Raw genomic sequence first — 53,554 nt, 5'->3', positions numbered from 1 at the left:
CGGTGGCCGTCTTTCTATCCGGGGACTCACTCCAACGCCGAGACAAACACCCGCATCAGGTGGGAACCCGTACACCACTTCCAAGGACGCAACCCCACCGCGTGGTGAGCAGCCACATCGGCCATAAACCGGGCCGCCTGCGCCGGATCACCAGAGTCCCCAATGAAATAGACGTGCCAGTAGAGGGAGCTGAGTACGCCCGGGTGGTCTGGTCCGAATCCTTCAACAGCTCTGGCCGCGTCGGCGGCGGACCGGACGAGGCGCCGTCGTCGCGTGGATCCAGGACACCGGTGCACCAATGGATCGCCGGCACACCTTCCTCGAGCTGCAGCCTTCACTGGGCAGCGCACTGCTGGCCAAGCCCAGAGAAGAACTGCGCATCTTCCTGGCCCGCACCCAACTGAGGCTCCCCGAAGGGACGGAGAGCCCACGGATCGCGGCCCCGCACGACATCGAGCAGGAACTGCGAGACCTCGGCCAGCACCGGCGCGGCGTGGCCGGTGACTATCACCTGGGGCCTGTGCGCCCCCCACACCCCCCCCGGGCGGTTTCACCCGGCCCCCCCCCCGGGGGGGGGCGGGGGGGGGGGGGGGCGCCCCCCCCCCCCCCCCACGGCCGGATGGTCGACGACAGGTCACGCTCGGCGCTCTGGTCCTCACACGCGCCCGCCGCCGGACGCGGCCGTGACCTTCAGCCGGCGCGCTCCAGAACACTTCACCGGGCCTGTCGTCGACCCACCGTGAGCGGCACCTACGGCATCATCGCGGCCGTGAAGGAGCCGGAGTCGAACTGGTTGATCGCTGACTGGGTGACGTCGTGGGACGTGGAGAAGATGCCCGCGTCCTGCTTCGCCGCCGCCGAGGCCAACGTCACGGGCTGTCCGATCGGTACATAGTTGGCGCCGTCGTAGGAGTACGAGGCGCTGAACGAGGTGCCCGATCGGGTGAGCTTCACCCAGATGGGGCGGTAGATGTCGACGGTGGCGCGGGCGTCGGTGTCCAGGTATCCGTCACCGTTGGCGTCCCACTCGAACACGACACCGTTGCGGGCGGTGACCGCGACGACGGCGTATCCGGCCGAACTTCCCGCCTTGGTCATGTCGTTGCGGACCATGACCCCGGACTTGGCCCACGCGTTGGCGTCGTTGACCGACACGACCCGGGTGGACACGCTCGAGTCGGCGCCGAACGAGTCGTCCCGGTAGACCGAGCCGAACTGGTCGTCGTGCTGACCGCCGGCGCCCCACACGTCGGCGCCCGCCGCCGCGATCCCGAATGCACCCCCGCCCTGGCCGAAGTACGAGCTGACGGCCGAACCTCCGGAAGTGCGGAGGCCGGGTGCGACCGGTCCACCGGACGGGCAACCGGTGAAGCCGAACTGGTTCGCGTTGAGCGAGGTCCGGTACTGCGGTGCGACACCCGCCTGGCAGATCACGTCCCGCGCGCCCGCGGGCCAGTTGGCGCCGGTGACCTTCACGTTGTTGATCAGCTGGTTGTTGTGCGCCGCGGCGTTCGGCGTCGAGGCGCCGCCCGAGTTGTACCAGTTGTTCTGGATGACGTTGTCACTGGTGTTGTTGCGGAGGCTGTACGCGTTGGTGAAGACGAAGGAACCGCCCTGGACCACGTTGTTCTCATACGTCATCGAGCGGGAGCCCTCGTCGAGGTAGAGGCCGACTCCCGAGATGTTGAACAGGTAGTTCTTGGCGACGACGCTTCCCGGGCTCGCGGAGAGGTTGTAGACCGATCCGCCGTCGGCGAAGCGCGCCTTCGTGTTGTGCACGAGGTTGCCCTCGACGCGGTTGTCCTTCAGCGTCGTCGGCGTCGTGTACTGCGTGTTCCACTTGTAGTAGCCGCGGTCGACGTAGTCGTTCGAGCCCCCGGCGTCGTTGATGCCCCATCCGTAGCCGGTGTCGATACCGTCGTAGGGGACGTTGGAGACCTCGTTGTGCAGGATGCGGGCGCCCGTGACGTAGGTGCTGAGGATGCCGCTGTTGTCCTTGTAGTCGACCGCCACACGATTGATCGTGTTGTCGGATATCAGGATGTCGTGGTTGGTCATCCTCGGGTCGCTCGGGTGGTGCGCGTCGGGCAGCACGCCGCCGACCGCGACGCCGTGGCCGCTGTTCTCCGTGAACCGGTTGCCGACCACGTCGATGTCGCCGGCGCCCAGCCCGACCCCGGTCGCCGTGGCGTTGGCGTCGTTCCCGATGCCCAGCGCCGACTGGCCGAGGTTGGTGAACGTGTTGCCGATGAACGAGACGCGGCTGGCGGCGGACACCTGCACGGCGGCGGGCTCCTGGTACCAGCTGGTGCGCGCCCGTTCGAACATCTCACAGCCGCGCGAGCAGTTGGTGAAGGCGTCGGCGGGGCGGTAGTCGTAGGCGCCCTTGATGAAGAGGCCGTTCTGCTGGTCCGCGTACCCGTCGGTCGACGGGCCGAGCCAGGAGGTTCCGGAGAACTGGATGCCCTTGAAGGCAAGTCCGGTCACCGGCTTGTCGTACGTCCCGCCGATGCTGATCAGCGACTCCATGCGGGGCAGCTCGATGTCGAGCCGGTTGGGGTCGACCCCGTCCGCCGGCTTGTAGTAGAGCTTCCCGGCACTCGGAGATATGTACCACTGGCCGACCTGGGTCAGGAAGCTCAGCGAGTTGTCGAGGTACCAGCTCGGACCGGCCAGGAACGAGTTCTGGACGGTGTCCCAGCCCCACGTGTTGTTGTCCCACGCAGGCTGCGCCATCGTGATCGCGGTGGGGCTGATGCTCTGGACCGGCGAGTAGCGGTTCGTGAAGTCGCCGAGCGACTCGAACTCGATGCGCCCCTGGTCGGGAAGCGTGGCGAGGTAGCTCAGGGCTGGGTTCTTGATGGTGAGACCGGTCGCGGTGGGAGTGACGTCCGAGTTGGCCAGGCGGATGGCGGCGCGAGGGGCGATCACGCCGTTGACGTAGAGCTGGCGGGTGTCGAGGCCGCTGGGGGTGTCGGCCTCCCAGATACCCGAGCCCGCCGCGGACTTGGACCAGCCGTTGACCTTCGAGGCGCCGGTGACGACGGGGTGGGCGCCCGGGGCGGCGGTCCACTCGACGGTGTGGTCGCCGCCGTCGTCGCCGGGCCCGAACCGGAGGGGCTCGGAGAGGCGGTAGGTACCGTCGGCGAGCTGAACCGTCACGTCGCCGTGCTTGGCGGCCGGGCCGACAACATGCTGGGCCCGCTCCAGGGAGCACGGCTTCGACTCGCTGCAGTGTCCGGCGTCCTTGCCGTCCGGGGCCGCGAAGTACACCGTCCGGGGCGCGGCTTGCGCCTGCAGGGGAATGAGCGCTGACGCGATGACGGCGCAGGCGCCGAGCGCCGCGAGGGCGCCGGCTCTGAGCCTCCGTCGTCTGCTCATCGAGCGGGTCGAGTCTGACGTCGATGTCATGTTCGATCGCTTCCTGTGATAGGGGCGTTGATGCCCGACACAGAGTTAGCATACGTATGATGTTTGCGACAAGATTCGTGTGACGTATGACTTGTAATTCCTGAGGGCCAGCTCGTCCGGACCGGGTCCGGGACGAGTCCTGTGACGTGCAGTTCCTCCCACAGCGCCGCCGGGATCTCCGCCCGGTACCGCGCGGCATTGCTGCGCACGTGCTCCTCGCTGCGCATCCCCGTCACCACCGAGACGACGGCGGGATGGCGCAACGGGTACTGGAGGGCGGCCGCGGGGAGCTCCACGCCGTGCCGCTCGCAGACGGCGGCGATGCGGGCGGCACGTTCGACGACGGCCCGCGGCGCCGCCCCGTAGTCGTAGGGCGCCGAGCCGTCCACGGACCTGGTGCTCAGTAGACCGGAGTTGTAGACCGCCGCGGCGACGACGCCGACACCGCGGGCGGCGGCGACGGGCAGCAGGTCGTCCAGAGCCGACTGATCGAGAAGGGTGAACCGCCCCGCGACCATCACCACATCGACATCGGTCCGCCGCACGAACTCGGCGAGCATCGCCGCCTGGTTCATGCCGGCGCCGATGGCATCGACGACGCCCTGGTCCCGGAGTTCGGCCAGGGCGGCGATCCCGGTCGACGACGCCGTCTCCCAGTGGTCGTCCGGATCGTGCAGATAGGCGATGTCGAGCCGGTCCGTGCCGAGCCGCTCCAGCGACTCCGCCACGGAACGGAGGATCCCGTCGCGGCTGAAGTCCCAGACCCGCCGCTTCGCGGCCGGCACGACGAACCCGTCGTCGTCGAGCCGGTGACTCGTCTCCGGGCTGTCCACGAGCAGGCGCCCGGCCTTCGAGGAGAGGACCGCACCTCGCGGGGTGGCCGTGCGGAGGGCGTCCCCCAGGCGGCGTTCGGACAGCCCGAGGCCGTAGTGCGGGGCGGTGTCGAAGTAGCGGATCCCTTCCTCGGCCGCCGCTCTGACGGCGCGGCACGACTCGTCGTCGGTCGTCTCGGTGAACAGGTTGCCGAACTGGGCCGCGCCCAGGCCCAACTCCGTGAGCTGGTGCCCGGTGCGCAGTCCCCGGGTCGGCAGTGTCCGTTCCGTGGATGCGTGGTCGCGTGGCGGTGGATTGCTGGTCACGAGGAGGAGTGTAAATCACGAGAGCATACGTATGATGTTTCTTGCTAGGCTGCGCCGGCTGTGGGCCGGTGTGGCCCGCGACACAGCGAGGAGGAGCCGATCGGTATGTTGGCGGCAAGTTACACAGGCGCGCGCACAATGGCGGTCGAGGAGCGGGAACCGGCCGAGCCGGGTCCGGGCGAGGTCCGGATCGCCGTGGCCTACGTCGGCATCTGCGGCACGGATCTCCACGTGTTCCACGGGGACATGGACGGCCGGGTCAGCAAACCGGCGACGATCGGACACGAGATGTCGGGCACGGTCGTCGCCCTCGGCGCCGGCGTGGAGGGCTGGTCGGTGGGTGACGCGGTGACCGTCATGCCGCTCGCCTGGGACGGCACTTGTGCGGCCTGCCGTGCGGGGAACGAGCACATCTGCCAGAACCTGGACTTCATCGGCATCGACAGCCCCGGAGCGCTGCAGGAGTTCTGGAACGTACCGGCGTCGACACTCGTACGGCTGCCCTCGCAGATCCCCCTGCGGGACGCCGCGCTGGTCGAGCCCGTCGCGGTGGCGGTCCACGACGTACGCCGTTCCGAACTGGCCGCGGGCGACAAGGCGGTCGTCATCGGCGCGGGCCCGATCGGTGTTCTGATCGCCACCGTCGCCACCGCGTCCGGTGCCGAGGTCGTGGTCGCCGAGATCGACCCGACCCGGCGGGCCGCCGCCGAGGAGATGGGGCTGACGACGCTGGACCCCTCGTCGGTCGACCAGGTCGCCTGGGTGGAGAAGTGGACGGGCGGCGCCGGAGCGGACGTCGTGTTCGAGGTCTCCGGCTCGGCCGCCGCCGTGCTCGGCGCGACCAGCCTGGCCAGGGTCCGCGGCACTCTCGTGGTGGTGGCCATCCACCCGCAGCCGCGCCCCGTCGACCTGCACCGCGTGTTCTGGCGGGAGCTGAGGTTGCTCGGTGCCCGGGTCTACCAGCGCCACGACTTCGAGCGCGCCATCGAGCTCCTGGCCGAGGGCGCCATCCCGGCCGAGCAGCTCATCACGGGCATCGTGCCGCTGACCGAGATCCAGTCGGCCTTCGGCGTCCTCGAGGCCGGGCAGGCGATGAAGCTGCTCGTCGAGGTGAGCGCGTCATGAACCCGTTCGACCTGACCGGGCGCCTCGCTGTCGTGACGGGGGCCAAGCGCGGCATCGGGTTCGCCGTCGCCGAGGCCCTGGCCGCGGCCGGTGCCGACATCGTCGGAGTCTCCGCCACCCTCGATCCTGCGTCATCGGCGATCGGCGACCGCGTGCGCGGGCTCGGCCGCGCGTTCTCGGGACACCGCGTCGACTTCGCGGACCGGCAGCAGGTGACCCGGTTCGCCGAGCAACTCGCCGCGGGCGAGCGCCCGGTGGACATCCTGGTCAACAACGCCGGGACCATCCGCCGCGCTCCCGCCGCCGAGCACCCCGTGGAATGGTTCGACGAAGTACTCGAAGTCGACCTCACGAGCACGTTCGTGCTCAGCCAGGTTCTCGGGCGGCGGATGCTGGAGGCGCGGCACGGACGCATCGTCTTCACCGCCTCGCTGCTCTCGTTCCAGGGCGGGATCAACGTGCCCGGCTACGCGGCCGCCAAGTCCGGCGTGGCGGGGCTGATCCGGGCACTGTCGAACGAGTGGGCCGGACGCGGTGTGACGGTGAACGGCATCGCCCCGGGCTACATCGCGACGGACAACACCCAGGCCCTGCAGGACGACCCCGACCGGTCCCGCGCGATCCTCGAACGGATACCGGCGGGGCGGTGGGGAACGGCGGAGGACATCGCGGGAGCCGCTGTCTTCCTGGCGTCGGACGCCGCGCGCTACGTCTCCGGAACGGTGCTGCCGGTCGACGGGGGCTGGCTCGGCCGATGAGGGCAGCCTGACGGACGGGCACGTGCCGAGCCCCGGGGATCGACGGGACCGGTTCGCGCCGCGGGCGTCGGCCCACCTCCACGAGGTGGCCGGCGCCCGCGGCGCCACCCGTGCAAGGAGAGCACCGTTGACATGGGCCTCGGCCGCCTCGGTATCGAGGCGGCCCGGGGTAGGGCGAGTCGGAGTCGACGGCCCCCGGTCGGCGACTCGTTGCACGGCTCACACCACGAGAGCGTGGTTCCACCGCTCTGGAAGCACCACGTCACCGGGATCCGGTTCGCCGTGTCCGGCACGGACGTCGTGCCGGACCGGTTCACGCTCGCGCAGGGCCTCGCCGCGGAAGAAGACGCAGACCCGCTCCCACGGCCGAAAATCGCCGGGAGCGCCCGCACTTGACGCCGCTGTGCGGATCACGCCCGGCATCGCCAAGGGCAGTGCGCCTCCCGCTGCCCCACCCCGACCGTGCACCCGGACGGACACCGGCCGGTCGCCTGCCCGCGGTGGGCCGGCGCACGCGGTCGGAGACCGGGGCCGTGCCCCGGAACAGTTGGACGCCTGAACTACCCGTCTGAGCCTCCGTGTTGGGCTCCACCGCTGTGACCACGCACGACGCGGCGGCAGGGTCTCGGGGACCCCGGTGGTTCACGTCCCCCGGCTGCCGGAGGGCCGTGCCTTCACGCCCGCGGGCGACGGCAACCACCGGCGCGGGACCGCCGTTCGACGTAACCGTCAAAATCGGAACAACAACGGGCCACTCAAGGTGATGACAAACATCATACGTATGCCCTACAGTCCTGGCGCGGAGTCGTCAACGACGTCGACAAGACAAGGACATCTCATGGCCGGAATCCACACTGCGGTGCGCTCGCGCCGTAAAACGTCGACCGCCGCCGTCATATGCGCCGCAACGGCGCTCCTCACCCTCGCCGGTTGCGGTGGCGGGGGCACCGCGGCGAACGGCGCGTACGGCTTTCCCGAGGCCAAGCAGGAGGCCTCCTCGACGATCACCGTCTGGGTGGACGCGGACCGGCAGGCCGCCGCGAAGGCATTCCAGACCGCGAACCCGGACACCAAGATCAAGGTCGTCACCTACGACGGGTCGGCCAACGGGTCCAACTCCTTCCGGACGAAGATGCAGCTCTTCGACCGCGCCGGCGGTGGCTGGCCCGACGTCGTCTTCTCCAGCCAGAACAACGACGCGGCGTGGGCCAGCCAGAAGAGCGGCGGCAAGCAGGCCTTCGCGGCCGTGCTGGACAAGGGCCTGGTCCCGAAGGAAACGCTCGGCAACTTCACCGAAGGCTCGCTCAACCCCTGCACGGTGGAAGGTCGCGTGTACTGCCTGCGCAACGACCTCGCCCAAGCGGTGCTCTGGTACAACAAGACCCTGCTGGACACGTTCGGCTACACCGTCCCCACCACGTGGGAGGAGTACCAGGCGCTCGGCGAGAAGGTCGCCAAGGAGCACCCCGGCTACATCGTCGGGACGGCCGGCGACGCCTGGACGCCCGAGGTGTTCATGTGGGGGAGCAAGTGCCAGGCCAATGACGTGCCCGGCCCCAAGTCCCTCACCGTGAAGACCGACTCGACCGAGTGCAAGCGTGCCGCCTCGCTGCTCGACACCCTCCGCGACAACGGGACCGTGCCGGTGGTCAGCGTGTTCACCCCCGAGTTCCTGAAGAAGTACTCGGGCAAGGTGCTGATGATGCCGGGTCCGGCCTGGTACGCCGGCGCGATCTTCAACAACCCCCAGTCGCTCAACGTGCCGGCCGGGCAGCTCGGCGTCGCCGCGCCGCTGCCGTGGAAGGGTGAGAGCGGGGCGGTGACGGGCAACGTGGGTGGCGGAACCTGGTTCGTCTCCAGCCATTCGAAGAACCTCAAGGCCGCCGAGAAGTTCGCCCAGTTCGTCACCACCGCCGACGAATACCAGGTCGATGTCGCACCGGGTTACCCGGCCTACGCGCCCGCCGCACAGAAGTGGGTCGCCAAGCAGGAGGCGAGCAAGTACTACGCCACCCCGCTGCAGCCGGTGGTGACCGCGGCGTCGCAGGTCTGGGACGGCTGGGGCTACCCCATGTTCAGCCAGGAGGCGATCTGGGCGAAGACGATCACCCCGGGGGTCACGGGCGGAAAGTCGATCGTGGACCTGCTGCCGGACTGGCAGACGGCAATCGAGAACCAGGCCAAGGTCAACGGATACAAGGTGAACTGACATGACCCTGGCTCCTCCCAGTGGTCGGCCGGCCGTTGACGCCTCGGGGCGTCGGCGGCCGGGCCGGGGCGGCGGCCGGACGGCCGGCCGCGCCTTCGCCGGCAGTCCGATCGGCTATCTCTTCGTCTCGCCCTACGCGTTGCTCGCCGTCGTCTTCGGGATCGTGCCGTCGCTCTACGCGCTGTTCCTGGCCTTCACGAACGCCGACGGCGGATTCGCGGGCTTCGACAACTTCACCACGGTCGTCGGCGACTTCCGGTTCTGGCCGGCCGTGTTCCACGTGACCACCTACCTCATCATCTGGCTCCTCGGGCTGGTCGTGTTCGTCGTCGGCCTGGCGCTGGTGGTCCACGCCATCGGTGTGCGGTGGGTGAGGACGACCCTGCGCTTCGTCTATTACCTGCCCGGCGCGCTCGCGGGCGCGTCCAGCGTCCTGCTGTGGCTCTTCGTCCTCGATCCGACCGCCAGCCCGGTCAGCGGTCTGCTCAGGGCGATGGGGTTCGAGAGCTTCGTGCAGGTGATCCAGCCCGGCCACCTTCCGGCGATCTTCGCGATCATCGCGTTCTGGACCGGAGCCGGCGGATGGATCCTCATCATGTACGGCGCCCTCAACAACATCAGCACCGACGTGATCGAGGCCGCACGCATCGACGGTGCGAACGCCGTCCAGATCGCGCTGCGGATCCAGCTTCCGATGCTGCGCAAGTGGGTCGCGTACATGGGCGTCATGTCGCTCGCGGCCGGTACCCAGCTGTTCGTCGAGCCGCAGTTGCTCAGCCAGGCCAGCAACGCGGTGGTGCCCAACGACTACTCGCTCAACCAGCTGGCCTACCAGTACGCCTTCCAGCAGAACGACTTCAACGGCGCGGCCGCGATCTCGCTGATCCTGCTGGTCGTCGCACTCCTGCTGTCCTGGGTGTTCGTGACCCGCGGCGGCCTGTTCGAGAAGGAATGACCATGGCAGCACTCTCCGCCGCACGCCGCCGGCCGAGCCTCAGCGGGTGGAGCGGGCGGTCCATCGCAGGCGTCCTGCTCGTCGTCTTCGTCCTGTTCTTCGCCGTCCCGATCCTCTGGCTGCTGCTCGCGGTGACGAAGTCCTCCAAGACGCTCGTCGTCGCGGACCCGTTCTCGATCGGATCGTGGTCGGACCTCGTCGCCAACTGGCACCAGTTGTTCGACTTCCAGGACGGTGCGGTGACGACCTGGATCGGGAACTCCGCGCTGTACGCGATCGGCGCTCTGGTGATCACGCTCCTCGTGAGCATCCCCGCCGGCTACGCGCTCGCGCTCACGGAGTTCAGGCTCCGGCAGGCGCTGCTGGTGCTGACGCTCGTCGTCATGCTGATCCCCAACACCGCACTGGTGCTGCCCATCTTCCTCGAACTGAACAGCGTCGGCCTGATCGGGAGCCCGCTGTCGGTGATCCTGCCGATGTCGTTCTTCCCGTTCGGCGTCTATCTCACCTACATCTACTTCTCGACCAGCATCCCGCGGGACATCCTCGCCGCCGCGCGCATCGACGGCTGCAACGGGTTCCAGGTCTTCACGCGGGTCGCCCTTCCGCTGGCCGCCCCGATCGTCGCCCTGGTGGCGTTCTTCAGCTTCGTACAGAACTGGAACAACTTCTTCCTCCCGTTCGTGATGCTGCCTTCGAGCGACGGCTATCCGATCCAGGTCGGGCTCACCTCGCTCCTGGCGTCGACCCCGGCTTTCAATCCCAGCTCCGCGGGATCCGACTCCGTCCAACTGCCCACATTGGCGCTGGGGACGATCGTGTCGATCCTGCCCGTTCTGGTCGTCTTCCTGTTCTCCCAGCGATTCCTGGTCGCAGGCATGACAGCTGGAGGAACCAAGGAATGACCACTCGCACCTGCAAGGAGAACCACCGCCGATGAAGATCACCGGTTACCGCAGTCTGAGCACCGTTCACGACTGGGGCAGAATCACCGGGGACGTCAACGGTGTCCAGCCCGGCCACGCCACGCCGGTCCCCGTCCTCATCATCGAGACCGACAGCGGAATCGAGGGAGTGGGCCTCGGGGCCCACGCCGACATCGCCCGCGTCTTCCCCGCGATCGAGGGCGACGACCCGCGCTCGGTCACGGCGCTCTACGACCGCATGCTCGACTGGGTGTTCAAGGCCGGTCACTCGGGATCCACCTTCGGCACCATCGGCGCCGTCGACATGGCCCTCTGGGACATCAAGGCCAAGGCCGCCGACGAGCCGCTCTGGCGGACCCTCGGCGCCCGCGAGCGCTTCGTCCCCGGCTATGCGTCCGGTCTCGAGTACGGCCTGACCGACGAGGAACTCGTGGTCCTCTACGGCCGGTTCGCGGACCGCGGGTTCAAGGCCGGCAAGCTCAAGGGCGGCCGCGACCTCGACCGCGACCTGCCCCGGCTGGAGATCATGCGCGACGTCCTCAGCCGCAACTCCCGCCGGCCGGCGCTCATGTTCGACGCCAACGAGTCGTGGAACCACGCCCAGGCGGCCCGGTACGTCGCGGCCATCGAAGAGCGCATGGACCTCACCTGGGTGGAGGAACCGCTGCGCCGATGGGACGCGGCCGGCATGGCCTCGCTGCGCGGGAAGGTACGCGCGGCGATCGCCAGCGGCGAGAACCTGACCGGGCTGGAGCAGTACCGCCCTCTGCTCGACGCCAACGCGGTGGACATCGTGCAGGTCGGCAACGTGTGGGGGATCACCCACTTCCTCCGCGTCGCGACGCTCGCGCACGCCCACGACCTGCCGGTGAGTCCCGTCGCGTACAACGCGAACCCGGTGGCGCACGCCGCCGCCGCCGTACCGAACCTGCTGACCTTCGAAGTCCAGGACCTTCACTTCCCCGTCGGTCTCGACGTGGACCAGCAGTTCGGCGACGGAGGCATCGTCCTGGGCGATCGCCCGGGCATCGGGATCGTCGTCGACGAGTCCCGGATGTCACCGGCCGACGCCGCTCCGCCGCTGCCCGCGGCGACCGGCCCGCACATCCGGCCCGAACGCGCCGCCCTGCGGCTGGTGGCCGAACCCGACGTGATCGACGACCCGACGCACCGCGGAGACCGAACCCGATGACCCGTCGACCCGAGCGCAGGGCCTTCGTCGTGGGTGTGCTGCCCGACAAGCGCGAGGAGTACCTGGCGCTGCACCGTGCCGTCTGGCCGAGCGTCGAGCGCAAGCTCACCGAATGCAACGTGCGCAACTACAGCATCTTCATCTTCGGGGACATCCTGTTCGCCTACTACGAGTACGTCGGCGACGACCACGAGGCGGACATGCGGCGGATCGCCGGCGACCCGGATTCGCAGGAATGGTGGACGCACACCGACCCGTGCCAGGTGAGGATCGCGGAGGAGCGTGATCCCGGGGCGCTGTGGCAGCCCGTCGAGGAAGTGTGGCACCTCGCATGAGCGCGGGCATTGACGCCCATGTGCACCTGTGGAACCGGGCCGTGGACCCGCAGGACTGGATCGACCCGGAGACCATGGCGCCGATCGCCCGCGACTTCGGCGCCCCCGATCTGAGCGGGATGCTGGACTCGACCGGTCTCGACCGTGCCGTGGTGGTGCAGTCGAGCAACAGCCTCGACGAGAGCATCCGGCTGGCCGGGCTGGACTCGTCGGCCGTCGCCGGCCTCGTCGCGTGGGTCGACCTCGCGGCGGAGGTCGGACCTCAGCTCGACCGGATCCGCGAGAACGCCGCTGTCCCCGTGGTCGGAGTGCGGCATCTGGTCCACATCGACCCGGACCCGGAGTGGATGACGCGCGAGGATATCGGTGCGGGCCTCGCCGTCCTCGAGCGGGAGGGCCTCTGCTTCGACCTCGTCGTGCGTGAGTGGCAGCTCCCGCAGGCGACCCGTCTGGCCGCGCGCCACAGCGGCCTCCGCTTCGTGCTCGATCACCTGGGCGGTCCGCCCGGGCCCGGGCAGGACAGAAGCATGTGGGCGGCGCGGCTGCGGGAGTTCGCGCGGCAGCCGAACGTCGTCGCGAAGGTCTCGGGACTCACGTCGGGCCTCGCCCCCGGATCATGGCGCGCGGACGATCTCGCCGCACCGGTGATGATCGCTCTGGGATACTTCGGCGCCGACCGTCTGCTCTACGGCTCCGACTGGCCGCTGGCCGAACTCGGCGGCGGAGCGGCGCCCTGGAAGTCCGCTCTGGAGACGCTGCTGGAGGGACTTTCCGCCTCGGAACGCGCGCGGGTGTTCGGCGCCAACGCCGCCGACGTCTACTCGCTGTCCTGATCGAGCGCCCGGCCGCGCGCCTTCGGCGCGTGGTCGGGCAGCCGGCGGCGCTCCCACGAGACGTGGATGTGATCGTGCATCGCCTTCTGGGCCGCGGCGACGTCCTTCCTGGAGATGGCATCCAAGATCGCCGCGTGTTCCTGCAGCGTCAGCTCGACCGCGTCAGGGGGGTTGATGCCCTGGTAGCGGCTGGACTCCACGGCTCGCTTGTACAGATGCTTGGCGATGTTCTCCGCCAGCCGGTTGCCGGAGATCTCCATGAGCGCGTAGTGGAACACCACATCCGCCTGCCGGAAGGAGTCCGTCTCGGATTCGCTTTCACGCATCGTGGTCAACGCGTTCTCCAGCCTCCTCAACCCATCTGCGCTGCGAGAAGCGGCAACCGCGCCCGCCATCGCCGACTCGAGGCTCGCCCGCACGATCGTCAGCTCGTCGAGGACACCGAGCGTCGCGTCGTTGTCGATCAACGCGGACAGCACCACCGGATCGAGCATGTTCCAGTACCCCGGCGCCCGCACCTGGGTGCCACGACCCTGTGAAACGATCACCAGGCCCTTCTCCTCGAGCCGCTTGACCGATTCACGCAGCACCGTGCGACTCACGCCGAAGTGTTCGCTCAGCGGACCCTCCGGGGGCAGCAACGCGCCCTCCTTCAACTGGCCCGTCACGATGAGGTCGACGAGCTCGGCAACGACTGCGACACCCAAGCGGCCGGCGGGCAGGCGTGGCGGGAACAGACGGTTTGAGGGCTGCGACTCGGATGGCATACGTATGACCTTATCGCTCGATCAATCTGCGGTCGAAGAGGTTCCTGGTTCACGAGATGTCGTCGACGTTACGTCCTGATCGCGGAGGCGTTCCCGACGGACCAACTCGAAGTCGCACAGGCCGCGAGCCGGACATGGGTACGCGCGTGAACGCCTCCCCGGAAGGGGGGCACTGCTACACCGACGCACCCGGCGTGGGGTCTCGGTAGGCCTGGCATATGGTCCGTGGGTCTCCGCCGGCAGCACCGGAACAAGGCGGAACCGGTCTCTCGCAAGGGATCTCATCCCAGATCGGAGGCAAGGCATCCACCCAAGGCACGGACAGGCCACCTGACCAGCAAGCGCCCGTCACAGCCTGCCCGACGAGCCATCAGGTCGGGGCCAATGCGCCGGCCGCGTATCGGGAGTTGCCCAGGCGTCAGGGAAGAAGCCCGCGCAGGGCGGCACCGATGGTGGCGATGCCCTGCTCGATGTCGTGAGCGGGGCCCGCCGCGTAGCCGAGTACCAGGCCGGGCGGACCGGGGCCGATGCGGTGCCAGGAGAGCGGATGTACCTTCACACCCCGGTCGAGGGCGGCCGCGGCGAGGGCACCGTCGCACAGCCCGGGTTCACGGGCGCCGCCGGACGGGTCGCCGAAGGTGACCATGAGATGCAGGCCGGCGGCTGTCCCGTGCACGTGGGCACCGGGGAGGTGCTCCTCGATGGCCTTCAGCATCACGTCCCGGCGTCGGCGATGGCGCCTTCGGACATGGCGCAGATGCCGTTCCAGCTCGCCGGAGTCCATCAGCCGGGCGAGGACCAGCTGAGTGAGGACGCCGTTGCCCAGGTCGGCATACCGTTTGGCCGTCACGACGGCGTCCAGTCGGTCCGGCGGTACGAGGAGCCATCCGATGCGGAGTGCGGGCGCGAGCAGTTTGGAGACGCTGCCCGCGTAGCAGACCCCCTCGGGCATCAACGAGCGCAGCGCCGGTACCGGCGGCCGGTCGTAGCGGTGCTCGGCGTCGTAGTCGTCCTCGATCACCACCCCGCCCTCGGCGGCCCAGCCCAGCAGCTCTCGCCGGCGTTCCCCGTCGAGGACGACACCGGTCGGGAACTGGTGGGCCGGGGTGAGCAGCACCGCCCGGGCGCCACTGGCACGCAGCGCACCGACGTCGAGGCCACCGGCGTCCACACGGATGGGCACGACCTGGTGGCCTGCGTACTCCAACTGCTGGCGCGCCCCGAGGGATCCGGGGTCCTCGACGGCGATACGCCGGACGCCGTCCGCCAGCAGAAGCCGCGCGAGCAGGCTCAGAGCCTGTGCCACACCCGCGACCACCACGACCTCGTCGGGGTCGGCGCGGATGCCACGGTTCCGCGCCAGCCAGCCCACGACCGCCCGGCGCAGGGCGGGCGCGCCCCTGGGGTCGCCGTAGCCGAAGTCGCCCGGGGCGGCCTCCGCGAGGACGGCACGCTCGGCACGCAGCCACCCGGCGCGCGGGAAGGCGGCGAGGTCGGGGACACCCGGTGACAGGTCGATCCGGCAGGGCATGGCCCGCAGCACGTCGACGACGCCATCTCGGTCGCCCGGGTCGAAGATCGCGGCCCCGGATCCGGGTCCGGTCCCCGGCATGTCTTCTGCGCGTCCGGGCGGAGCCGCGGGAGCCGCCACGACGACCGTCCCGAGTCGGCCGCGACCGGCGATCTGTCCCGACTCGGCGAGCCGCCGGTAGGCCTCGGTGACCACGCCCCTGGTGACGTGCAGTTCCTCCGCCAGGACCCGGCTGGCGGGCAGCCTCGCTCCGACGTACAGCCGGCCGTCGGTGATGGCGGACCGCAGTTGGTCCGTGAGCCAGGCGGTGCGCCCGCCTGCGGGTACCTGGCCGATCTCCAGTTGCAGGAAGTCCGAGCCCGGTGAAGGACCGCGGTCCGGCCCCTCGTCCGCTGGGTCCTCCGTCTGTTTGGACCCCTCCACCGACGCCTTTGTGGACCTGTCCATGAGTCCATTGTGCGGGCAGCGTGAGCGGTATGCACACACCTTCCGCTCCCCTCGCCCAGCTCGTGCCCGGCATGCTCGGGATGGCGCTGGTCGGGAGCAGCGTTACCGTTTCGCACACCCTCGTGGACGCCCCGCTGTTCACCCCGCAGGCGGTTCGCTACGCGATCGCCACGGTGATCCTGCTGGTCGTCGCCCGGCGGGCCGGTAAACGGCTGGTGTGGCCGCGAGGACGGGAGTGGCTGTGGCTCGCCGGGATCGCCGTCACCGGTCTGCTGCTGTTCAACGTGGCCGTGGTCCGGGGCGTCGGCCATGCCGAGCCCGCGGTGGTTGCCGTCGCGGTCGCATGCGTACCGGTGGTCCTCGCGGTGGTGGGCCCGGCGCTGGAACGGCGCAGGCCCAGCCGGCAGCTGTTGTTGGCGGCCCCGGTGGTCGTGACGGGAGCGGTACTGGTGGAGGGAACGGGTCGCTCCGACGCCGTCGGGGTGGCGTGGGCGGCGCTGGCCCTGGCCTGCGAGGCCGCCTTCACCCTTCTCGCGGTACCGGTCCTGCGGCGGCACTCCCCGTGGGGGGTGTCCGTGCACGCGATGTGGATGGCCGCTGCGCTACTGGCCGTTCTCGCCGCGACCTCCGAAGGTCCGTCGGCGGTAAGGGAGTTGACCGGAACCGAGTGGGCCGCCATCGGCTATCTGGCGTTGATGGTGACGGCGGTCGCCTTCGTCCTGTGGTACTCGACGGTCCGCGCCGTCGGATCCGGGCGGGCCGGACTGCTGACCGGCATCGCGCCGCTCGCCGCGGCGGCCGTCGGCAGCATCTCGGGCAGCGGCACGCCCAGCCCGTCGGTATGGCTGGGTATCACCGTGCTGATCCTCGGCCTGGTGCTGGGTCTGCGCCCGCACCACGCCCCTGCCGCGCAGGTCGTACGAGCGGACCCGCCCACCTCCGCACGCTCCAGGTAGCAGCTGACAACAGCCTGCCGGGAGCACGTTGCAGGCATCGCCGGACGGCATGGACGGACGTGGGCCCCGCCCGGTTATCGGATGCCGATTGCTCGCGACGTCACGCGATCCGGCGAGACCGCCCGTTGCCCCGACCTATCAGCTCTCCCCTGGAACGGCCGAAGGGCCCTCGCCGAGCGGTGTCCGCGGTCTCCACGCGGATCACCGCCGTGTGGACCTTCCGCTCGGCGCGTGCAGCCGGCGCCACGCCGGCGACGCTGCCCCTGTCAGTGATCCGCTTCTCACCGGCACTGGCTTCCCACAGCACCGCCAGGGCGGGCCGCACCGTCTCCGTACCCTTCGCGATCCAAGGCGCAGGCACCGCCGCGACCGCCAAGCACCTGGACTGCCAGGTCCAGGTCTCCTGGGACCGCGGCAAGACCTGGCACCCGCAGGCCGTTCCCACCTCGGGGATGGCAGGGACGACGACCGAGGTGCAGCAATTCAGCGATGCAGAACGACCCGCGATGGGGCAAAGTGGGCGGGGGGAATGATCGAGACAGCGCCTCCTCAGGGCACACATACCGAAGGTGAGCGCGGCACTCGAGTGCTGTCGCTTGGGGTCAAAACAATCTGCCGCACCGGCTCAGGAAGAGACCTCGCGTCACCGACCGGAATGTCCTCCGGAAGGACATCCGCTGTACCGAATATTGGTCACACCAGCGGTGCGTTATCGCGTGAGGAGCGCCAGGTGGAAATCAAGAAGACCGACACGGCGGTTGTGTTCATTGACCCACAGAATGACGTGCTGAGCGAGGGCGGAGCGAACTGGGACGTGGTGGGAGCGAGCGTCACAGAGAATGGGACCGTCGAGAATATGGAGAGAATCTTCGAGGCGGCGAAGGCGGGCGGATATGAGGTCTTCATCTCGCCCCATTACTTCTACCCGACAGACAACGGATGGCGAATGAACGGGCCGCTCGAGACAAGCGAGCTCGAGACCCACACGTTCGCACGGACGGGACAGCTCGATCTCACTGGGTTCCGAAACTCTGGGGCAGACTGGCTGGACCGCTTCAAGCCCTATATCGAAGACGGCAGAACGGTGGTCGCCAGCCCGCACAAGGTATTCGGGCCGGAAACCAACGACCTGGTACTGCAACTGCGCAAACGGGGAATGCAAAAAATCATTCTCGGCGGGATGCTGGCGAACATGTGCGTTGAGTCCCACCTGCGCCACCTCATCGAAGAGGGATTTGAGGTCGCCGTGGTCAGGGATGCAACAGCTGGACCCCGACACCCGGTCTGGGGCGACGGCTATCAGGCAGCGATCATCAACTATCGCTTCTTTGCCCATGCGTTGTTGTCGACTGACGAAGTACTCGATGGAATGCACTGAGGAGTTCGCAGCCGGGAAACAGGGATCGCGTCCGTCCGATAATAACTCCAGCTCGTCGGTAACCGGTGCTCGGAACGAAGTGTCGGCAGCAACAGAGGTTGCGGACCACAAACGAGCGAATTCCGGTCGGCGCGAGAGGGGATACTGTGGAGTTCCATCCAATCGTGGAGCTCGTCGGTCGAACCGTTGACGCCGCGGGCGTAGCCATCATAGCCGTGGGAACGCTCTTGGCGACCGTTCTCGCGGCTATCCGACTCAGTCGCCGACAGGCGGGTGTGTACCGCGGCTATCGCCGTCGCGTCGGTCGGTCGATCCTGCTGGGGCTGGAGTTCCTCGTAGCCGGCGATATCATCCGTACAGTCGCCGTCGCACCGACGTACGCAAGCGTCGGAGTGCTGGCCGTGATCGTGGGCATCCGCACCTTTCTCAGCTTTTCTCTCGAGCTCGAGATCACCGGGCGGTGGCCATGGCAAAAGCCAGAGGATTGACGCTGCACAAATCCGCCTAAGGGCTGTGCCGTAACTGATCTTCGGCACGCAGCTACGCGCCAGGGTTGCGTCGTTCTCGTGGCTTATTCGATTTGATCACCTTGTGTCCGGTCCAGACCAGGTTTCGGCGGGGTTGACTCGACATCCCGACGGCGCGGGGATCTACCTGGGGAAGGGGCGGCGAGGCGCCCTTGGTACGGTGCACCGATGTCAACGATCAAGCAGTTCCAAGTGACCTTCGACTGCGCGGAACCTGCGCGCCTCGCCGCTTTCTGGTGTGAGGTGCTGGGGTACGTCGTACCGACGGTCCCGGAGGGCTTCGCCACGTGGGAGGAGTACCACCGCTCGCTGCCGCCCGAGGAGCAGGTGATCTACTTCGCGTGCACTGATCCCTCGGGTGTGGGTCCACGCCTGCTCTTCCAGCGAGTTCCCGAAGGCAAGGTCGTCAAGAATCGGCTGCATCTCGACGTGCGGGCCGGTATCGGGCTCGTGGGTGAGGAGCGCCTTGCCACTCTTGAGGCCGAGTGCGCACGACTGGTCGCGCTCGGCGCGGTACATGTGCGAACGATGCGTGCCGACGGCGAGAACGAGTCCTGCATTGTGATGCAGGACCTTGAGGGCAACGAGTTCTGCCTCGACTGAGTCTCCACCGCGACTGGTAGGCGGGGAACCGTTTCCGGTGGACCTCTCAGATCCCGCATGCGGCGGGGTCATCCCGTGAGTGCGAGGCTGCGCAGGCGGGCGACACCGTGCATTGCGTGGTGCACGCCCTCGCCTCTCAGGCGGCAGTCGCGCAGGATCTTCCAGGTCTTCATACACGCGAAGGCATGCTCGACTCGGGCGCGGACCTGCTGGTGGGACTTGTTGTGGTCGCATTTCCAGTCGGAGAGTTCCTCTCCCTTGCGGCGGCGGTGCGGCATCACAAGCCCGGTTCCTGGGTGCCGCCATCGGCGATGGTCATCGTGCTGCCGACAGCGGCTTTGGCGTCGGACTCCGCCCAGGCCCGGCCCGGCAATCGTTGCGATTGCCGGGCAGCGGCGATGTCGTCGATCACTCGGTCCGCAGCCGACTTCGACACCCCGAACAGCGGGGCCAGTCGCCGCATCGTCGAATTCGTCCGCCAGCACGCGGCGACCAGCAGCACCCGATCCTCCAGCGACAGCTTCCACGGCCGCCCCTGGGCCGGGGCGTCGGCACCCTCACGACGCAGATGTGTCACCAACTTGCTGAAGGCGCGTGGGCCTGGGCCCGGCAAACGGGGCTGTCCAGGACGACTCTGATGCCGTGATCACACCTGACACAGTCAAGATCATCGCAGGGCAAGATCACTTACGGGACAGCCCTCAGCGCCGCGCGGACGGTCAGCGATGCCCGCATCCGCAGGATGCTGAGTCCGTAGCCGGACCTACTCGGCGTCCTGTGCCTCGATCAGGTCGAGGTCGCGGACGCAGAAGCCGTGGTGCTCGAAGGTCTCGTTGAGCACCGTGCCGAGGCACTGCCGCACCGAGCGGCCCCGGGCGTACGGCGGCCAGACATCGTCGTCGGGCACCGGCGCTCGCGCTGCGAGCTGCTCAGCGGTGACCTCGTCGAGCCAGGCCTCGAGCTCGGCGGCCTGTGCGTCACGCACGCTCACGATCTCGTCGAGGGTGGGATCGAGCGTGAGGTCAAGCCCGTGCGCTGCACGGTAGGGCTCGACGGTCGTCCCGATGCCCATCGGCGTGAACAGCTCCGTCGAGCCCAGGCAGCAGCGGCGGAACCACGAGTCGTGGACGAAGACCAGGTGGCGCATCGTCTGCACCGCCGACCACTCGTCGTTCACGCTGCGGCGCTCGATGCCGGGCGTACGGCGGATTCGCTCGATCGTGGCGGCCCAGTCGGCATGGAGCTGACGCGATGCCTCGCGCAGATCGGCAGGGTCCTCGGAGCGGATCAGCACCCGCACCGGATGACGCCGGTCGAGCTCTGCCTCGACGTACTCGGTGACCTCGACCCCGTTCACCACGAGGTTGGTGATGAGCCCGTCGATCACGGCATCCTGCATGACGACGCCGATCAGGCGTGCCCCGGTCAGATCGCACTCGCGGAACTCCACACCGTGCAGATCCTCGTCAACATACCGCGTCATGCTCCGCATACTAGGTCCGGGCACCGACAAGCCGGCAGCCCCGGCTTGATTCGGCTCTTCCAGGTCCTGACCGAGCCCGAAGAACGCGCAGCGCCGATCTGCGCGGCGACCTCGACTCCACGAGCGCCCCGCTGTGGCCGCTCGTCCGGGCCGACGGCACGGCCGACCGCGTCCTGCGCGCCGAGATGCGCCGCAGGAGATTCAGCAGCGGTTCTTCGCCACGCCCGGATGCCCGGGCCCGCGCAGCGGATCAAGGAGCTGATCCAGGCGACCGAGCGCGGACCTGTCGGCGGTGGAATGCAGGGCTCCCGGGGGAGCCGGCCACCGATGTCCCGGCCAAGTCTGCGATCTTGCACCCTGGCTCGTCAGAAACGTCATCCGCTGCGCAAGGGGATCGATGAGGCTACGGCTCATTCTTGCCGAACGCCGGTGGCGGGCTGATTGCTCGCGTCGACGCGTCGAGCCCGTCAGGAGGTCCGAATCACTCGCCCAGTCACCTGCGTGGGATTGATGCGGACCCACAGGTCACGTTTCCCGCCGGCCCATGGGCCCGTCGCCACCTGCTCGGACAGCTGACGTATGACGCCAGGATCGTCGACGTGCTCGACCCTGCCGACGGTCAGGATGCTCCATCCCGAGCTCATGGCCTCGTCGACGTGATCGACCTCGAAGGCGACCTCGGTTCCCGGCGCAGCAGCCGTCACCGCGTCGGGATCCGTGCGGTAGACGATGGTGCCGGCAAGCACGGTGTAATTGACTGGTAGGACCACTGGCCCCTCCGAAGTGGCCATCGCGACGCGGCCGACTCCGTGCGTGCCGAGCCGATCCCGGCACTCCTCGGGGCCAAGTTTTTGAAGAACCGGATGGCGTGCGGCGGAGCCCTGCCCTGGAGGCTCAGCAGCGGTTCCCTCGAGTAGTTCGTCGGGCGTGGTGCGCAAGGCGGCGGCAATCCGCAGGAGGCCGGCAGGGTCGAAATCGCTGCTGGCTTCTTGTAGAAGTTCCAGATAATGGGGAGACATGCCTGCCCGACGCGCCACCTCCTCACGGCTGATTCCGAGCATCGCGCAACGTTGCGTCACACGACGAGCCACGTCGCCCGGCTGAGGTTTGGGCGCGCCGGCAGGTCGGTGGGAGGGGGTGGGGTTCTCGCTCACGGCTCTGCACCTCCTACCGTCGAGGATGTCACCGGCGGCGGTCGCGGTCCTGTCGGCCGAGGGTTCGTCGACAGGCCGCTCTCAGGTCGGATGGCGCGATCGCGATTTCCCGGCCTGTAGCAGCTCACCCAGCGTCCCCTTGGGCGGCCGCAGGATCTGGCTGACCGTTTGCGGCCCGCAGCCCCCGACGACAGGAGGACTGGCGCGTGCAGTGAAAATCCCAGCTGAGAGGCTCGGGCGAAGCCGGCCGCTTCCACCGCGGACATGGTTGTTGTGGCCGCGCACCGCCGTGCAGGCGGGCCCCGCATGCGGCTGGGTCCCGTCACACGCGCCTTGCTGCACGGTGCCCACCGCCCGGTGGCCGTCGTCCCGGTTCCGGCGCCGGGACAGCCGTGACGACGCCGGCATCGGTCGGGCCGTGACCGAGACACGGCGGGACGACACGGCCGGAGTGGCCGATGCCAACGGGCACGGTGGTGGGGGAGTCGGCCGGAGAACCCGCGCAACCGATGGAATTGTGGGCGGACTCCCGTCCGACCGCCGTCGCGGCGTGGTCCATTGGATCAGGCGGCCGCTTCGGGACCCAGCCGTCCCGAACACGGCGTGCGAAGGCCGGTCCCGTGGCCGAGGTGATGCGGCGATGGTCCCATGGGAACCACTGCACCGTGGAGGTAATGATGACGGGTTCACCAGGTCACCGGCCCATCGTGGTCGGTGTCGCCCCGGAACCGGCGCGCCGGTCCGCGCTCACCTGGGCGGTCGACGAGGCCGCGCGGCGACGGCTTCCCCTGCTCCTGCTGCACGCCCAGGGTGTTCCCACGGGCGGATATCGGACGGACGAGGTCCTGCCTTCCTGGGAGCAGTGGAACGAGGCCCTGCACACGGCGGGGGAGCAGTTGCTGGCCGAGGCCGTCGCGTTCGCCGAGTCCCGGCAGCCGGACGTGAAGGTCTCCGCACTGCTTGCCGAAGGCGATCCCGTCTGGGTCCTGCGCGAGCAGGCCCAGGACGCCGCCCTGGTGGTGCTCGGCTCCCGGCATCCGGCCACCGCTCAGGATCTTTTCCACTCTGCGTCGGTCACGCTTCCGGTGGTCGCCCAGGCCCGGTGTCCCGTGGCGGTGGTACCGGAATCGGAAGCCACGGGGCAGGCGCAGACGCATTGGGTCGTCGGTGTGGACGGCAGCGCCCATTCGGCGGCAGCCGTGGACTTCGCCTTCGACGAGGCATCCCTGCACGGTGTGGGCCTGCACGCCGTATACGCCTGGCACCCCGCGCTGCTCGGCAGCCTGAACAGGGCCGCGGCGGAGGAAGAGGCACGGCAGGCACTGGCCCAAGCGGTGACAGACCCCGCAGCCGGCCATCCGGACGTGCACCTCCGCCAGGAGGTCGTACGCGGTCACCCCGTCCAGGCACTCACCGACGCCTCGGCCCACTGCAGGGGACTGGTCGTCGGCACGCGAGGACTCGGCGGTTTCACCGGCATGCTGATGGGCTCGGTCAGCCAGGGCGTGCTCCACCACGCGCGATCACCGGTCGTCGTCGTACCGCACACCGACGGGAAGAGCAGCGATTAGACCCCATGCCACCCACGGTCGCGCGGGCGCGCCGATGGGGGCGTCGCCGACAGGAGGCATGGTGAACACGCGGCAGGACAACAGGCCGCGGATCGTCGTCGGTGTCGACGGTTCACCCTCCTCGAAGGAGGCGCTCGCCTGGGCGGTACGGCAGACGTCGCTGGTGGACGGAGTGATCGACGCCGTGATCGCGTGGGAGTATCCACATGTGGTTCGCGTTCCGCAGTTGCCCGGGCGGAGACTGACGGCACGTAGCCCCATGGCGGCATCCCGCTGTCTGTCCGATCCGCACTGTAGCGAGTCGGACTTGTCTCCGTGATCTCATGGCGTGGCGCCGGGAGTCAGAAATTCTTCGCGGCTGCTGTTATCGCCTCGCGGATGCGGTGGTACGTGCCGCAGCGGCAAATGTTGCGGATCTCGTCGAAGTCCGCGTCTCCGATCTCGTGGCCGGCTGCCCTGGCCTGCCGCACTTTGGCGACGGCGGCCATGATCTGCCCCGGCTGGCAGTAACCGCACTGAGCGACGTCGTACTCCAGCCACGCCTCCTGCATGGGGTGCAGGTCCTTGCCGACGGTCGCGGGCAGGCCTTCGATGGTGGTGATCTCGTCGGTGGGCGCGAGGTCGCCGATCGGGACGCTGCAGGGATTGAACGCCCTGCCGTTGATGTGGCTGGTGCATGCCTGGCAGACGCCCAGCCCGCAGCCGTATTTGGGACCGGTGACGCCGAGGACGTCGCGCAGCACCCACAGCAGTCGTACGTCGTCCTCGACGTCGGCCGTGACCGGCCGGCCGTTGAGGATGAAGGTGTGTCGGGGCACGGGTTCTCCTAGTAGGCGCGGCTCAGGCCGTCGGTGGGGGAGGCGGGGACGGGCGGTACGGTGGGCAGCGGATCGAAGCCGAGCGGGCCGTCGTGGTTGATGGGGAACGTGGTCGGCAGAGTGCCGGTGGCCCGTCCGTAGGCGCAGGCGACCGCGGCCATCGTGCCGGCCACGGCCAGTTCTCCCGCGCCGCCGGGCTTCCCCGTGGTTGGCGGCATGACGGTGATTTGCAACTCCGGTGGAGTGTTCCACTGCCGGGTGTAGAAGTAGTTGTCCCAGCTGCCTTCGAGGAAATGACCGTTCTGCAGGTGCAGGCCGGAGCTGAGCGTGATGGCGATGCCGTCCATGATGCCGCCCATCATCTGGGCTTCCAGGCCACGGGGGTTGACGGCCAGCCCAACCTCCACGGCGCATACGACTTTGGTGACGCGAGGGCCGGTGTACGCGTCGGGTATCTGCCGGCCGGTGGTCTGCGGGCGACAGTCGATCTCGGCGAGGACGGCGACGAAGCCGTGATACTCCGGATGGACAGCGATGCCCTGAGCGGTACCCGCCGGCATGGACCGCCCCCACGATCCGACGGCCGCGACTTTGTCCAGCACGGCCCGAGCGCGGGCGTCCTTGAGGAAGTCGCGACGGAAGTGGTACGGGTCCTTGCCCATGCCCTTCGCGAGCTGATCCACGATCAGTTCCTGCGCGCACCGGACGTTGGGCGAGTAGATGTTCCGCATGCTGCCGGTGTTGAAGCCTTTGTCCACCTCATTGAGCAACTGCGTGGTGACCCCGAACTGGTACGGCGTCTGCTGCGTCAACGTGAAGATCGTCTCGGAGAAGCCGAGGTCGCCGACGGGCAGTTTGGCCGCCAGGGCGGTGATGATCTCGCCAAGTCCGTGACTGAAGTCGGTGGCGACCGAGGTGTGCCGCTGCTCGAAGCTCAGGACCTGGCCGAGGCTGTAGGTGGCCCGGACCCGGGAGGTGGCCATCGGATGGGTACGCCCTTGCCGGAAGTCGTCCGTGCGGTGCCACATCAGCTTGACCGGTTTGCCCATCGCCTTGGAGACCTCGGCGGCCTCGAGAGCCGCGTCGAAGAACAGCTTGCGGCCGAAAGAACCACCGCCCTGCACGACGTGCACCGTGACGGCGGCGACGGGCAGCCCGAGCTGGGCAGCGATCTGCTCCTGGGCGACGACGGGTGATTTGAGTGCCGCCCAGATCTCCGCGCTGTCGCCTCGGACGTCAGCCACCGCACCGTTGGGTTCCAACGCGCTGTTGCTGGCGAAGTGGAAGGTGAATCGCTTGTCGACGGCCTTGGTCAGCAGCGGCAACGGGGGTACGACGAGTGGGAGTTCGGCCTCTCGCAAGTCCTGGAGGACGGTGGCGTCGGACGCGCTGTCCTCGGTGCCCGGTCCCCAGGAGACCTGGAGGGCTCGCACTGCGTCGATGCACTGGCCGAAGGTGCGTCCGCGTACGGCCACTCCGGTGGAGACGGCCACTACGTCGGTGATGCCCGGCATCGCCTGCACCGTGGCCAGGTTCTGCACAGAGCGGACCGTGCCGTTGATGGTGGGAGGGCGGCAGATCATGGTCGGCAGGGCGCCGGGGATGTCCAGGTCCATTGCGAACTGCTTGCGGCCGGTGACCGCGTCCCGCGCATCGATCCGGCTCCGAGGAGTGCCGATGACGGTGAACTTCGACGGGTCCTTGAGAGTGACCGTGACCCCCACCGTGGTCTTGCTCGCGGCCTTCACTGCCAGTTCGCCGTAACCGACGCTCGCCCCGCTGCGCGAGGTGATGACTCCGGCGCTCGAGGTCAGGTTCGAGACGGCCTCGCCGAGGACGTCGGCCGCGGCTTCCAGCAACCTGACGCGGGCGACCGCAGCCGCGACCCGGATCGGGGTGTACGTGGAAATGGTGGTGTTCGAACCTCCGGTGAGCTGGTTGAAGAGCAACTCCGGTCGCGCGTCGGCGAGAGTGATGCGCACCCTGTCCAGGGGAAGGTCCAGCTCCTCGGCGACCAGCATCGCACTGGAGGTGGTGATGCCCTGGCCGACCTCTGCGCGTGGCAGCGCGAAGGACGCAGTGCCATCGGCGTTGATCTGAATGCTGATCAGGTTGGCCGTCAGCAGGGCCGCATCGGTCAACAGGTCGTTGAGGTCGTACACCTCCGACGGCTCGGGAAGTGACGGAACAGCCGCCTCGGCCCGCGACGGCGTCACGGACTCGCCAAGCTCGGCGGCCACCGTGAGCGTGCCGGCCGCGAGTACGTAGCCGAGAAATCTCCGTCGGCCAAGCGTGCGCTCTTGACCGCTCATGACCTGCTCCCCTCGGCGGAACCGTTGTGCGTCGGAGTCTTACATGCCGATCCTTGTAAACACCATGGGTTGGTGTGCGGCAAGCGAAGCAAGTGCCAGGGCCGGCGTCACTGCGCAGGACCCCGAAGGTCGGGTCGCGGCCGCGGGGCGGGCCGCCGACTCGTCGGCAGGTGCCGGGAGTTGCCCTGGGGCGACGACCTGACGGATGCAGGCAACCACTGAAGCACCCGGCCCCTGCCCCCTCGGGCCCGCGATGTGCCGTGGACGAGAGGGCGGTTGTTTGCCGCGGCGTGGTCGCAGTGGAGGGCCGCCGAACCGGGGAGCACGCGGGTGACGCCAATCGCCCGTGCACGAACCAGTGCGCCCATACGGTTGGAGGGGTACTGCCGTCCGAGTGGATGTCCGCCGCCCGTCACGCGTGGCGTGCCGAACGTCGGACGGCCGCTTGCCTACGCTCCCGGCCGACGGGCCGTGACCGGTCCGTCGTGACTTCGGCACCCGGGTGTCCCTCGCCCGGCCGCATGGTTCCCTGGGGAGAGCTGTGACCCGGTTGAGCACCCGTTCCCCGCTGGCCTGGATCGTCGCCGGCCTGGTCCTGTCCACGGCCTGGTTGGCCGGCTGCGGGGGCCACGCACCGACTGCGGACACCCACGCCACACGCCAGCCTGCGCCAAAGGACGGTCACGGCACCGCGCCCGGCCCGCGGCTGCAGGACCCGCCGGAACTGGTCAGCCGTAACGGGCTCCTCAAGGCCGCCATCGTGGTGGAGCGCCGCAAGGTGCAGGTCGGTGACCGCCAGTTGTACGCCACCACCTACAACGGCGCGTACATGCCGCCCACCCTGCGGGTGAAGCCCGGCGACCGTATGGACCTGACCATGATCAATCGCATCGACGAGGACACCAACCTGCACACGCACGGTCTCCACGTCTCGCCACGCGCCCCGTCCGACGACATCTTCATCGCGATCAAGTACAACCACTCGTACCACTACTCCTACCGGCTGCCGTTCAACCACCCGACCGGCACGTACTGGTACCACTCGCACGCGGACATGATGTCCGCACCACAGGTCGCCGGCGGCGAGTCGGGCATCATCATCGTGGAAGGCCTGCGGCAGTACCTGCCCCCGGCGCTGCGGGGGATCACCGAGCACACGATCGCGCTCAAGGACGACCAGGTCGAGGGCGATTCGATCAAGACCCACCCCCTGCACATCGGGGCGCCCAGCAACCGCACCGTCAACGGACAGCAGAACCCGGTGATCGACATCCGGCCGGGAGAGACCCAGCTCTGGCGGCTCGCCAACATCGGAGCCAACATCTACTACAAGCTCCACCTCCCGGGCACCCGCTTCCGCGTGATCGCCCAGGACGGCATCCCCGTCCGCAAGGCATACGACCAGGACAACCTGATCATCGCGGCCGGTGCGCGCTTCGACGTCCTCGTCCAGGGCGGCCCGCCCGGCACCACGCGGCTGGAGACCCTCCCCTACTACACCGGCTCAGCCGGGAACAGCTTCCCCCGAGCCGACCTCGCCACCGTCGTCAGCAGCGGCACGCCCATGAGCCGAGCCGCCCTTCCGACCGACTTCGCGCCGCACGAGGACCTGACCGACGCGAAGATCGCGGGCCGCAAGACCGTGGTCTACACGGAGAACGGGCCGGGCACGAAGTTCTACATCAACGGCCGGATGTACGACCCGCACCGGATCGACTTCACCTCCACCCTCGGCACCGTCGAGGAGTGGACCATCCGCAACGAATCCGAGGAAGACCACTCCTTCCACATCCACACCAACGACTTCCAGTTGATGAGTATCAACGGAAAGCCCCAGGATCCTTTGCACGGCTGGTATGACACCATCAACGTGCCGGCGCTCGGCAAGGCGGTCATCCGCATCCACTACACCGACTTCACCGGCAAGACCGTTCTGCACTGCCACATCCTCAACCATGAGGACATGGGCATGATGGCCGTCCTCGACATCGTCGCGCCCCGGGGCCGGGACAGGGAGCCCAAGGGCAAGTGACCACCTTCCAGTGGCGCGGGGGCGTAGTCCTTTGAGCTTGGTCTCCAACGGGTCAGGAGATGGGTTGGGCTCGGGCGGCGGCTTCGGTGGCCAAGCTGTGGCCATGATGGGGAGGCGGCTGCTCACTGCGCGCGGGCACGAGTCCGTGTCCTGCCTCATGATCCATAGCGGCTGAATCCTGATGTCTGCCACGCGTGGCCGTCGGGCAGCACGGCGAGCGCCTCGTAGCCGTCCAGAGTTTCCAGCCAGTCCCGTGCGCTCTCGCCTCTGGCGAACGCCGCGGTGGCGTAGGCGTCGGTCATGGTCAGCCGGGGCCCGATGACGGTGAGGGAGGCGAAGGCGGTGGCGGGTGTGCCGCCGTGCGGGTCGAGGATGTGGACGCCGCGTTCGGCGGTGCCCGAAGTGGCAATAGCCAGGTCGTGGCCGGCGGTGATGACGGCGGCCAGTTCGCCGGGCCGCAGCGGGTGGGTGACGCCGATGCGCCACGGGGTGCCGGGGGCTGCCTGGCCGCGGAGTTGGAGGTCGCCTCCGCCGTTGACGCAGGTGTGGTGTGCGCCGGCTTCGTAGAGCAGTTGGGATGCGGCTTCGGCGGCCCAGCCCTTGACGAGGCCCGAGGGGTCGAGGACACCGGACGGGACGAGGCTGAACCAGCCATCGCTGTCGTGGGCGGCCTGTGTGCAGAGGGACAGTACTTCGTGGACTTCAGGAGGGCAGTCGTCCAGGCGGACCTCACGGCGGTCGAGGCGGCTGATGTGGCTGTCGGGCCGGTAGGTGGAGAACACGGCATCGACCTCGTGCAGTCGCCTCACAGCCTCGGCGAGGGCGATGCGGATCGCGGGGGTGGGCCTGTCGCGGATGTCGAAGGAGAAGACGGTGCCCATGACGTGTTCGACGTGGCGCAGTCCGTGTGCCGTGTCAGGCATGGGCCTGGTCCAGGGCGCTCTGCAGGGACTGGATGTAGCCCTGGCTGGTGTAGCTGGCCCCGGAGACGGCGTCGATGTGCGCGCTCTGCGTGCCGATCGCCTCCTGGGTGAGGCGAGGCAAGGCGTAGGCGGCGATCTGCTGGTCGCGGCCGTTCTGGTCCGGGGCCTGGAGCACCTTGACCGAGGTGATCTTTCCCTTGGTGAGGGTGGCGGCGACCTGAACGGTTCCGTACTGGGTGTCGATGGGGTCCCCGGTGAACGTGCCCGTCCCGGTGGATGCACCCGCCGAGGTGCCTGTGGGTGCATGCCGGGACGGGGGAGCCGTGGGGGAATGGGGGGCGACTCCGGCGAGGGCGGGGAGCTGGTGGGGTTTGAGGGCGAGCAGCGTGACGATCAGGGCGCTGATCCCGGTGGTGGCGAGGACGGCTCGGCGCACGGCGGTTCTCCTCAGAACGCGAACGACTCGTGGTGGATGCGCCGCTGCGGGACGCCGGCACCGCGCAGGGCCTTGATCGCGGCTTGTGCCATGCCGGGTGGACCGCACAGGTAGACGTCGTGCGCGGCAAGATCCGGCACCAGAGAGGTAAGGCCCAGGGCGGTGAGAGGTGAGGAGTATCCGGCCGGGTCGTCGACGACGTAGTGCACGGTGGCCCGTCGGCGGGCGGCTATCGCGTCGAGTTCACCTCGCAGGGCGAGGTCTTCGGCACGGCGGGCCCGGTAGATGAGGGTCACCTGTCCCGGCAGCGTCTCGAAGAGCGTGCGCAAGGGCGTGATACCGACACCGCCCGCCAGGAGCAGCACCCTGGGAGCGGTGCGGCGGTGCGCGGTGAAACCGCCGTACGGTCCCTCGGCCCACACCCGGGTGCCTGGTGCCAGGTGGGCGAGCGCGGCGCTGTGGCCACCGGCGGTCTTGACGGTGATGCGCAGATGACGAGGGTGCGCGGGGGCGGAAAGGGAGTAAGGGTTGGCGGTCCACCACAGTCCGCGGGCCATGAAGCGCCAGCGCAGGAACTGCCCCGGCTCACCGCCCAGCTCCTCGAGATGCTCGCCGCTGAGGTGGACGGAGACCACGCCCGCTGCCTCGGGGTGGACCGCGGTGACACGCAGGCGGTGGCGCAGTCCGCGCCGCACCGGCACGGCGAACCGGTACCAGACGACAAGCGTGGCGACCCCGAGGAACAGCGTGTACCAGGCGACCTGGGCGGGGCGGTTTCCGACGAAGTCGGCTCCGTTGGACAGCTGGTGGCCGAAGGTGAGGAAGACCGCCAGGTAGGTGGCGAAGTGCAGGTAGTGCCAGGTCTCGTAACTCATCCTGCGGCGAGCCGCGCTGGCCGAGACAATTCCGGTGGCCAGGAACAGCAGGAAACCGGCCGTGCCCTTGACGAGGTCGGGGTAGTGCAGGACAAGCGTGGAGGTCTGGCCGACCACGTTCGTATGGTCGGTCAGTGAGTAGCCCCAGATGATCAGCAGGGTGTGGGCGAGTGCCAGGGAGACGGTGCAGCGGCCGCCCAGCGCGTGCCAGCGGGCGAGGCGGTCGGTGCCGATGGTGTGGTCCAGGAGCGGCACGCGGGCCATCAGGGCGAGCAGCACCGCGCAGGCGTAGCCGGCGAGCAGTCCCGTGATGCGTCCCGCCCCGGTGAGCCAGCCCGCCGGGCCGATCACCGAGGTCGTGTCGCTCCACCACAGGGCCAGCACTCCGGCGGCGCCGGCCCAGATCACCAGCGGCGCCAGGAGGGGCACGGCGCTGCGGCGCGAACGCCGGTGGCGCATCCCACGGCTCGCACCCGGGGTGGTGAATGTGGTGGTCATGAGGCTCCTTCGGGGTGAGACTCGCTCCGGCGATGGGCGGCCAGCCTCACAGCCCAACCTCTGCGTACCTTCTGAAACCGCCTCGTCGGCCGCCCTCAGCGCCGGTTCAGAGGAAACTCAGAGACATCGCTCGCACCGCCGTGGCCTGCGCCGGGGGATGCTGGGTGGACCATGGACGAGCCGCGTACGACATCCCCTCTGCACCGTCCCGACGGAGAACCCGTGCGGATCCTCGTCGTCGACGACGAACCTGACGTCACCGACGTCCTGGCCGGGGTCATGACCGGGGAGGGCTGGCACGTCCGCACCGCCGCGGACGGGGCGACGGCGCTCGCGACCGCCCGTGATTTCCGGCCTGACGCGGTGGTCCTGGACTGGATGCTGCCCGACCTGAACGGCCTGCAGGTCCTGCACGCCCTCAGACGCGAGGCACCCGGCGTGTGCGTGTTGTTCCTGACCGCCCGCGACGCGGTCGAGGACCGCATCGCGGGCATCACCGCAGGCGGCGACGACTACGTCACCAAGCCCTACAGCCTGGAAGAAGTCCTGGCCCGCCTGCGCGGACTGCTCCGCCGGGCCGGCATGACGGCCGAGCCGGGAGCAAACCGGCTCACCGTCGGGGACCTCACCATGGACGAAGAGGCCAGGGAGGTCAGGCGCGGCGGGGACACCGTCGACCTTTCCCGTACGGAGTTCGAACTCCTGCGCTTCCTCATGCGAAACCCGCGCCGAGTACTTTCCAAAGACCAGATCCTCGACCGGGTCTGGGCCTACGACTTCGGCGGCCGCGCCCACATCGTTGAGCTCTACATCAGCTACCTGCGCAAAAAGATCGACGCCGGACGCACCCCGATGATCCACACAGTGCGCGGCGTCGGCTATGTCCTCAAGCCGGAATCCTCGTGAGACGGCTCCCGCCCCGCACCCTGCGCGGCCAGCTCACCGCCGGACTCGTCACCCTGCTGGCTCTCGCCTGCCTCGCTGTCGGCATCACCACCGCCCTGGCACTGCGCGGATTCCTGATGGGGCGCCTGGACGAGCAACTCTCCGCCTCCGGCGGCCGGTTCGCCGCCAGCCTGGAACACGAAGCCCGGCCGGACGCCGACAACCGCCCCGACACCCGGGGCCAGGCCGAATCGACCTTTGGCGCCCGCCTCCTGAACGGCTCCGTCACCCAGGCAGCCGTCGTCGACGACACGACCGACCGCCCCCTCCCACTCACCCCCGGGGATCGTCGGGCCCTGGCAGCGGTCCCCGTAGACGGACAAGGACACAGCATCCGCATCTCCGCTCTGGGGGCGTACCGGGTCTCGGCTGTCCAGGGCGACGACCAGGACACTCTGATCACCGGACTGCCCCTGCACCCGGTGGAAGAGACCGTTCACCGCCTCGAAGCAGTCGAAGCCGTACTGTTCGGCGCCGCCCTCGTGGCCACGGGCATCGCCGGGGCCCTGTGGGTCCGGATCTCCCTGCGCCCCCTCCAGCGGGTCACCGCCCGGGCAGCGGAGGTAGCCGGGCTGCCGCTTGCCAGCGGCGAGGTCGCCATGCCAGGGCCGCTTTCCGACACCGACTCCCGTACCGAGGTCGGCCAGGTCGGCACCGCACTCAACCACATGCTCGGCCACATCGAAAACGCTCTCATCCGGCGCCAGGCCAGCGAGGAACGGCTCCGGCAGTTCGCCGCCGACGCCAGCCACGAACTGCGGACCCCCGTCGCCAACATCCGGGGCCATGCCGAACTCGCCCTGCGCCACCGCGGACCCGTTCCCGGCGAGGTCCGCCACGCCCTGGAACGCATCGACGGCGAGTCGCAACGCATGACGCGCCTCGTCGACGACCTGCTGCTCCTCGCCCGCCTGGACGCCGGGCGCCCCCTCGGACACGAGCCGGTCGATCTGACCCTGCTGATCCTCAACGCGACGGACGACGCACGCGCCGCGGGCCCCGACCACCGCTGGTTCCTCGACCTGCCCGATAACCCCGTCACCGTCACCGGCGACGCCCACCGCCTGCAGCAGGCCATCGGCAACATCCTCGCCAACGCCCGCACCCACACCCCGCCCGGCACGGAAGTGACTGTCACGCTCACGACCGATCAGAACAGCGTCTCCGTGAGCGTGAGCGACAACGGGCCAGGCATCCCCGAAGAGCTCCAGCCGGAGGTCTTCGGCCGCTTCGTCCGCGCCCACCATGCCCGCTCCCGCAGCGCAGGAGGCAGCGGCCTCGGCCTCGCCATCGTCCACGCCGTCATCACCGCCCACGGCGGAACCGTCACCGTCACCAGCAGCCCCCAACACACCGCCTTCCGACTGACACTTCCCGACTGATGCGCGCGCCCCGCCCCATTTCCGCGCCTCACCGCCCGGGCTGACGTCGTGGATCGCGTCCGCGTTCCACCAATAGGTGCGCGGTAGACCACCGGCCAGTCGTCGCCCTTCGTGGGCGCTGCACACGGGCGCTTCGCGCACAAGACCAGACGGGCGCCCCCGTCCCCGGTGGAGGCGGAGCCGCCGTTCGCGTCGTTGCCCAAGCCGCACGCTGGGGAACAGTCGTACTACTCGCGTGCCGGTGTCACGGGGGCCGGACCCTCGGCCATTGACGAATTGCCTCTCAAGCCTCCGCATGGCGAGGGGTGTCCAGCAGGTCAGGTGCAGCCTGCATGCCAAGACGGGATGCGATCTTGGCTCGTGCGGGAAAGGCCTTCTTCAAGGCGGACATAGGCGCAAGTCAGCCCGACTCGTGAACGGCCCGAGCCGGACGGATCACTGCAGATATCCCTCTCCCTGGCCGCGGACGTTCCCGGTCTCGCTCCCGACGGGAACAGCTGGCAGATCACACTCACAGCCGCCGACCACCCGCCACCTCGGCTCGCTGTTCTGGACTCGGCCGCTGCGACTGCGACAGATCAGAACCGCGCGCGTGGTCGGAGACGATGTCCCAGCTCATGATCTGCGTGGTGCAGAGGGCGGGCAGCATGTGCCCGCCGCCATGGGCACCCATGGTGCGTGATGCTGCGAACCGGCTGCGTTCTCGCCGGCCGCTGCGAGCGACCCGGACGGCACGATGCCCTCGCGTGTTCCGGCAGGCATCGGCGGGACCTGCTGGGCTCCCCGGCGCACGACATGACAGCCCGCCAGGACGGACTGCTCGTTGGTCGAAGCATGTCAACAGATGAAGGACAGGTTGCCTGTCAGGGCCGTCATTGGACGGGCGGTTAACGGACGCCGAGGATGTGAACAGTGCGGCAGAACCGCAACGGCTGGTCAGCGGCCGAGCTCCAGCTCCAGCACCCGCTACACCCGTACAAAAACCCACCAACTCGCGGCTTTGGCATGTCACTTGACCGTCCCCATCGCAGGGCGGGCAGTTCACCCGCCTCCGCGAGCATCTGCCGCCATGAGCAACCTCAGTCGCCGCATCTTCATCCTAGGCGGGCTCACCACCGCGAGCGTCGCAGCGCTCCCACTCGGGGCGATGGCCCAGCCGTCGGTCGCCGCCTCCACCCCCCTCCCCTTCACGCTCGGTGTCGCCTCCGGCGAACCGGACGACAACAGCGTGGTTCTCTGGACGCGTCTGGCCCCCACACCGACCAACGCGGACGGTCAGGGCGGCATGCCCAACGCCGACGTCGCCGTCGACTGGCAGGTGTCGACCAACCAGAACTTCACCACCCTCGTCAGCTCCGGTACGTTCACCGCGCGCTACGCACAGGCCCACGCGGTGCATGTGCTGGCCGGTGGACTCGCCCCGGACTCGGAGTACTACTACCGCTTCCGGGCCCAGGGATTCATCTCCCCGGTGGGCCGGACCCGCACCGCGCCGGCTCCGAACACGGTCGGGCGAGACTTCACGATGGCCTTTGCCTCGTGCGCCCACTACGAGCAGGGCTACTACACCGCCTACCGACGCATGGCCGACGACCGCCCCGACCTGATCCTGCACTTGGGCGACTACATCTACGAGGGCGGCGCCACCGCCGGCGCCGTGCGCCAGCACCTCGGCAGCGAGATCGTGTCGCTGGCCGACTACCGCCGCCGCTACGCGCTCTACCGCAGCGACCCCGACCTGCAGGCCGCGCACGCGATCGCGCCGTGGCTGGTCGTGCCGGACGACCACGAGGTGGAGAACAACTACGCCAACATGGTCCGCGCCGACAACAGCCCCGTGTTGACCGCGGCCCAGTGGACCGCGCGTCGCACCGCCGCGTACCAGGCCTACTTCGAGAACATGCCGTTGCGGGCCGCCGCGACTCCCTCCGGCAACAGCATCCAGCTCTACCGCCGGGTCCGCTGGGGCACCCTCGCCACGTTCCACATGCTCGACACCCGCCAGTTCCGCGACGACCAGGCCTGCGGCGACGGGACGAAGGTCTGCGCCGACGCCGATCTGCCGGCCCGTTCGATCACCGGCGCGGCTCAGGAGGCCTGGCTGCTCGACGGACTCGGCCAGCACCTGAGCACCTGGGACCTCATCGGCCAGCAGGTCTTCTTCGCCCGCAACGTCAACTCGGCGGGCGCGATGAACATGGATGCCTGGGACGGGTACCGGGGCAGTCGGGCGCGGATCCAGCAGGGCATCATCGACCGCGGCGTCCGCAACCCGGTCGTCCTCACCGGTGACGTGCACGCGTCGTGGGGCAACAACCTCAAGGCCGACTACGCCAATCCGTCGTCGGCGACGATCGGCTCCGAGCTCGTCTGCACCTCCATCACCAGCACCGGCAACGGAAGCGCCACCACGACGATCCCCAACGGATCACTCAACCCGCATCTGCGCTTCTACTCCGACCGGCGCGGCTACGTCCGCACCCACATCACGCCGTCGCAGCTCACAGCCGACTTCCGGTCGGTGGCGACGGTGACCGAGCACGGCGCGCCGGCGACCACCGCCCGGACCTTTGTCATCCACGACGGAAATCCGGGGTTGGCCGATGCGTAAGCTCTCCGTACTCGGCGCAGTCGTCACCGGCCTGGTCGCCGCCCTCGCCATGGTCGCCCCGGCCTCGGCGGCGGGTCCCTCGTCCTGGGCGACCGCGAACAGCGACTCCGCCGGTGACCAGGACACCTCCTCGATCGCGGCCAACCGACTCGGCGACGTCGCGGTGGTGTGGGAGGACGACCGTGACTCGACCAACGCGGGCGACAACGCGCACAGCGACGTGTGGGTGCGGATGTACCGCAACGGCGTCTCGGCCTACGAGAAGAAGCTCTCGGCCGGTGGGACCGCGGGCGCGGCGTGGCGGCATCTCGAGCCCGACGTGGGAATCGACGACCGGGGCAACGCCGTCGTGGTGTGGGCGGAGGACCCGGACGGCAACGGGTTCTACAACATCACCTACCGCGTCCTGTCCCCGGCCGGCGCGCTCCTCGGCTCCGGCCAGGCCAACGCGAGCGCCGACGGCCAGCAGATCCATCCGCGCGTCGCGGTCGACCCGGACGGCGCGCCCAACAGCACCACGGCGGTCGCGTTCTCCGTGGTGTGGGAGGACATCCAGGGCACGGCGCAGGCGACGGTGAAGGCAGCCGGATTCACCGGGACCACGACCAAGGCCTACGAGGTGACGGTCAACGCGGCCGGCGGCGCACACCACAACCCGGACGTCGCGACCTCCGCCTCGGGCGACGCCGTCGTCGTCTGGGACGAGGACACCGACAACAACGGCTTCTACCAGATCGGTCTGGTGAAGCTGGCCAAGGCGAACGGGGCTGTCACGCTCAGCCGCCGCAGTGCCAACAGCCTCGGCGACGGGCAGCAGGAGCGCGCGGCCGTGGCCGCCGACTTCAACGGCGACTTCGCCGTGGCGTGGGAGTCCGATCACACCGGGACCCGTGGCGTCTGGGCCCGATCGTTCACCGCGACCGGCACCGCCGGTTCCGCCGAGGTCGAGGTCTCCAGCGGAGCCGGAGCGGGCAACCCCACCGTCGGCATCGACGATCAGCGCGACGCCGTGGTGGGCTGGAGCGTCGCCGGTACCGATCCAGCGGTCTGGGCGCGGGGCCTCAACCCCGACGGCACCTTCGCCGGCCGGTTGCCGGCCCAATCCGTCAGCCAGGTCACGACCGGTCGGCAGGAGCAGCTCTCGCTGGCTTCCTCCCCGTTCGGCACACTCTCCATGTCGTACACCGATGACAACGACGGCAACACCTTCGACCAGGTCCTGCTGAGTCTGGGGGCGACCAACTCGGACTGGTGACGTCCTTTCGATCCGCGGACGACCACCGGCCACCCCGGGCGGGCAGATCCGGCAGTCGGTTCCGGAACCGTGCAAAAGCGCGGTCCTCCGGCACCGACTGCCGGATCACCTCCGTCGGGCGACCGGGAATCGGGCATGCCCGTCCCGGCCTTCAGGAGTCAGCCGCGGCCTCCTGAACGGCTGGCGCCACCTCCTCAGGACGGACACCCCGTAGAAGCCGGCGGCCACCGCCAGGATCCGGCCTTGCGCCCGCGGGCGCATGATCCACTCGCTGAACGTCGTCTCGTGGGGCGTGATCTTGGAGACGCAACCGGGCCGAGTCCATCCGCTGTTCTCGGGAATCGTCCGCGCGACTTCCGAGGTGTCGCCACTCGGAGACGGGAACAGCCCGGTCAAGTCCAACGGAGGACAGGACACCTGCGGTGCGGGAGTGCTCGCAGCGCAGATTCTCGCCACCACGTACGCCGACGTCTATCGCCGCGCAGACGACGCCAGTTGGGCCGGTCGACACCCGCGTGGCCGCGTCTCGGGGCGCGGGCCGACTTCCCCGAGCCGATCGCCGAGTTCAACTCGGGGCCGGTGTGGACGCGTGAGTCCATCGAGCTTTTGGCGGCGGTACGGGACAGCAGGGGTGGGAGGCCTCGCAAGACGCCTTCGCCCAGACCGACCCGCACGACGCGCAGATCACCCGCCTCAAGACCGAGATCACGGACTGAAGAACCGTGTGGTCGAGTCCACCAGCACGATCAACGAACTCGCCGCTCAACACGACGAGATCATCCGTTGCGGGTCGCCGTCACTCTGCCGGCCGAGTCAGCCGACTTCGGCATCGGGCAGCGCATCTCGGCTCATGCAACTGACCGAGCGACCAGGCCGACAGCGAAGCGGCGTCGGTGTTCGGACAGGAGAGGGGATCGGCCTGGATACCACGGGAGCCGGCAAATAGTGATCTTGGTTGAACTTGCCGCAGGCGAGGTGCTGGGGCGGATCGGCGTCGGCTGCCCGACCAGGGACAGCGATGCGTCAACGCGGCCGGAGGCCGATCTTGTGTCACCGTTCGCAGCGGACTTCTTGGTGTAACCGCTCGGATCGGTCAACGACGCACCCGATAGCGCAGGTGAAGGACCCGGTTGCCCTGAATCACCACGTCAGGATCCTCCAACAGGTGCTGCGCGTGGACCGACCCGAAGTAACGCTTGCCGGACCCGAACACGACGGGTACGACGTCCATGCGCACCTCGTCGATCAGACCCGCGGCAAGCACCTGGCCACCGACGTCGCCGGCGGCGACCTCGACCATGCGGTCACCCGCAAGCTCCTGCGCCTTGGCCACGGCTGCCTCGACGCCGTCGACGAAGTGAAACGGTGCCTCGGGGTCCCAGCCTTCGGGCTCCGGCCGGTGCGTCACGACGACCACGTGGTCGATCCCGCCCGGCGGTTTCCCGTCCCATCCGTCCGTCAGGTCGAAGACGTGGCGGCCGACGATCGTGACTCCGATCTGGTCCCAGTACGGCCGGGTGTAGTCATAGGACGTCTGCGACACCTTCAGTTGGCCGCTCTCGTCCAACGGGACGTCACCGCTGGACAACCAGTCGAACAGCGGTCCGGGCTGGTCATTCTCGTCCGCGACGAAGCCGTCCACCGACACCGAGCTGTACATGACCACCTTGCCCACGGGGCTCTCCTCTGCTCAGGCGTGCCCCCAAAGTAGCGTGTCGTGAGGTGTCGCTCGGGTAAGAGAATCAATCGGCCGGCACCGGGCCGGCAGTCCGGCGCCTGGCCGGGGTATTCGCGCAGGAACCCCCGCCGGACTTCGACCGGCCGTGTCCGCCGGTTGCGCCCAGCGCCGCCACGGCGTCCGCTGCTGGTACCGCTGACGCCTGCCGTCCGCTGCCATACGCCCCCAGAGGACATGAGAGCGGCTACCGATGTGGGAAGATCATTACTGGGACCGCGTAGTTTGGTCCGGCGGCCGGGTCGTGGGCCAGCCAGGGGGAGGTCGTGTGTCAGATACAGGTCCACAGTCTGCCCGAGCCGCGCCAAGCCTACGGGCCCCGATCTCTCGCCCCATGGCAGCTCCCGCCCAAAGCCGCTACGCCGACCTACGCAGTAGGGTGCAGGCCTCATAGAGGGTGGGATGGCTTCTCTCACGATTGCTTGGAGGCTGCGTCATCACGGCTGGGCCTTCATCAAGGTCGCCGACCATCACGGCGAGTCTGAAGTATTCGCCTCGTACGTCACGGTCACGTCCGCTGGAGTGGTGTATCGACGGCCACTCGGCGATCTCTTCTTTGAGGCTATGCGGTGAGCTGGGTGGGCAGGACGGTGTCGTGGGTTTCTGACTCGTTCGGGTGGAGCCGTGCCCTGGCCAGCAGGTCGCGGCCCATGTAGCGGCGGGCCTCGGTCCGCGCTCTTCTGACGGTGAGGTCTTCTATAACTGGACAAAGTTGCCGCGCCCCCTATGTCCGGAAGAGGAATTGTGCGGATGTCGCTAAACAGGCACGGAAAAGCGCCTCGTGTCCGTTGGATCAATTAGGGGAGCTTAGTTAAAGGCTTAGACGTCCGCCAGTGCTTCTGGCGGGCGCCTAAGGCACTTACTCGTATCCCGGTGAGCGACTTCACTCTTTCGCTGAAATCACAAATGGAGAATTCGGTCGACTGTCTGATGGGGTATTCAAGAATCAAGTCATGGGTGCAAGGCTTCGGAGGTTCCGTTGATTACGTTGATTACGTAAAAGGCAATGGCGATCTCGCCGTCCTGGTGGCATTTTCGCACATTCTCTTCCCCAGGTTTATCGAGGTCGATGACTGCATCCTCTGGGAGCGCGTCTACGAAGAATCGAACTATGCTGTTTGGCGTCAAGAACTATCGGGGGATAAGCGGAAGATCGAGGCCACGCTCAACCGGTTGCACATTTGGGGAATCGTTGAGTCGGAGGAAGTTGATGAAGATCGGAAGGCCGTGGATTTCATTGCTGAATGCGCTGCGAAAGCATGGCGTACTGCTTTGACCACCGATTTCCCTGACAGGCCATTCGATGTCCAAGTTGTGGATTCTCCGGATGGGCCCGTAGTCACGTTCTGTTCCGGAAAGCAGTAGTCTTGCTGCTCGACGAAATATCTGCTGTAACCGCTGGCTCGACCCGCGCCCGAGGTGGTTGGTAAGGCTAATGAGCAGCGCTACCACTGGACCATGATCCACCAGGAAAGATCGTTTGACGACACGCTCTGGGGGCCGAGGTGTGCGCCCGCGTTCCTTACCCTCGCGAGTGATGCTGGTGTGGGAGCTCCTTGCCGGACGGGGTGGCGTGGCCGTCCGAGCCCTGCTCAGCCCCGGCACAGCCTTGAATGTGCCGCGGCAACGCCGACCCGTTCCGGCCTTCTCACAATGACCGTGCCCATTACATCCATGCGGTGGTGGACCGCCCCGGCAGTCAGTTGCGCCTTAGAGCTGGTAACACGATCACGTGGTGCTGTGCGGGTCGGCCGTCACCGATAGGACGATTGAGCCGTTTCGTGAGGGCGTGAGCGTTAAGCCGCGGGTCGTGGACGATGACTTGTGGGCGATGATCGGGCCGGTCCTGCCGCCGTGGCCTGAGTGTTCCCCTGGCCCCAGACCCGTGCCAGACCGGCTGTGTCTGCAGGGAATCCTGTTCGTGCTTCACACCGGCGTTCCGTGGCAGCAGTTGCCACTTGAACTGGGCTTCGGTTCTGGTCAGACATGCTGGCGGCGGCTGGAGCGATGGCAGGCCGTCGGGGTGTTCGACCAGCTGCACCGGGTACTGCTCGCAAAGCTGAACGCGGCCGGGCACCTGGACTGGAGCCGCGCGTGCGTGGACGCGTCCCACGTACGCGCGAAAAAGGGGGTGCCGCGACGGGGCCGTCGCCGGTCGACCGCCGCAAAACCGGCAGCAAGCACCACCTGATCAGCGACGGCGGCGGTATCCCTCTCAAGGTCATCACCACCGCGGCCAACGTCAACGACGTCACCCAGACCCTCGCCCTTGTCGACGGCGTGCCGCCGATCGCCGGCCGGGTCGGACGCCCCCCCGCAAACGCCCCGACGCACTGTTTGGCGACAAGGCATACCGCAGCGAAGCGGTCCGTCGAGAGCTCAGGCGCCGCGGCATCCTGCCCGTGAGCTCCGGACGTGGCCACCCGGACATCCACGGCCTGGGCCAGATCCGCTACGTTGTCGAGCAGACCTTCGCACTGCTGTACCAGTTCAAGCGCCTCGCTATCCGCTGGGAACGCCGCCTCGACCTCCACGATGCCCTCGTCTCCCTGGGCTGCACGATCATCTGCTGGAGACGCCTCAAGAACGCATGACCATCGTCGCGTCACGACCCCAAAGGTCGCGGGACAGCATCATCAGGCAGGCCGTCCAGGATCATCGCGACGGTTGTCGCCGCACCGTCCGCCTCCTGAACCCGACCGTCGGCAAAGGTCACCTCGAATCGGCCGTTGCCGAGCGGTCTGGTCCGCGGCAGGTCGTGACAGATGGGCGGCGCAGCCCGGCGGCTGAAGGTCAGCCAGAACATGGAGCGCCCGGGCGACAGGACCCGTAGTCGCGGCTGTTCGAAGGCGACTTCGATGAGGTCCTGCCAGTCGGCGTCCTGCCTGCGCGCGGCGGACTCGCGCATCATCTGCCACCGAGCCGGCACGGCCTCACCGCGCTCGTGGGCTTCGGCTAGCTCCCAGGTCCTCAGGAAGGCCCACTGCGCGACGAGCTCGCGCACCCTGGCCCCCTGAATCCAGGTGCGCAGTGCGCCGGCCACCTCGGCCAGGTCCTGCGTGCTGCCCGAGGCCATGTGGACTTCGTGGACCCAGCAGTCGACCAAGAACTTGCGCTCGCCGATGGCCATCAGGACATTCGCCGAGCGGTCGTCGGCTTCCATCTTCGCAGCGACGTAGCGCCAGCCCGGTGAGGACGTCAGCTCGACCGCAAGCCCACGGCCCTCACGATCGACCGCCGCATGGAGAGCGTTCTGCAGCGAGCCCGCCTCCACCACCTCGGGATAAAGCGTGGCGTACATGTGCAGGGGATGGGTGGCATCCGTCGACGCCACATCCGGATGTGGCGCGTACTCGTGAAACGGATTGGCGACTCTGGCCGGTGTCGCACCTGGAAGCTGCTTGGACATACGGCCGAGTCTGCCATCGCAGCCCCCTGACAAGCTCGCGACGTCGAATCTGAGGCCATCAACAAGATCGTGTTACGACCTCTATGGGACTTCCTGCGTGAAGGACCCGGTCCGCTGTCACGGTCAGCCAGTCCGTCGGACTGAATGTGAAGGTTGTCCGCGCCCAGGATCAGAGCCTCGGAGGAAATCATTCGCGCGAGCTCGACTATGTCGGTGCGGCTGGTGGTCAGGTGCGGGGTGTGGTTGGTGTGGGGTGGGTGTGGTGTGTGGCTGTGGGGTGTTGGACACGCTTGGGCAACGAGGTTGTTTTCAAGTCTTGACATCGGGGTGGGTGAGCAACGAGTCTTCCGGCATGCCGCATGGGAGCGGTCCCACGGTTTGCGGGGGGCGTCTCGCGCGGTGTCCGATGAACCGAAGGCCTTTCTCTCCGGTTGCGGATCGAACGGTGTGTGACCAGCGTTTTTGCCCGTGGTGTGGGGTGTGGTGCTGGGTGCTGCCGGTCCGTGGGAGGGGCGGGTGCGGGCTGTCGCGTGCCGGCGGTCTGTTTCCTGAGGTCCGTTCCCCGACTGGTACAAGGAGTAGTGGAAATGCGCATATCTGGCAGCGGCTGTGGTCGTGGCCGCAATGTGGCGGTCGTGACCGGGTCGGTCCTGGCGGCCTCGGCGCTCCTGCTCACGGGATGCAGCAGCAGTGGTGACGACGGTGGCTCGGATGCTGCCGGGTCCGGCGGTGGGATCACTCTCACCGTGGCTGACTTCGGGCAGTTCGGCTACAAGGAGGCCGGTCTGTTCGACGAGTACCACAAGCTCCACCCGGACGTCACGGTGAAGGAAGAGGTCACGGCGAACGAGCAGGACTACTACCCGAAGTTGTTGCAGCAGTTGAACACGGGCAGTGGGCTGGGGGACGTCACCGGTGTCGAGGTCGGGCGGATCAAGGAGGTCGTCGACACGCAGGCCGACAAGTTCGCCGATCTGAGCGGTTCGATCGATGTGGGCGACTGGGTGTCGTGGAAGGAGAAGCAGGCCACGACGAAGGACGGGGCGGTCATCGGTGCGGGGACCGATATCGGTCCGATGTCGCTGTGTTACCGCAAGGACCTGTTCGCGCAGGCGGGTCTGCCCTCGGACCGTGAGGCGGTGGCCAAGGCGGTCGCGGGTGGCTGGGAGGACTACCTCAAGCTGGGTGAGCAGTACAAGGCGAAGGCGCCTGCGGGCACGTTCTTCATGGACTCGGCGAGCGCGATGTACAACGCGGTGGTCAGTTCGGACGCCAAGCAGTACTACGACGCGGACGGCAACGCGGTCTACAAGGACAGTGCGGCGGTGAAGCAGGGCTGGGACCTGGCTGCGGAGGCCGCGCAGAAGAAGCTGACGCAGGGTCTGCCGCAGTTCACCGATGCGTGGACGGCGGCGTTGCGCAAGGGTTCGGTGGCGACGGTGGCGTGCCCGGCGTGGATGGCCAATCAGATCTCGAACAACTCCGGTGATGCCTACAAGGGCAAGTGGGACATCTCCCGTGCGCCGGGCAGCACGGCGGCGAACTGGGGCGGGTCGTTCCTGGCGGTTCCCAAGGGCGGCAAGCACGTCAAGGAGGCCACCGATCTGGTGAAGTGGCTGACGGCGCCGGAGCAGCAGGCGGCGGTGTTCAAGGCGGCGGGTATCTTCCCGTCGAACCAGAAGGCGTATGAGCTCCCGGATGTGAAGAACGCGACGCTGCCGTACTTCAGTGACGCGCCGATCGGTCAGATCTACGCCGAGGAGGCCAAGTCGATCCCCGAGGCGGTGCTCGGCCCGAAGGACGGCGTGATCAAGGACACGATCTCCACGCAGATCAACAACATGGAGCAGCGGGGCACCAAGCCCGACGATGCGTGGAAGGCCGCGACCGACACGATCGACAAGGCGATCGGCTGACGCATCCCCTCCGGGTGCGGGCGGCGTCCGCACGGCCGCCCGTGCCCGGCCCGGGCACCCCGTACCGGGGGGCGGGGGAACCCTGCCGTGGCAGGGGCCTTCGTGCCGGCGGGGGTGCCCGGGCCGGTGTGGGCGGCCGGCGCCGCGGTGTGCGGGGCCGTGCCCGCACCCGCCCCCGGCCCGCGTGTCCGGCCCGTCCGGTCCGGTGCCGCAACCGGCCGCTCCCCGGCCCGTGTCCGGCCCGCTTGTCCGGCCCGTCCGGTCCGGTGCCGCAGCCGGCCGGCAGTGGCCGGTTGTGGTCCGCCGGCCGGGGGGCGGAAAGAAATGAGGGGGGCCGGTGCCCGGCTCGTGGATGTGATGCCGGTCCCGTACCCACCCGGTCGAACCCCAGACAAGGACCTCCTCCGTGGCAACAACGACTCCCACCCCGGATGCCTACAGCCCGCCGCCCGGCGGCCCCGGCCCCGGTCCCGGCCCCGGCTCCGGCGCTGGCGCTGGCGGTGTGTCGGACAGTCGGCAGGCGTGGCGCCGCCGGTTGTGGCGTTTCGACGACGCGGCGTCGCCGTACGCGTACATCGCGCCGTTCTTCTTGATCTTCGGTGCCTTCGGGCTGTATCCGCTGCTGTACACCGGGTGGATCGCTCTGCACCGGGTGGAGATGACGAGCCTGGACCAGTCCCAGTGGGTGGGCTTCGACAACTTCGCCAGGATCCTTCAGGACTCGGAGTTCTGGACGGCGGTCGGGAACACCTTCGTGATCGGTGTGATCTCCACCGTCCCGCAGTTGCTGGTCGCTCTGGGTCTGGCGCATCTGCTGAACTACAAGCTGCGCGCGAGCACGGTGTGGCGGACGGTGATCCTGACCCCGTACGCCACGTCGGTGGCGACCGCGGCGTTGGTGTTCGCGCTGGTGTTCAGGGCGGATGGGGGTCTGCTGAACTGGGTGCTGCACTTCGTCGGGTTCGGCAACACCGACTGGGGCAACGGCGAGTGGACGTCGAAGATCGCGATTTCGGTGATCGTGATCTGGCGGTGGACCGGCTACAACACGCTGATCTATCTCGCGGCGATGCAGGCGGTGCCGGCGGATCTGTTCGAGGCGGCGGCGATCGACGGTGCGTCGCGGTGGCAGCAGTTCCGGAAGGTGACCGTTCCCTCGCTGCGGCCCACGATCCTGTTCACGATCGTGATCTCCACGATCGGTTCGATGCAGTTGTTCGGTGAGCCGTTGCTGCTGCAGGGCGGCACGCTCGGGTCGATCGGCGGCAACGAGCACCAGTACGAGACCCTCAGCATCTATTTGTTCAATTACGGCTGGAAGCTGGGGCACTTGGGTCCGGCCGCGGCCGTGGCCTGGGCGATGCTCGTCCTGCTGCTGCTCATTGCTCTGATCAACTGGATCGTCGGCCGGTTCGTGCGCGGACGCGCGGCCTGACGGGAGCGGAATTCGATGACCACGACCAGTCCCCTCAGTACCGCACCGGACCTGCTGCCGGCAGGCCCGTCCCCGTCCCGGGGCGGCCGGCGCGGCCGGCTTCGGCTCGGCGCGGGCCAGCAGCTCAAGGCCGGCCCGCTGACCTATGCCGCGCTCGTCGTCGTCGGCCTGGGCTCGATCTTCCCCCTGTACTGGACGCTGGTGGCGGCCTCGCACGATCAGCAGCGGGTCCTGGACACGCCGCCGCCGCTGCTGCCGGGCGGCCGGCTGTGGGGAAACCTGCAGGCGGCCTGGGAACAGGCGAACCTGGGCAAGGCGATCGTCAACAGCATCGTGGTGTCCGGCTGCATCACGATCGCGACGCTGTTCTTCTGCACGCTGGCCGGTTACGCGTTCGCCAAGATGCGTTTTCGCGGGCGGGGTTTCCTGATGACCGCGGTGATCGCGACGTTGACGATCCCGCCGCAGCTCAGCGTGGTGCCGCTGTTCATGATGATGTCGGACATCGGCTGGGGCGGGAAGCTGGAGTCGGTGATCTTCCCGACGCTGGTGGGTGCCTTCGGTGTGTTCTTCATGCGCCAGTACCTGATCGAGGCGCTGCCCTACGAACTCGTCGAGGCGGCCAAGGTCGACGGTGCGAACAACCTGCGCATCGTGCGCAGCGTGGTCCTGCCGGTGGCGAGGCCGGCGATGATGGTGCTGGGCATGCTGACCTTCGTCCAGGCGTGGAACGACTTCTTCTGGCCCTTCCTGGCCCTGAACCAGCAAAACCCCACCATCCAGGTCGCCCTCGGGCAGCTCAGCGCCTCCTACACGCCCGACCAGAGCATCGTCATGGCCGGCGCGCTGATCAGCACGCTGCCGCTGCTCCTGGTGTTCGTGGTCTTCGGCAAGCAGATCGTCGGCGGCATCATGGCGGGCGCCGTGAAGGGCTGACCCCACGGCCGCCCGCCCGCCCGGGTGCGCGCCGGGCGGGGGTCGGCCCGGCAGCCCGCGGTGTGCGCGCCGGCCCCGCCCGCCGGCCCGCACGGTGCGGCCCGCGCCGTCGGCCGCACACCGGCCGCACACCGGCCGCACTCCGGGCGGGCACCGGCCGCACACCGGGCGGGGGTTGGGGCCGGGGCCGTTGCGGGCGGGCCCCTGGCGCCCTCGCCGGGGCATCCCGGGCCCGTTTCCGTCCTCGGGCCGCGTTTGTCCTCCTCTTTCTTTTTCTTGTTCTTCCTTTGGGCCGGACCTGGTTGTCCGGTTCGTTCACCCCGATCTTTTGGGAGCGTTGTCACGATGACCGCCGTACGACCTGAGGTGAGCCCCCGGCCGGCCTCGGCCACTTCTTTCCCGCCCGGCTTCGTCTGGGGAGCCGCGACCGCCGCGTACCAGGTCGAGGGTGCCGCTGCCGAGGACGGCCGGACTCCTTCGATCTGGGACACCTTCAGCCACACGCCGGGGAAGGTCCGCAACGGTGACACCGGGGACATCGCCGCCGACCACTACCACCGCTACCGTGACGACGTCGCGTTGATGAAGGACCTGGGTCTGCAGGCCTACCGTTTTTCGGTGTCGTGGTCGCGGGTGCAGCCCACCGGCCGGGGGCCGGCGGTGGAGCGGGGCCTGGACTTCTACCGCCGGCTGACCGACGAGCTGCTGGAGGCGGGCATCACGCCCGTCGCGACGCTGTACCACTGGGATCTGCCGCAGGAGCTGGAGGACGCGGGCGGTTGGCCGCACCGTGACACCGCCCTGCGTTTCGCGGAGTACGCGGGCATCATGGCCGGGGCGCTGGGGGACCGGGTCGGGGTGTGGACGACCCTGAACGAGCCGTGGTGCTCGGCGTTCCTGGGCTACGGTTCCGGCGTCCACGCCCCGGGCCGTACCGACCCGGCCGCGACCCTGCGGGCCGCCCACCACCTGAACCTGGGGCACGGTCTGGCGATCGGCGCGCTGCGCTCCGCGCTGCCGGCCTCCGCGCAGACCTCGATCACGCTCAATCTGCACCAGGTCCGCCCGCTGACCGGCGGTGCGGGTGACGCGGACGCCGCGCGTCGGATCGACGCGGTCGGCAACCGGATCTTCACCTCCCCGATCCTGGACGGCGTCTATCCCGAGGATCTGGTCCAGGACACCCGGCACCTGGTCGACTGGGACCGCCTGGTGCACGACGGGGACCTGGCGGAGATCTCCCGGCCGATCGACGTCCTGGGGGTCAACTACTACTCCCCGACGGTGGTCTCGCTGCCCGCCGACGGCGCCGGCACCACGAAGAACGACGGTCACGGGGCGAGCGACCACTCGCCGTGGACCGGCTCGGAGCACATCGCCTTCCACCTGGCCAACGACAACGTCACGGCGATGAACTGGGCCATCGACCCCAGCGGGCTGCACACCCTGCTCACCGGTCTGGCGGCCTCGCACCCCGAGTTGCCGCTGATGGTCACCGAGAACGGTGCGGCCTTCGACGACTACGCCTCGCCCGAGGGCGTGGTCAACGACCCGCAGCGGATCGCCTACCTGCACGCCCACCTCGACGCGGTCCGCCGGGCGATCGCCGACGGCGCGGACGTGCGCGGCTACTTCCTGTGGTCCCTGCTGGACAACTTCGAGTGGTCCTACGGCTACTCCAAGCGGTTCGGCACGATCTACGTCGACTACGCCACCCAGCGCCGTATCCCGAAGGCGAGCGCGCACTGGTACGCGGGCGTGATCCGGCAGAACGCGCTGCCGGCCGCCGACGCCTGACCCGGACCCGGACCCGTCCGGCCCCAGGGGCGCCGCCGCCGTCGCGCGGCGGCGCCCCGGCCGGCTGCGGGGACCGGGCCGGACCCGTCGCCGCGCCCCTGCACTGCGGCGCGGACGGGCCTGTCCTCGGGACACCGGCAGGGCCGTCCGCGCCGCAGTGCAGGGGCGGGGACGCTGTTCTTCCGTGCGGAATCCCGGCGCGGGCCGAGGTCAGCGGGCGTGGTCCTCGAGCCAGGGCACGATGTGCTCGACGTAACTGTCCACGTTGGACAGGGTTGTGCCGGGCAGGACCGCGACGAGGTGTCCGATGCCGAAGGTGCGGTCCCAGATGCGGGCGCGCCGGTAGGTGTCGGCGTCGACGGCGCGGCGGACGGTGTCCCAGCCGTGCCAGGCCATGCAGGCGGCGTCGACGGCGGGGTCGAAGGCCAGGGCCAGGTCCCAGTCCAGGACGCCGATCAGTTTCCCGTCGGGGCCCCAGTGGACGTTGGAGCCGCCGAGGTCGCCGTGGACGAGCCCGTCCGGGACGGGGTCCAGGGCCATCGCCTGGTCCAGGCGGCGGCGGCCCTCGTCGCGCCACCGCGCGGGCAGGCGGGGGACGACGTCCTCGGCCAGGACGGCGGCCCAGCCCCGCACCGGAGCCGAATGCCCCGGGTCGGCGGTCAGGGCGCTGCGCAGCCCAGCGGTAAGGGGTACGTCGCGCAGGGCCCGCAGGAGCTGCCCGATCTGCTGCGGGTCGCCTTGGCCCTCGGGCCATGCCGCACCGTCGATCCAGGACACGGCGACAGCGGCACGCCCGTCGAAGTCGGTGACCGGGGTGAGTGGCTGGGGCACGGAGAACGGCAGACCGGCGGCCCCGATCGCCCGCAGCAACTCGGTGCGCCGCGGCAGCGCCTGCGCCCCGGACGGTCGCCGGCTGATCCGCACGGCCGCGATGTGAGGCAGCAGCACGACGTGGTGGATGTTGCCGTCGGCCGCCAGCCGCGCCCGGTCCAGCCGGGTGCCCGGCAGGAGTGCGTCGACGATCTCCATCAGGTCCGCGGGTACTTCGTGGCCCACGCCTTCATCCCCTTCCGCTGTCCTGCCCGTTCACCGGCCCCGGCTCACGCCCGCTCGCCGGTGACCCGGGAGTCGGCGCTCCCACATGGTGCCGCCTCGTCCGGAACACGGAAGGACCGGCACCCGCCGGGTGCGTCGGGTTCCGCCCGCCGTGGTCCGCCTGACCCGACCGCGGCGAACCGGCAGATGCCCGGCGAGGGTACCGCCGGCGAGATCGTCGCCCTCGGCGGCGCAGGCCCTGCCACTCCGTCTGGCGTGGCTGTCGCCGGCTCGGGGGTACGGTGTGCGCGGACCTGTGGTCAGGGGGCGGGCCGCTTCGGGAGTCCTCGGTGTGTGTCGGGGGTGGGGTCCCAGGGCCATGCGGTCTCCGGGCCCGACCTGCCGGATTCCAGGAGGGGGATCAGGCGGAATGCGGCGTCGCTGAGGCCGCCGAAGGTGTGGCGGTGGGGTCCGGTGGCGGTGTGGCCCATGGCGTAGCCGGCCAGGTTCCAGGTGTAGACCGGGACGTGTTCGGGGACGGCGGCCAGGGGGTCGATCCGGGGTGCCCAGTGGGCCTGTTCGTCGGTGACGACGAGCACCCGGTCGTGCGCGGCGTAGTGCCGGGTGACGGCGGCGGCGGTGTTCGTGCCGCCCAGGTCGTGGAACCGGTCCAGGACGTGCAGGACGGACTCGCCCGGGGCCGCGTGGACCGGGCGGCTGCCGGTGCCGAACTCGACGAGATCGGCCTGCTCGGCCCGCAGGGCCAGCGCGGTGCCGAAGACGGCCGCGGAGTCGGCCCGGTTGAGTTCGCTGTCCGCGCTCGGCCGGTCGAACATCGAGCCCGACCGGTCCACCAGGACCAGGGTCCTGCCGGGCAGCGCGGGCACGTTGGCCAGGCTGTGGGCGAGCGCCGTCTCCAGGGCCTGCTCCCACCGCGCGGAGGGCACGTTGCGGTGTGCGGCCAGGTAGCGGAAGGGGAACTGCCGGGAGCGGAGCACCTGGGCGGGGTCGCAGATCCGGCGGGCCGCTTCGGCGGCCGCCCGGTCGCCGACCCCGGCGAGGTCGAAGTTGCGCAGGTTGCGGACGAGTGCCATCGCCCCCATCGAGGGGATCACGGCCTCCCAGACCGCGGCGTCCAGCGGGCCCTGCAGCCAGCCCGCCAGCGCCTCCCAGGTGATGCCGGCCGCAGCCAGCTTCTGCGCCCCGCCCGGCCCGGTGACCAGCGCGTACCGGTTTGCGACGGGGACGGCCATCAGGGCGTGGTGCGCGGTCAGCAGCGGTTCGGTCGCGGGCGGTGCGGCACGGTCGGGACGGTGCCGCCGGTCCAGGGCGTACCGGAACAGCTCCCCCTGCCAGGGCCGGTCGGGGGCCGGGGCGGGGTGCGTGAGCTCCAGCACGTCGCCGAAGCGGAAGCCGTGCGAGCCGGTGTCGTACTTGAGCAGGGCACGGCCGGTGTAGAGCCGGCGCACGGCGTCCGCGACGCCCCGCTTGAGGGGCTGGGGCAGCCTGCGCCCGTACCGGGAGGTCCAGTACGCCAGCAACTCGCCCGGTTCGTCGGGGCGTTGCAGCACGGCGTCGACGGCCTGCCGCGAGAAGCCGGCGGCCCGGGCGTCGAGGCGGCCGCGAACGAACTCGGCCGCCCCCACCAGGGACGCCGTACGGATGTGGGCGTGCGTGCGGAGCCAGCGCAGCAGAGCGAGGGTCCACCGGGGGTCCTCGACCGCGAGCCGGCGGACCAGCCGGGCGTAGCGCTCGTCGCGGGAGGACGCGCTCTCGTAGAAGCTGCGCTGCCCGGCCATGTGGGCCACGGCGAGCAGGAACAGCTCGGCTTTCGGCTCCCGGGCGTACCCGGCGCCGCCTTGGTGGTTCAGGTCCCGCAGCGACGGGAACACCGTCCGCAGCGCGGCCCGCGACGGCGGCAGGACCCACTGGCCGTGCTCGGAGAGCGGGGACGTCGCCCCGCCCGCGGTCAGCCCCGGGATCTCGGTACGGATCTCGTCCCTGGCCTCGGCCTTGGCCCGCCGGCGGTTGAACCGGGTCATGCAGATGTCCCCCTGCAGGGTTGGGGTCGAAAAGGGGCGCGCTGCCGGTACGCACGAAGAAGGGCGGCGTCCGGCACACGCGGCAGCGGCGCCTTCCGTGATCAAGGTGGGCACCGGTGTTTTTTCCAGGAAGTAACCGGGGCACGGCGCATCGGAAGGCGTCGGGACCGAACGCTATCCGGCCCCGTCCGGCCGCGCACGCGAATATTCGAAAACCCGCGCCCGGCCCCGGTGTTGCGCTCGAGGGGACGGTCTGGGGCTGCGCGGCCCCGGTGGCCCCGGGGCGCGGCCGGCAGGGCGGTGCGGGTGTCGTCCCCGGGGGGCGTGCCCGCTGGTGGTGAGTTGTGTGGATCGGCTGCGAGGAGCAGGGCAGGGCGTGCTGCTGCCACAGCGAGGTGCTCATCGTGCTGGTCGTGGGGCCGGGTCGGAGGCCGCAACGGCGTCGGCGGTGAGGAATTTCCGCAGGCCCTGGGTCGACTCGGTCGCTCTGGAGCGCACCTGGTGACGCAGGGACGAGCGCATCTGGTCGATGTCCTTCCGGGCGCGAGGAGAACCGTCGGCACCCGGCTGCTCCGGTCGGCTTCTTGCCGGCCCGCAGTGGGCCGGCCGGCCCGACGACGCCCGACCGGCCGGCCCTGTCCCCGCTGTTGTGGGGGAAGCGGGCTCCGGCGGGGCAGGGCGGGCAGGGCGGGGCAGGCGGGGAGCGGGGGAGAGCGCCGAGGGTGCGCCGGGGCAGGCCCGTTCCGCGGCGCGGCAGCCGCAGACGGCTGGATGTGAACCGACAGCAGGAGACGTCGGGCTGTGCGGACCCGGACCTCCCGGGCAGCACGGGCCCCCGGAACCCCAGGGGGTCCGGGGGCCGTCGCTGTGGCCGACGACCCGGCCGCGCGGGCGCCGTGCCCCCGGGCTTCGTGCCGGTGGCCGGGATCGGGCTGCTTTGTGCCGGGTGCACCGCTCACGGCGCCCCGCAGGGTGGGGCCGGGGCTGCCTGTGCGGAGCCCCGGCCCGGCGGCGGACGCGAGGAGCAGGTGGTGGGCCGGGTCGGCGCTCGACCGGCCTGCCGGCTCATCCGAAGGGCTGGAAGCGGGTTTTGACGCCGTCGGCCTCGAAGTCGTAGATGTTGCGGTTGATGCGCAGGCCGTCGACGGCGCCGATCCACATGTGGTCGCGGCCCTTGCCGACGGCGACGGTGAGGATGGTGGGCCGGCCGACGCCGCCGGTGAAGGAGGCCTTGAGCCGGTCGAAGTTGCACGGTGCGGTCTGGGTGCAGGAGGTCTCGTTGCCGGTGAGGAACCAGGTGCCGGTGGTGGTGGCGTCCAGGTACGGGCTCCAGCGGTCCACCACCGGTGACGGGGGCGGGTTCCACACCAGGGTGGAGTAGTTGTCGCCGGTGGTCATGTTCGGGTCGATCTCGAACCTGATGGTCGGCATGTTGGTCAGGGGGCTGCCGTATCCGACGTTCTCGCTGGTCTGGAAGACGTGGAAGCCGACCTTGTCCAGGCCCAGCACCGGATTGCCGTAGAAGTCGACCTCGTTGCCGAAGTCGACCTTCTCGCCGGGGGTGGCCAGCGAGGTGGACTTGTCGGCGACCTCGATGCCCAGGCTGCCTGAGCCGTAGGGCGGCCGGGCGGCGGATGCCGGCACGCCGAAGGACCCGACCGGGCCGTTGCGCAGTACGGCGACGGGGGAGCCGATCGTATTGCGGGTGATCACGCCCCAGTTGTCGGCGAGGATGTTCTTTTCGTCTGCGAGGGCAGCGGTCGATCCCGGGATCATCGACGCCGCTGTCGCGGCCAGGGCTATGGCCGCGAGCGCCTTGCCTCGGCGCACGCCAAATCGAGCGTTCACGGGTGTTCCTTTCA

At 69.1% G+C, this 53,554-nt stretch carries 43 protein-coding genes and 2 pseudogenes; 27 read left to right on the top strand and 18 right to left on the bottom strand.

The window, feature by feature from the left end:
• Positions 1–750 precede the first annotated feature (750 nt).
• Positions 751–3,411: a right-handed parallel beta-helix repeat-containing protein gene (locus ACFYXS_RS37805; protein WP_389256323.1), complete on the bottom strand. Its 2,661-nt coding sequence runs from the start codon at positions 3,409–3,411 to the stop codon at positions 751–753.
• Positions 3,408–4,487, bottom strand: a complete 1,080-nt coding sequence (locus ACFYXS_RS37800) for an aldo/keto reductase (RefSeq protein ID WP_389256328.1) — start codon at positions 4,485–4,487, stop codon at positions 3,408–3,410. The genes ACFYXS_RS37805 and ACFYXS_RS37800 overlap by 4 nt, the downstream gene beginning before the upstream one ends.
• 168 nt (positions 4,488–4,655) lie before the next feature.
• Here ACFYXS_RS37800 and ACFYXS_RS37795 point away from each other — a divergent pair, with 168 nt between their 5' ends.
• From ACFYXS_RS37795 to ACFYXS_RS37760, 8 genes are all read left to right on the top strand, one after another.
• Entirely contained in the window at positions 4,656–5,675 is a 1,020-nt protein-coding gene (locus ACFYXS_RS37795; RefSeq protein WP_389256322.1) for a zinc-binding dehydrogenase, read from the top strand.
• Positions 5,672–6,433: an SDR family oxidoreductase gene (locus ACFYXS_RS37790; protein ID WP_389256321.1), complete on the top strand. Its 762-nt coding sequence runs from the start codon at positions 5,672–5,674 to the stop codon at positions 6,431–6,433. The genes ACFYXS_RS37795 and ACFYXS_RS37790 overlap by 4 nt, the downstream gene beginning before the upstream one ends.
• Positions 6,434–7,271: 838 nt before the next feature.
• A complete protein-coding gene (locus ACFYXS_RS37785; RefSeq protein WP_389256320.1) occupies positions 7,272–8,642 on the top strand; it encodes an ABC transporter substrate-binding protein in 1,371 nt (456 codons plus the stop codon).
• 1 nt (position 8,643) lies between these two features.
• Positions 8,644–9,597, top strand: a complete 954-nt coding sequence (locus ACFYXS_RS37780; RefSeq protein ID WP_389256319.1) for a carbohydrate ABC transporter permease — start codon at positions 8,644–8,646, stop codon at positions 9,595–9,597.
• A 2-nt stretch (positions 9,598–9,599) separates the two neighbouring features.
• Positions 9,600–10,502: a carbohydrate ABC transporter permease gene (locus ACFYXS_RS37775; RefSeq protein ID WP_389256318.1), complete on the top strand. Its 903-nt coding sequence runs from the start codon at positions 9,600–9,602 to the stop codon at positions 10,500–10,502.
• 31 nt (positions 10,503–10,533) lie between these two features.
• On the top strand, positions 10,534–11,715 hold the full coding sequence (locus ACFYXS_RS37770; RefSeq protein WP_389256317.1) for a mandelate racemase/muconate lactonizing enzyme family protein: 1,182 nt from the start codon (positions 10,534–10,536) through the stop codon (positions 11,713–11,715).
• Positions 11,712–12,050, top strand: coding sequence for an L-rhamnose mutarotase (locus ACFYXS_RS37765; RefSeq protein WP_389256316.1), 339 nt, complete (start codon positions 11,712–11,714; stop codon positions 12,048–12,050). Before ACFYXS_RS37770 ends, ACFYXS_RS37765 begins: the two co-directional genes overlap by 4 nt.
• Entirely contained in the window at positions 12,047–12,883 is an 837-nt protein-coding gene (locus ACFYXS_RS37760; RefSeq protein WP_389256315.1) for an amidohydrolase family protein, read from the top strand. Before ACFYXS_RS37765 ends, ACFYXS_RS37760 begins: the two co-directional genes overlap by 4 nt.
• On the opposite strand, the gene ACFYXS_RS37755 is transcribed toward ACFYXS_RS37760, so the two are convergent.
• Both ACFYXS_RS37755 and ACFYXS_RS37750 read right to left on the bottom strand, forming a co-directional pair.
• Entirely contained in the window at positions 12,868–13,650 is a 783-nt protein-coding gene (locus ACFYXS_RS37755) for a FadR/GntR family transcriptional regulator (protein ID WP_389256314.1), read from the bottom strand. The two genes, ACFYXS_RS37760 and ACFYXS_RS37755, sit on opposite strands and share 16 nt — an antisense overlap.
• A gap of 418 nt (positions 13,651–14,068) precedes the next feature.
• Complete coding sequence (locus ACFYXS_RS37750) at positions 14,069–15,628, bottom strand: PLP-dependent aminotransferase family protein (protein ID WP_389256313.1); 1,560 nt, start codon at positions 15,626–15,628, stop codon at positions 14,069–14,071.
• A 29-nt stretch (positions 15,629–15,657) separates the two neighbouring features.
• On the opposite strand from ACFYXS_RS37750, the gene ACFYXS_RS37745 reads away from it, so the two are divergent.
• From ACFYXS_RS37745 to ACFYXS_RS37725, 5 genes are all read left to right on the top strand, one after another.
• On the top strand, positions 15,658–16,584 hold the full coding sequence (locus tag ACFYXS_RS37745) for a DMT family transporter (protein WP_389256312.1): 927 nt from the start codon (positions 15,658–15,660) through the stop codon (positions 16,582–16,584).
• A 179-nt stretch (positions 16,585–16,763) separates the two neighbouring features.
• The gene (locus ACFYXS_RS37740; protein ID WP_389256311.1) at positions 16,764–17,117 is read left to right on the top strand and encodes a hypothetical protein; all 354 of its coding nucleotides are present in this window, start codon (positions 16,764–16,766) and stop codon (positions 17,115–17,117) included.
• Positions 17,118–17,314: 197 nt separating this feature from the next.
• Complete coding sequence (locus ACFYXS_RS37735) at positions 17,315–17,962, top strand: cysteine hydrolase (protein WP_389256310.1); 648 nt, start codon at positions 17,315–17,317, stop codon at positions 17,960–17,962.
• Between the two features lie 164 nt (positions 17,963–18,126).
• Positions 18,127–18,450 carry a DUF1622 domain-containing protein gene (locus ACFYXS_RS37730; RefSeq protein WP_389256309.1) on the top strand — a complete coding sequence of 108 codons (324 nt, stop codon included), beginning with the start codon at positions 18,127–18,129 and terminating at the stop codon, positions 18,448–18,450.
• A gap of 207 nt (positions 18,451–18,657) precedes the next feature.
• The gene (locus ACFYXS_RS37725; protein ID WP_389256308.1) at positions 18,658–19,092 is read left to right on the top strand and encodes a VOC family protein; all 435 of its coding nucleotides are present in this window, start codon (positions 18,658–18,660) and stop codon (positions 19,090–19,092) included.
• Between the two features lie 68 nt (positions 19,093–19,160).
• Here the strand turns inward: ACFYXS_RS37725 and ACFYXS_RS37720 are convergent.
• From ACFYXS_RS37720 to ACFYXS_RS37710, 3 genes and pseudogenes are all read right to left on the bottom strand, one after another.
• Positions 19,161–19,751, bottom strand: a pseudogene (locus tag ACFYXS_RS37720) (transposase family protein).
• Between the two features lie 104 nt (positions 19,752–19,855).
• Entirely contained in the window at positions 19,856–20,575 is a 720-nt protein-coding gene (locus ACFYXS_RS37715) for a DinB family protein (protein WP_389256307.1), read from the bottom strand.
• Positions 20,576–21,042: 467 nt separating this feature from the next.
• Complete coding sequence (locus ACFYXS_RS37710; protein ID WP_389256306.1) at positions 21,043–21,729, bottom strand: helix-turn-helix domain-containing protein; 687 nt, start codon at positions 21,727–21,729, stop codon at positions 21,043–21,045.
• A gap of 264 nt (positions 21,730–21,993) precedes the next feature.
• On the opposite strand from ACFYXS_RS37710, the gene ACFYXS_RS37705 reads away from it, so the two are divergent.
• The 3 genes from ACFYXS_RS37705 (at position 21,994) to ACFYXS_RS37695 (ending at position 23,619) form a co-directional block, all read left to right on the top strand.
• A complete protein-coding gene (locus ACFYXS_RS37705; RefSeq protein ID WP_389256305.1) occupies positions 21,994–22,125 on the top strand; it encodes a universal stress protein in 132 nt (43 codons plus the stop codon).
• A 281-nt stretch (positions 22,126–22,406) separates the two neighbouring features.
• Positions 22,407–23,300: a universal stress protein gene (locus tag ACFYXS_RS37700; RefSeq protein WP_389256304.1), complete on the top strand. Its 894-nt coding sequence runs from the start codon at positions 22,407–22,409 to the stop codon at positions 23,298–23,300.
• 34 nt (positions 23,301–23,334) lie between these two features.
• Positions 23,335–23,619: a universal stress protein gene (locus ACFYXS_RS37695; protein ID WP_389256303.1), complete on the top strand. Its 285-nt coding sequence runs from the start codon at positions 23,335–23,337 to the stop codon at positions 23,617–23,619.
• A 22-nt stretch (positions 23,620–23,641) separates the two neighbouring features.
• Here the strand turns inward: ACFYXS_RS37695 and ACFYXS_RS37690 are convergent, their stop codons facing one another.
• Together ACFYXS_RS37690 and ACFYXS_RS37685 are read right to left on the bottom strand one after the other, a co-directional pair.
• Positions 23,642–24,118 (bottom strand): (2Fe-2S)-binding protein, encoded by a 477-nt coding sequence (locus ACFYXS_RS37690; RefSeq protein ID WP_389256302.1) that lies wholly within the window; start codon positions 24,116–24,118, stop codon positions 23,642–23,644.
• Between the two features lie 8 nt (positions 24,119–24,126).
• Complete coding sequence (locus ACFYXS_RS37685; protein WP_389256301.1) at positions 24,127–26,430, bottom strand: molybdopterin cofactor-binding domain-containing protein; 2,304 nt, start codon at positions 26,428–26,430, stop codon at positions 24,127–24,129.
• 541 nt (positions 26,431–26,971) lie between these two features.
• Between ACFYXS_RS37685 and ACFYXS_RS37680 the strand changes: the two genes are divergently transcribed.
• Positions 26,972–28,462 (top strand): multicopper oxidase family protein, encoded by a 1,491-nt coding sequence (locus ACFYXS_RS37680; RefSeq protein WP_389256300.1) that lies wholly within the window; start codon positions 26,972–26,974, stop codon positions 28,460–28,462.
• 155 nt (positions 28,463–28,617) lie between these two features.
• On the opposite strand, the gene ACFYXS_RS37675 is transcribed toward ACFYXS_RS37680, so the two are convergent.
• Genes ACFYXS_RS37675 through ACFYXS_RS37665 form a run of 3 tightly spaced genes read right to left on the bottom strand, consistent with a single transcriptional unit; the run spans position 28,618 to position 31,194 of the window.
• Positions 28,618–29,385: an FAD:protein FMN transferase gene (locus ACFYXS_RS37675; protein WP_389256299.1), complete on the bottom strand. Its 768-nt coding sequence runs from the start codon at positions 29,383–29,385 to the stop codon at positions 28,618–28,620.
• The gene (locus tag ACFYXS_RS37670) at positions 29,378–29,821 is read right to left on the bottom strand and encodes an FMN-binding protein (protein ID WP_389256298.1); all 444 of its coding nucleotides are present in this window, start codon (positions 29,819–29,821) and stop codon (positions 29,378–29,380) included. Before ACFYXS_RS37670 ends, ACFYXS_RS37675 begins: the two co-directional genes overlap by 8 nt.
• Positions 29,822–29,832: 11 nt before the next feature.
• Positions 29,833–31,194 (bottom strand): ferric reductase-like transmembrane domain-containing protein, encoded by a 1,362-nt coding sequence (locus ACFYXS_RS37665; protein WP_389256297.1) that lies wholly within the window; start codon positions 31,192–31,194, stop codon positions 29,833–29,835.
• Positions 31,195–31,365: 171 nt separating this feature from the next.
• On the opposite strand from ACFYXS_RS37665, the gene ACFYXS_RS37660 reads away from it, so the two are divergent.
• Together ACFYXS_RS37660 and ACFYXS_RS37655 are read left to right on the top strand one after the other, a co-directional pair.
• Positions 31,366–32,100, top strand: coding sequence for a response regulator transcription factor (locus tag ACFYXS_RS37660; RefSeq protein ID WP_389256296.1), 735 nt, complete (start codon positions 31,366–31,368; stop codon positions 32,098–32,100).
• Entirely contained in the window at positions 32,097–33,521 is a 1,425-nt protein-coding gene (locus ACFYXS_RS37655) for a sensor histidine kinase (RefSeq protein WP_389256295.1), read from the top strand. Before ACFYXS_RS37660 ends, ACFYXS_RS37655 begins: the two co-directional genes overlap by 4 nt.
• A gap of 511 nt (positions 33,522–34,032) precedes the next feature.
• Here ACFYXS_RS37655 and ACFYXS_RS37650 read toward each other — a convergent pair.
• A complete protein-coding gene (locus ACFYXS_RS37650) occupies positions 34,033–34,194 on the bottom strand; it encodes a hypothetical protein (RefSeq protein WP_389256294.1) in 162 nt (53 codons plus the stop codon).
• A gap of 396 nt (positions 34,195–34,590) precedes the next feature.
• Here ACFYXS_RS37650 and ACFYXS_RS37645 point away from each other — a divergent pair, with 396 nt between their 5' ends.
• Together ACFYXS_RS37645 and ACFYXS_RS37640 are read left to right on the top strand one after the other, a co-directional pair.
• Positions 34,591–36,132, top strand: coding sequence for an alkaline phosphatase D family protein (locus ACFYXS_RS37645; RefSeq protein WP_389256293.1), 1,542 nt, complete (start codon positions 34,591–34,593; stop codon positions 36,130–36,132).
• A complete protein-coding gene (locus ACFYXS_RS37640) occupies positions 36,125–37,387 on the top strand; it encodes a hypothetical protein (protein ID WP_389256292.1) in 1,263 nt (420 codons plus the stop codon). Before ACFYXS_RS37645 ends, ACFYXS_RS37640 begins: the two co-directional genes overlap by 8 nt.
• 1,093 nt (positions 37,388–38,480) lie before the next feature.
• Here the strand turns inward: ACFYXS_RS37640 and ACFYXS_RS37635 are convergent.
• Positions 38,481–39,062, bottom strand: coding sequence for a dihydrofolate reductase family protein (locus tag ACFYXS_RS37635; RefSeq protein ID WP_389256291.1), 582 nt, complete (start codon positions 39,060–39,062; stop codon positions 38,481–38,483).
• A gap of 933 nt (positions 39,063–39,995) precedes the next feature.
• Between ACFYXS_RS37635 and ACFYXS_RS37630 the strand changes: the two genes are divergently transcribed.
• Both ACFYXS_RS37630 and ACFYXS_RS37625 read left to right on the top strand, forming a co-directional pair.
• Positions 39,996–40,487: a hypothetical protein gene (locus ACFYXS_RS37630; RefSeq protein WP_389256290.1), complete on the top strand. Its 492-nt coding sequence runs from the start codon at positions 39,996–39,998 to the stop codon at positions 40,485–40,487.
• Positions 40,488–40,953: 466 nt separating this feature from the next.
• A pseudogene (locus tag ACFYXS_RS37625) lies at positions 40,954–41,716 on the top strand (IS5 family transposase).
• Between the two features lie 11 nt (positions 41,717–41,727).
• Here ACFYXS_RS37625 and ACFYXS_RS37620 read toward each other — a convergent pair.
• Complete coding sequence (locus ACFYXS_RS37620) at positions 41,728–42,531, bottom strand: DUF6193 family natural product biosynthesis protein (RefSeq protein ID WP_389256289.1); 804 nt, start codon at positions 42,529–42,531, stop codon at positions 41,728–41,730.
• Positions 42,532–43,118: 587 nt separating this feature from the next.
• Here ACFYXS_RS37620 and ACFYXS_RS37615 point away from each other — a divergent pair.
• From ACFYXS_RS37615 to ACFYXS_RS37600, 4 genes are all read left to right on the top strand, one after another.
• Positions 43,119–44,447: an ABC transporter substrate-binding protein gene (locus tag ACFYXS_RS37615; protein ID WP_389256288.1), complete on the top strand. Its 1,329-nt coding sequence runs from the start codon at positions 43,119–43,121 to the stop codon at positions 44,445–44,447.
• Between the two features lie 406 nt (positions 44,448–44,853).
• Entirely contained in the window at positions 44,854–45,882 is a 1,029-nt protein-coding gene (locus tag ACFYXS_RS37610; protein ID WP_389256287.1) for a carbohydrate ABC transporter permease, read from the top strand.
• A 15-nt stretch (positions 45,883–45,897) separates the two neighbouring features.
• On the top strand, positions 45,898–46,818 hold the full coding sequence (locus ACFYXS_RS37605) for a carbohydrate ABC transporter permease (protein WP_389256286.1): 921 nt from the start codon (positions 45,898–45,900) through the stop codon (positions 46,816–46,818).
• 345 nt (positions 46,819–47,163) lie between these two features.
• Positions 47,164–48,615: a GH1 family beta-glucosidase gene (locus ACFYXS_RS37600; RefSeq protein WP_389256285.1), complete on the top strand. Its 1,452-nt coding sequence runs from the start codon at positions 47,164–47,166 to the stop codon at positions 48,613–48,615.
• A 210-nt stretch (positions 48,616–48,825) separates the two neighbouring features.
• Here ACFYXS_RS37600 and ACFYXS_RS37595 read toward each other — a convergent pair whose 3' ends face one another.
• The 3 genes from ACFYXS_RS37595 to ACFYXS_RS37585 all read right to left on the bottom strand — a co-directional run bounded on the left by ACFYXS_RS37595 (position 48,826) and on the right by ACFYXS_RS37585 (position 53,540).
• On the bottom strand, positions 48,826–49,671 hold the full coding sequence (locus tag ACFYXS_RS37595; protein ID WP_389256284.1) for a phosphotransferase: 846 nt from the start codon (positions 49,669–49,671) through the stop codon (positions 48,826–48,828).
• Positions 49,672–49,970: 299 nt separating this feature from the next.
• On the bottom strand, positions 49,971–51,692 hold the full coding sequence (locus ACFYXS_RS37590) for a TROVE domain-containing protein (protein ID WP_389256283.1): 1,722 nt from the start codon (positions 51,690–51,692) through the stop codon (positions 49,971–49,973).
• Between the two features lie 1,065 nt (positions 51,693–52,757).
• On the bottom strand, positions 52,758–53,540 hold the full coding sequence (locus tag ACFYXS_RS37585) for a hypothetical protein (protein WP_389256282.1): 783 nt from the start codon (positions 53,538–53,540) through the stop codon (positions 52,758–52,760).
• Between the last annotated feature and the right edge of the window lie 14 nt (positions 53,541–53,554).

Origin of the sequence: Streptomyces sp. NPDC002574 (assembly GCF_042889545.1) — a bacterium.
In the GTDB taxonomy this organism is placed as follows: Bacteria; Actinomycetota; Actinomycetes; order Streptomycetales; family Streptomycetaceae; genus Actinacidiphila.
The sequence above is the reverse complement of the archived record's forward strand: the minus strand, read 5'-3'. Positions and strand labels throughout refer to the sequence as shown.

Bases quoted from the DNA above. Each gene is read 5' to 3' on its own strand.
- ACFYXS_RS37745 (WP_389256312.1), top strand. From the start codon at position 15,658: ATGCACACACCTTCCGCTCCCCTCGCCCAGCTCGTGCCCGGCATGCTC.
- ACFYXS_RS37640 (WP_389256292.1), top strand. From the start codon at position 36,125: ATGCGTAAGCTCTCCGTACTCGGCGCAGTCGTCACCGGCCTGGTCGCC.
- ACFYXS_RS37775 (WP_389256318.1), top strand. From the start codon at position 9,600: ATGGCAGCACTCTCCGCCGCACGCCGCCGGCCGAGCCTCAGCGGGTGG.
- ACFYXS_RS37695 (WP_389256303.1), top strand. From the start codon at position 23,335: ATGGGGGCGTCGCCGACAGGAGGCATGGTGAACACGCGGCAGGACAAC.
- ACFYXS_RS37795 (WP_389256322.1), top strand. From the start codon at position 4,656: ATGTTGGCGGCAAGTTACACAGGCGCGCGCACAATGGCGGTCGAGGAG.
- ACFYXS_RS37590 (WP_389256283.1), bottom strand. From the start codon at position 51,692: ATGACCCGGTTCAACCGCCGGCGGGCCAAGGCCGAGGCCAGGGACGAG.
- ACFYXS_RS37790 (WP_389256321.1), top strand. From the start codon at position 5,672: ATGAACCCGTTCGACCTGACCGGGCGCCTCGCTGTCGTGACGGGGGCC.
- ACFYXS_RS37765 (WP_389256316.1), top strand. From the start codon at position 11,712: ATGACCCGTCGACCCGAGCGCAGGGCCTTCGTCGTGGGTGTGCTGCCC.
- ACFYXS_RS37750 (WP_389256313.1), bottom strand. From the start codon at position 15,628: ATGGACAGGTCCACAAAGGCGTCGGTGGAGGGGTCCAAACAGACGGAG.
- ACFYXS_RS37660 (WP_389256296.1), top strand. From the start codon at position 31,366: ATGGACGAGCCGCGTACGACATCCCCTCTGCACCGTCCCGACGGAGAA.
- ACFYXS_RS37705 (WP_389256305.1), top strand. From the start codon at position 21,994: ATGGTTGTTGTGGCCGCGCACCGCCGTGCAGGCGGGCCCCGCATGCGG.
- ACFYXS_RS37700 (WP_389256304.1), top strand. From the start codon at position 22,407: ATGACGGGTTCACCAGGTCACCGGCCCATCGTGGTCGGTGTCGCCCCG.
- ACFYXS_RS37725 (WP_389256308.1), top strand. From the start codon at position 18,658: ATGTCAACGATCAAGCAGTTCCAAGTGACCTTCGACTGCGCGGAACCT.
- ACFYXS_RS37600 (WP_389256285.1), top strand. From the start codon at position 47,164: ATGACCGCCGTACGACCTGAGGTGAGCCCCCGGCCGGCCTCGGCCACT.
- ACFYXS_RS37645 (WP_389256293.1), top strand. From the start codon at position 34,591: ATGAGCAACCTCAGTCGCCGCATCTTCATCCTAGGCGGGCTCACCACC.
- ACFYXS_RS37685 (WP_389256301.1), bottom strand. From the start codon at position 26,430: ATGAGCGGTCAAGAGCGCACGCTTGGCCGACGGAGATTTCTCGGCTAC.
- ACFYXS_RS37665 (WP_389256297.1), bottom strand. From the start codon at position 31,194: ATGACCACCACATTCACCACCCCGGGTGCGAGCCGTGGGATGCGCCAC.
- ACFYXS_RS37805 (WP_389256323.1), bottom strand. From the start codon at position 3,411: ATGACATCGACGTCAGACTCGACCCGCTCGATGAGCAGACGACGGAGG.
- ACFYXS_RS37620 (WP_389256289.1), bottom strand. From the start codon at position 42,531: ATGTCCAAGCAGCTTCCAGGTGCGACACCGGCCAGAGTCGCCAATCCG.
- ACFYXS_RS37760 (WP_389256315.1), top strand. From the start codon at position 12,047: ATGAGCGCGGGCATTGACGCCCATGTGCACCTGTGGAACCGGGCCGTG.
- ACFYXS_RS37770 (WP_389256317.1), top strand. From the start codon at position 10,534: ATGAAGATCACCGGTTACCGCAGTCTGAGCACCGTTCACGACTGGGGC.
- ACFYXS_RS37615 (WP_389256288.1), top strand. From the start codon at position 43,119: ATGCGCATATCTGGCAGCGGCTGTGGTCGTGGCCGCAATGTGGCGGTC.
- ACFYXS_RS37755 (WP_389256314.1), bottom strand. From the start codon at position 13,650: ATGCCATCCGAGTCGCAGCCCTCAAACCGTCTGTTCCCGCCACGCCTG.
- ACFYXS_RS37650 (WP_389256294.1), bottom strand. From the start codon at position 34,194: ATGGGTGCCCATGGCGGCGGGCACATGCTGCCCGCCCTCTGCACCACG.
- ACFYXS_RS37780 (WP_389256319.1), top strand. From the start codon at position 8,644: ATGACCCTGGCTCCTCCCAGTGGTCGGCCGGCCGTTGACGCCTCGGGG.
- ACFYXS_RS37675 (WP_389256299.1), bottom strand. From the start codon at position 29,385: ATGCCTGACACGGCACACGGACTGCGCCACGTCGAACACGTCATGGGC.
- ACFYXS_RS37785 (WP_389256320.1), top strand. From the start codon at position 7,272: ATGGCCGGAATCCACACTGCGGTGCGCTCGCGCCGTAAAACGTCGACC.
- ACFYXS_RS37715 (WP_389256307.1), bottom strand. From the start codon at position 20,575: ATGACGCGGTATGTTGACGAGGATCTGCACGGTGTGGAGTTCCGCGAG.
- ACFYXS_RS37605 (WP_389256286.1), top strand. From the start codon at position 45,898: ATGACCACGACCAGTCCCCTCAGTACCGCACCGGACCTGCTGCCGGCA.